The following is a 56394-nucleotide window of genomic DNA, read 5'->3' on the forward strand; positions in this document are numbered from 1 at the left end:
CCTCGGCAACGCGCTGGCCTGGAACTCCATCGTCAACTCGGTCGGCAGGGTGCTGGGCATGAGCCTGGCCGGGGTGCTGGTGACGGCGGCGGGGCAGCCCGTGCTGTTCCTCATCAACGCGGCCAGCTTCCTGGCCGTGATCGGCACCATCAACGTCATGCGCACCCGCGAGTTCCATCCCCTCGAGGTCAGCGCACCGGAGCAGGCGGGCGTGCGCGCCGGACTGGGTTACCTGCGCGGCAGGCGGCCGCTGCTGATCCTGTTCGCGCTGGGGTTCGTGCTCTCGGCGCTGGGCCGCAACTACCAGGTCACCATGGCGGCGATGGCCGAGGGCCCGCTCGGCGCGGGCGCGGCGGGCTACGGCGTGCTGTCGTCGGTGTTCGCCGTCGGCACGGTCCTCGGCGGCCTGGTGACCGCCCGGATCCGCGAGCTGACCATGCCGGTGCTGCTGGGTGCCGCGGCCGTCACGAGCGTGCTGCAGGCGCTCAGCGGCTACCTGCCGGGACTGCTCGGGTTCGCCGCGCTGATCCTGCCCATCGCGGCGGGCGCGGTGCTGATCGACACGGCCAAGAGCACCCGCCTGCAACTGGACGCGGCCGAGGGCATGCGCGGCCGCATGCTCGCGATCCAGGGCACGGTCGCCGCGGGCGCGGGCGCCGTGGGTGCACCGCTGCTGGGCTGGCTGTGTGAACGACTCGGCCCGTCACAAGCCCTGCTCGTCGCCGGCCTGGTCACGCTGGCGGCCACGGCGCTGGCCGCCGCGGCATCCCGGGCACCCCGGCCCATGCCCGAGCGTCCGCTGGCGCTGCCCGCCGCCGCCGCGGCGGGGGGCAGCTGAGCCACGGCGGCCGTGGCTCAGCTACGCGCCGGGCTCGGCAGCGCCTGCTCGGCGATCGTCAGCACGGCCCGCAGCGCCGCCGACGGATTGTCCGTGCGCCACGCGAGCGCCGCCTGCAGCCGCACGCCCGGCCCCGCGAGCGGCCGGTAGACGAGGCCGGTCTGCTGGATGTGCTGGCATGACGTGAGCGTCAGCGTCACGCCGACGCCCGCCGCCACCAGCGCGAGGATCGTGTACGAGTCGGGCGCCTCCTGCACCACCCTGGGCGTGAACCCGGCCTCGGCACACGCCCGCACGGTGGCATCGCGCACCGTCGACCCGGCGTTGGCGGGAAAGCTCACGAACGGCTCCTGCGCCAGGTCCCCGATCGTGATCTCGGCGCGCCGCGCGAGCGGGTGGTCGGAGGGCAGCGCGCAGACCATCGCCTCCTCGTCGATCACGCGGGCGGCGACGTTCGGCTGCGTCACCGGCAGCCGCACGAAACCCAGATCAAGCGATCCGTCGGCGACGTGCGCGAGCGCCACGTTGGCGTAGGTCTGGCCCCGCAGCACCAGCTCCACCCCCGGGTGTGCCGCGCGGACGGCCCTGGTCAGCAACGGCAGGCTCTCGTGGCTGGAGGCGCCCGCGAAGCCCACCGTCACCCTGCCGTACTCGCCGCGCCCCGCCGCCTTGGCCGCGCGGGCGGCGAGGTCCAGGTCGTCGAGCACGCGGCGGGCAGGGCCGAGAAACGCCTCGCCCGCGCTGGTCAGGCGCACCGACCGCGTGTTGCGCTCGAACAGCTGGACACCCAGCTCCTTCTCCAGCTGCCGGATCTGCTGGCTCAGCGGAGGTTGAGCCATCCGCAGCCGCCGCGCCGCGCGCCCGAAGTGCAGCTCCTCGGCGACCGCGAGAAATGCCCTCAGGTACCGCAGCTCCACCCGCACTCCCCTATTGTTCCGCCGCTCATCTCAATGCGAGCCTAATTCGGTATTGGACGCCACTCAATCGGCTGGGGCAGGCTGCCTGCTGCCCCCTGTGCTGCGCGAGGATGGCGCCGGGGCGGGGCACCAACGCGAGGAGGACACACAGGATGCGGATCAGGATCGTCGGCACCGGGGTGATGGGCCGTGGCATCGCGCAGTGGGCGGCCACGGCCGGGCACACCGTCGAACTGGCCGACGCGCGCCCCGCATCGGTGGACGAGGCGATCACGTTCATCCGGGGACTGCTCGACCGCTCGGTGCGCAAGGGCCGTACGACGGCCGCCGACGCCGAGGCCATCACCGGCAGGCTCGTGCCCGTCGACGGCCCCGCCGCGCGCGGCGACGACCTGGAGCTGGTGATCGAGGCGGTGCGCGAGGACCTCGGCACCAAGGCGGAGCTGTTCGGCGACCTGGAGCGCGTCCTGCCGACCACGACGATGTTCGCCACCAACACCTCGTCACTGCCGATCACCCAGCTCGCCGCCGAGTTGGCCGACCCGTCGCGGCTGTGCGGCCTGCACTTCTTCAACCCGGTGCCGCTGATGAGGCTCGTCGAGGTGATCCCGGGCGCCAAGACCCGCCCGGAGGTCGTCACCGCGCTGAGCACGTTCGTCGCCGACACCGGCCACCGCGCCGTCGTGGTGGCCGACACTCCGGGCTTCCTCGTCAACCACGCCGGGCGCGGCCTGGTCACCGAGGCGCTCGCCCTGCTGGAGGAACGCGTCGCCGAGCCCGCCGACCTGGACCGCATCGCCCGCGACGTGCTCGACCTGCGCATGGGCCCGTTCGAGCTGATGGACCTCACCGGGCTCGACGTCACCGCCGCCGTGATCGACTCGATCTGGCACGGCTTCCGCTACGCCGAACGGCTCCGCCCCTCGTTTCTCACCCCCAACCGCGTGGCCGCGGGCCTGCACGGCCGCAAGACCGGACGTGGCTGGTTCGACTACCACGACGGCGCCGAACCGCCCGCCGAGCCGCCCGTCGCCGGCGATGCCTCCCGCCCGGTCTGGACACCGGAGACGGTCCGCGACGCCCTGGCCGACACCGGCGCCGAGCTGGAGAGCGGCGAGACACCCACCGAGGCGGCCATCGTGCTCGTGCCCACCTGGGGCACGACGGTGGCCGCCTCGGTCGCCGAGCACGGCCACCCCGCCGCCCGCACCGTCGGGGTCGACCCCCTGTCGCTCGCCACGCCCCGGCGCGTGCTGGCCGTCACCCCGGCGACCGACCCGACCGTCGCCCGCGACGCCAGGGCAGTGCTGGCACTGGGCGGCCACCAGGTCACCGCCGTGCGCGACACCGCGGGTTCCCCCGCGCAGCGGCTGATCGCCTCCATCGTCGCCGTCGCCACCGCCATCGCCGAACGCGGCATCGCCGAGCCCGCCGACATCGACGCCGCCGTCACGGCCGGGCTCGGCTACCCGGTGGGGCCGCTGGCCTGGGGCGACCGGATCGGCGCCCGGGAACTGCTGACGCTGCAACGCAACCTGCACGCCACCACCGGCGACCCCCGCTACCGCCCGACCCGCTGGCTCACCGAACGCGCACAGCTCGGCCTGTCACTGACCGACGCGGGCACCGCGCCCTGACACCACCGGAGGACAGACATGCTGGCCAGGGACTTCGGCCTCACGCAGACGCAGCGGGACTTCCGCACGATGGCCGCCGAGTTCGTCGACGCCGAGATCGTGCCGCACGCCGCCGAGTGGGACCGCGCGGAGCGGGTCGACCAGGCGGTGGTGGGGCGCCTCGGTGAGCTGGGCTTTCTGGGCCTCATGATCGACGAGCGCTACGGCGGCGTGGCCGCCGACATGCTGTCCTACGTGCTCGTCACCGAGGAACTGGGCCGCGGCGACTCGGCCGTGCGCGGCATCGTGTCCGTGTCCCTCGGCCTGGTCGCCAAGACGATCGCCGCCCACGGCACCGACGAGCAGCGCGAGCGGTGGCTGCCACGGCTGGTCAGCGGCCAGGCACTCGGCTGCTTCGCCCTCACCGAACCCGGCACCGGCTCCGACGCGGGCTCGCTGCGCACCCGAGCCACACGTGACGGCGGCGACTGGCAGCTGCGGGGCAGCAAGATGTTCATCACCAACGGCACCTGGGCCGAGGTTGCCCTCGTCTTCGCCAGGACCAGCGAGCACGGCATCACCGCCTTCCTCGTGCCCACGGACTCCCCCGGCTTCACGGCCACCGAGATCACCGGCAAGCTCGGCCTGCGCGGGCAGGCCACCGCGGAACTCACCCTCGACGGCGTGCGCGTGCCCGACTCGGCCCGGCTCGGCGAGGTCGACCGCGGCCTGGGCATCGCGCTGGGCGCCCTCTCCCGCGGCCGGATCTCGGTCGCCGCGGGCGCCGTCGGCGTCGCGCAGGCCGCGCTCGACGCCGCCACCCGCTATGCCGGCGAACGCGACCAGTTCGGCAAACCGATCGCGGCCTTCCAGCTCGTTCAGGAACTGCTCGCCGACGCCGCCGTGGACGTGCAGGCCTCACGGCTGCTCACGCACCACGTGGCCAGGATGGCCGACGCCGGAGTCGCGCCCCGCGACTACGCCACCGACGCCTCGGCCGCCAAGTACCACGCCAGCGAGACCGCGGTGCGCGTGAGCAACAACTGCCTGCAGGTGTTCGGCGGCTACGGCTTCATCGACGAGTACCCCGCGGGCAAGTACGTGCGCGACGCCCGCGTACTGACGCTGTACGAGGGCACGAGCCAGATCCAGAAACTGATCATCGGCAGGGCGCTGACCGGCGTCAACGCGATGAGCTGACGCCTGCCTGGCTGGCCCGTCCAGCCGCGCGACCGGTCGGTGACACGCGGCTGCGCCGCTCAGGCGCGCTTGGCCGCCAGCCGCGCCCGTACCTCGGGACGGCGCAGCGGCGGCACGGTCGGTGGCGGCGTCCGCCGCGCGGGCAACTCATCCAGCAGGCGAGCCGTGATCTCCGCGATCTCGGCGGCGGCCCGCTCGATCGGCTCCCTCGTCGCCCCCGACACCGACTGCACGCCGCTGACCTTGCGGACATACTGCAGCGCGGCGGCGTGGATCTCCTCCGCGGTCGCGCCGGGCTCCAGCCCGCGCAGAATCGTGATGTTGCGGCACATGCCCACAATCTACGCCGGGCGGACTCACGTGGTCAGCGCCTCGACCGCGATCGTCGTGACTTCGGCGATCAGCGCGGGATCCGCATCGGCGTCCCGCTCGCCCCGGGTGGACAGCACGGCGATCACCAGCGGCGAGCCGGAGGGCGGCCACACGATGCCGACGTCGTTACCGGTGCCGTACCCGCCGCTGCCGGTCTTGTCGGCCACCCGCCAGCTCTCCGGCACCCCGGCGCGCATCTTGTCCGCGCTCGTCGTCGTAGCGAGCATCCAGGCGCGCAGGCGCTCCCGCCCCGGCGCGGCGAGCACGTCGCCGAGCACGAGCGCCCGGTAGGTCGCGGCGATGTTCGCCGGCGTGGTGGTGTCGCGCGGATCGCCGGGCACCGCGCTGTTGAGGTCCGGCTCCACCCGGTCCAGGCGGGTGACCGTGTCCCCCGCCGCGTGGGCCAGCGCGGTGACCCCGCGCGGCCCGCCCACCAGCTCCAGCAGCTTGTTGGCGGCCGTGTTGTCGCTGTGGGAGACGGCTGCCTCGCACAAGTCGGCGACGGTCAGCCCCGAGCCGGCATACCGCTCGCACACGGGCGAGTACGGCACGAGATCCGCCGCGCTGATGCCGATCCTGCGCCGCAGCAGCCTCCGCTCGTCCTCGCTGCGGCGCAGCACGGCGGCCGCCGCGAGCACCTTGAACGTCGAGCACATCGCGAACCGCTCCGCGGGCCGGTGGCGCAGGGTCCTCCCGGTCCCGGTGTGCTCGGCCACCACGCCGAGCCGCGCACCGAACCGCCGCTCGAGCTGCCGTAGCGCCCGCTCGTGCTCCCGCTCGGCCGCCCGGCCAGGTGTGGTCGCGGTGGCCGAAGCCCCAGCCGACCCGGCCGACGGCGTGGACGCGGGGCCACCACCGCAGGCCGCGAGCAGCGAGCCGGCCGCGGCCACGGACAGAACCGAGCGGCGAGACACGCTCCGGCCGCCCCCAGCTGGCATGATCATCACCGTTCAGCCTGCCACAGTCAGGAACCTTCGTGCGGCAGCGCGCGCAGCGCGCGGTCGAGCAGCCTCCGCTCGGGCTCGTTGCCGCACCGCTCGAGTGCCTTGCGGTAGGCCTGCGCCGCCTCGCTGTGGCGGCCCAGCCTGCGCAGCAGGTCGGCGCGGATGGCGTGGAACAGGTGGTAGCCGTCCAGCCGCAACTCGTCCACCAGCGCGAGCCCGGCCGCGGGCCCGTCGGCCTCGGCCACCGCGACGGCGCGGTTGAGCGCGACCACGGGGCTCGGCGCGAGCGCGACGAGATGGTCGTAGAGCCGCACGATCTGCCGCCAGTCGGTGCTCTCGGCGCTCGGCGCGTCGCTGTGCACGGCGTTGATCGCGGCCTGCAGCTGGTACGGGCCCGGCTGGTCGCGGCGCAGGCAGCGGCGGACGAGGTCGTGCCCCTCGGCGATGAGCGCCCGGTCCCAGCGGGTGCGGTCCTGTTCGGCCAGCCGCACGAACTCGCCGTCCGGCCCGGTGCGTGCCGGCCTGCGCGCCTCGGTGAGCAGCATCAGCGCCAGCAGGCCGAGCACCTCCGGCTCGTCGGGCATCAGCTCGGCGAGCACCCGGCCCAGCCGCACGGCCTCCGCGCACAGGTCCTCGCGCACCAGCGCGTCACCGGAGGTGGCCGTGTGTCCCTCGGTGAAGATCAGGTACACCACGGCCAGCACCGCCCGCAGCCGCTCGGGCAGATCCGCCTCGGCGGGCACCCGGTACGGGATCCGCGCGTCGCGGATCTTGCGTTTGGCCCGCACCAGCCGCTGCGCCATGGTCGGTTCCGGCAGCAGGAACGCCCGCGCGATCTCGGTGGTGGTGAGCCCGCCGAGCAGCCGCAGGGTCAGCGCCACCTGCGCCTGCGTGTTCAGCGCCGGATGGCAGCAGGTGAAGATCAGGCGGAGCCGGTCATCGCGCACGGCACCCTCCTCGGCGGGTTCGTCCCGGGCGTGCAGCAGGGCCGCCTCGGCGTGCCGCTCGTCGCGAGTGGATTCCTTCCGGAACCGGTCGATCGCCCGGTTGCGGGCGGTGGTGATGATCCAGCCTGCCGGGCTCGGCGGCACTCCCGCCGACGGCCAGCGGCGCGTCGCCTCCGCGAAGGCCTCCTGGACGGCCTCCTCGGCGAGGTCGATGTCGCCGAGGAGGCGGACCAGCACGGCGACCGCGCGGCCGTACTCCTCGCGGAAGACGCGCTCGACCGTCGCCGCCCGCGCGCCGTATTCGGGGCCCGTCACGTGCAGCTGACGCCGAATTCCATCGGCCGCACCTCGATGGGCAGCGTGATCGCCTCGGCGAGCTTGCGACCCCACTCCAGCGCGGCGTCGAGGTCGGCGGCCTGGATGACGGTGAATCCACCGATGTGCTCCTTGCCCTCGATGTAGGGGCCGTCGGTGGTGAGCAGCTCACCGTCCTTGGCGTGCAGCACCGTGGCGGTCCCCGGCGGGTTCAGCCCTGCGGAGAACACCCACGCCCCCGCCTCGCGCAGCTCGGTGTTGACCGTCTCCAGCCTGCGCATGATCGGGTCCAGGACCTCGGGCGGCGGCGGGTCGCCGTCGGGCTGGTAGATGCTGAGCAGGTACTGCTTCATGCGACGCTCCTTTTCGCGGTCGTGGTCGTCTCCTCACTCTCCACACGAACGACGTCGCGCCGGATCGACACGCCTGCGACACCATTTTCTCGCGTGTTGGCCGCCCACATCCGAGCTTGCGTCTCGTTATCTGTCATGCGTCTACACATGTAGACGACTGGCGGCTACACTGCCCGCGTGTCCGATCATCCGAGCGCCGGTCCGCTCCGCATCCGCGACGTCCGCATCACACCGGTCGCCTTCCACGACCCGCCCCTGCTGAACACCGTGGGCGTGCACGAGCCGTTCGCGCTGCGCGCCGTCGTCGAGGTGATCACCGACGAGGGCCTGCACGGACTCGGCGAGACCTACGGCGACGCCGCGCACGTGGCGCGCCTGCGCGCGGCCGCGGACCTGCTGACCGGCGTCGACGTGTGGCACACCTCCGAACTCGAACGCCGGGTCGGCGCCGCGCTGTCGGCCGACACCAGCACCGCGGGCCACGGCATGAGCGGCATGGTCACCGGCAGCAGCACCGTGCACCGGGTGGCCTCGCCGTTCGAGGTGGCCTGCCTGGACATCCGGGGCAAGGCGCTCGGCCGCCCGGTCAGCGACCTGCTCGGCGGCGCCGTGCGCGACCGTGTCGAGTACAGCGCCTACCTGTTCTACAAGTGGGCGGGCCACCCCGGCGCCGCGGCCGACGACTGGGGCCCGGCCCTCGAACCCGCCCAGCTCGTCGAGCAGGCCCACCGGATGATCGACGGCTACGGCTTCACCGCCATCAAGCTCAAGGCCGGTGTCCTGCCACCGGAGCAGGAGATCGCCGCCGTCCATGCCCTCCGCGAGGCGTTCCCCGCCCTGCCCCTGCGCATCGACCCCAACGGCGCCTGGAGCGTCGAGACCGCCGTGCGCGTCGGCAAGGAACTCGAGGGGATCATCGAGTACCTGGAGGACCCGGTCACGGGCATCGACGGCATGGCCGCGGTCGCAGGCGAGGTCGCCATGCCGCTGGCCACCAACATGTGCGTGGTCGCGTTCGACCACCTCAGGCCCGCGGTCGCCGCCGACGCCGTGCAGGTCGTGCTGTCGGATCACCACTTCTGGGGTGGCCTCGACCGCTCCCGCACCCTCGCCGCCATCTGCGACACGTTCGGCCTCGGCCTGTCCATGCACTCCAACTCGCATCTGGGCATCAGCCTCGCCGCCATGACCCACCTCGCGGCGGCCACCCCCAACCTCACCTACGCCTGCGACACGCACTGGCCGTGGAAACGCCCCGACGAGGACGTGGTCACGCCGGGCGCACTCACCTTCGCCGACGGCGCGGTGGCCGTCCCCACGGCACCCGGCCTCGGCGTCGAACTCGACCGCGAGGCACTGGACCGCCTGCACGAGCATTACCTCGCCTGCGGCATCACCGAGCGCGACGACACCGGCTACCGCCGCCGGTTCGAACCCGGGTTCGACCCCTCACCACCCCGCTGGTGACGAACCTCCCTCCCCTTCCACGCACGAAAGCGAGCCACGCATGAGCAGCACCCCCGTCGTGACCGCCTACCGCGTCGTCCCCGTGGCGGGCCGCGACAGCATGCTCCTGAACCTCAGCGGCGCCCACGCCCCGTTCTTCACCCGCAACCTGCTGATCCTCACCGACTCCGACGGTCGCACCGGTGTCGGCGAGGTACCGGGCGGGCCCGCCATCACCGCCACGCTGGAGGACGCCGCCGAGCTGGTGCTCGGCGCGCGCGTCGGCGACCACCACGCGGTGCTCGGGGCCGTGCGCGAGCGCTTCGCCGCCCGGGACGCGGGCGGCCGCGGCCGGCAGACCTTCGACCTGCGGGTCACCGTCCACGCGTGCACCGCCATCGAGTCGGCCCTGCTGGACCTGCTCGGCCGCCTACTCGACCTTCCCGTGGCCGCGCTGCTGGGCGACGGCAGGCAGCGCGACCGGGTTCCCGCGCTCGGCTACCTGTTCTTCGTCGGCGACCGCACGCGCACCGACCTGGACTACCGCTGCGGGCAGGACGGTCACGACTGGCTGCGGCTGCGCGACGAGCCCGCACTCGACGCCGACGCCGTGATCGCGCTGGCCGAGGCCGCCCGTGCCCGCTACGGGTTCACCGACTTCAAGCTCAAGGGCGGCGTGCTGCCCGGCGACGAGGAGGTCGAGGTGATCACGGCGCTGGCCGAACACTTCCCCGACGCCAACGTGACGCTCGATCCGAACGGGGGCTGGCTGCTCACCGACGCGATCCGCCGGGGACGGCGGCTGCGCGACGTGCTCGCCTACGCCGAGGACCCGTGCGGCGCCGAGGACGGCTACTCCGGGCGGGAGGTGCTGGCCGAGTTCCGCCGCGCCACCGGACTGCGCACCGCCACCAACATGGTCGCCACCGACTGGCGCCAGCTCGGCCACGCGGTCCGCGAGCACGCCGTGGACATCCCGCTGGCCGACCCGCACTTCTGGACGATGCACGGCTCGGTCCGGGTGGCACAGCTGTGCCAGGCGTGGGGACTGACGTGGGGATCGCACTCCAACAACCACTTCGACGTGTCGCTGGCGATGTTCACCCACGTCGCCGCCGCCGCGCCCGGTGAGATCACCGCCATCGACACCCACTGGATCTGGCAGGACGGGCAGCGCCTCACCCGCGAGCCGATCCCGCTCGCCGACGGCCACCTCACCGTGCCGGACGAACCGGGCCTCGGCGTCGAGCTGGACCCGGACCGCGTGGAGGCCGCACACGAGCTGTACCGCGAGCACGGGCTCGGCGCCCGCGACGACGCACTCGCCATGCGCTACCTCGTTCCCGGCTGGACATTCGACCCCAAACGGCCGGCGCTCGACCGAGGCTGAAGGCCCCGGCGGTCGATGCATGGTGTTGTGTGGTGTGGATACCTCGAGGAGTGGTTGACGGGCGGCAAAGCCGCCCTGTGCCCTGCTGTATAGGTCATTATACACCAATCCATCTTGACGGGCGGAGCCCGCTTCCGCTCTAATGGCTCCCCGTGTCGCGTGTTGCTGAGCATTCACCCGCCAGCCATGGAGGCACCTTGACACTGTCCGGGGGGTCCATCGTGGGTACACGACTCCGCCGCTGCTGACACCGCCGAGCGAGGCGTGGCGCTGTCGCACCACTGCCCCGCGGCGTTGCTGTCCACGCTCTGTCGTCCTTGCCGCAGGCGCACGGAAAACCCGTGCTCGCCCGCCGCTGTCCTCATGCCACCTGTCTGTCCACAGGAGACCTCGTCATGCCCGAAACCCAGTACAACCCGCACCACCGTCCCGAGCCACACCTCAGTGAATTCAACCGGCCCGTCGTCGAGGAGTTCCGCGCCAACGCGGGCCGCGTCGGAGGCCCGTTCGCGGGCGGTGACCTGCTTCTGCTCACCACGGTGGGAGCGAAGTCCGGCCGGGAGCACACCACTCCCCTCGCCTACGTCCGGATCGAAGGGCGCCTGCTCGTCGTCGCATCGGCAGGCGGATCGCCCCGCAATCCGGACTGGTACCACAACATCCTCGCCCATCCGATGGCCCGCGTGGAGCTGGGCGACGAGGCCTTCGGCGCCGTCGCCGTTCCCGTCGAGGGCGCTGAACGCGACCGGCTCTTCGACCTCGTCGTGCGCGCGGTGCCCGGCTTCGGCGACTACCAGGCCACAGTGCAGCGACGGCTTCCCGTCGTCGCACTGGAACGGCAGTTCGCCGACACGCCACCCTGGAAGCTGTCCTCGCTGGGCGACAAGCTCGTCGAGGTGCACACCTGGCTGCGCGAACAACTCCGGCACGTCCGGGCCGAAGTGGACGCCCACTTCGCGGCCCGCGACGCGGCGGACCCGGCGCCGGCCGGCCTCGGCCTGCAGATCCGCCAGCACTGCCTGGCCTTCTGCGAGTCACTGGAGTTCCACCACACCAGTGAGGACAATGCGGTGCTGCCCGACCTGGAACGGCGGTATCCGGAGCTGTCCGGCGTCATCGGACGCCTGCGGGCGGAGCACCGCACCGTGGCCCGCATCCGCGGCGAGCTGGAGACGCATCTGGCGAACCTGCCAGGCGCCGATCCCGCCTCGTTCCGCGCCGAGCTGGACCGGATGGCCACCGAACTGGAGGTGCACCTGGACTACGAGGAGCAGCAGCTCATTCCCGTGTTCGCGCGGATTCCGCTGCCGGGGTCGTGAGCAGCGCCCGGAGGTCGCTGTGCACCGGCTCCGCGCCGAGCACCTCGCGCGCCACCCGCTCGACGTCGTCACCACTCGGCCGGTCGTCGTCGAGCGGGGGCACGACCTCCCGGATCTCCGTCAGCAGCCGCTGCGGGCCGTGACCCAGCCGTGCCGGTGCGGCGAGGTGCACAGCCTGCGCGGCGGCAAGCGCCTCCACGGCGAGCAGGTAACGCAGGCGGGTAAGCATCGCCGCCAGCCTGCGCGCGCCGAACGCGGCGTTGGTCGAGTCGTCCTCCACGCCGTCGGCGCTCTGCCGTGGATCGGTGCACACGGGCGTCGCGGCGTGGCGGATCTCCGTCACCAGCGCCTGCGCCGTCTTCACCAGGGGCGCCAGCCCCGACCGTTCCGGACCGTACGGGGAGAGGTTGGCGGGCAGGCCGCTCACCGACGCGTCCAGCAGGCGCTGGGTACGTCCTGCCGACAGGGCCGCCGTCTGGCACAGCGCCAGCGCCAGCGTGTCGCAGGCCAGGGCCAGCCCTGGTGTGTGGAAGTTCCCGGTGGACAGCACCTCGCCGTCGTCGGCGAGCACGATCGGGTTGTCGCCGCTGCCGTTCAGCTCGGTGGCCAGCACGTTGTCCAGGAAGGACAGTGCGGCACGCAGCGAGCCGTGTGTCTGCGCGACGCAGCGCAGGCTCAGCGGGTCCTGGATGCGCCGTGCCGCACGCGGATCGGTCAGCTCGCCGCCCTCCAGCAGCGCCAGCAACCCGGCGGCCGCCTCCTGCTGCCCGGGAGCCGGGCGGGCCCGTTGCGCCCGGGGATCGAGCGGGCTGGTGTTGGCGCGGAAGCCCTCGTAGGTCAGGGCGGCCACCGCCTGGGCAAGCATCCAGGTGGTGTCGGTGTCGGCAGCCGCCAGCGCGGCGGTTCCCGCGGCCAGCGGGCTGGCGCCGCACAGCACCAGGCCGTCCTTGGGTCCCAGCGGCACCGGCTCCAGCCCGGCGCGGCGCAACGCCACCGCGGAGTCGAGTACGTCTCCCGCCAGCTCGGCCCGCCCCTCCCCCACGACGGCGAGCGCGATGTGGGCCATCTGGTTCAGATCGGACGCCCCGATCGAGCCGGTCTCCGGCACCACAGGGTGCACCCCGGCGTTGAGCATGTCCACGAGCAGGTTCGCCACCGCGGGCGTGATCCCGCTGCCGCCCGCGGCGATGCCGCCGAGCCTGGCCAGCATCGCCGCGCGCACGACCTCGGCGGGCAGCGCAGCGCCGACGGCGTTGGCCCTGCCGCGCACGGTCCGCAGGCTGAACGCGGCGAGCTCCGCACGCGGCAGCGCGTGCCCCGCGCGGGAGCCCAGTCCCGTGGTGACGCCGTAGGCGGGCACCTGCCGGTCGACCACATCGTCGACGACCGCGCGCTCGCGTTGCAGCCACCCGGGCACGGCGTCCGCGAACGCGACGCGAGCGCCGTGCCGGGCGGCCTCGAGCACATCGCCGGGGGTGAGCGGCCGCTGCCCCACCACGATCGTCACGCCGGACCTCTACAGCATGCCCTGCTGGGACAGGAAGTCCTTCGCGACAGCCTCGGCGTTCTCGTGGTCGACGTCGATCCGCCGGACCATCTCGGTGACGTTCTCCGTCGTGAGCGCGGCCGAGATCTTGTTGAGCACGGACTTCACCGTGTCGTTGGCCTTCGACTCGCGCACCAGCGGCACGATGTTCTGTGCGATGTGGATGTGCTTCGGGTCCTCCAGCACCACGAAGTCGTTCTCGGTGATCGCGCTCTGCGTCGTGAACAGCTGCGACACGTCCACCTCACCCGACTTCAGGGCCTCCACGGTGATCGGGCCCGCCGTGTCCAGGGTCTTGTACTCCTTGAACTTCAGCCCGTACACCTCTTCGAGCCCCTGCAGGCCCGCCTTGCGCTCACGGAACTCCGGCGAGCCGCCGACGACGAGCTGGGACGCGACCGGCTTGAGGTCGGCGATCGTGGTGAGGTCGTACTTCTGCGCCGTCTCCTTGCGGACGACGATCGCGTCCTCGTCCACGGCCTCGGACTTCTCCAGCGCGATCAGGTCGTCGGGCAACGCCTTGCGCAGCGCGGCGTCGACCTGCTCCGACTCGGTCTGCGTCGCATCCTTGTCGAAGTACAGCAGCAGGTTCCCGGTGTACTCGGGCACGAGGTCGATCGAGCCGTCCTGCACGGCGGGGATGTAGACCTCACGGCTGCCGATGTTGAGCTTCTTCTCGACCTTGAGGCCCTCGGCCTGCAGTGCCTGCGCGTACATCTCGCCGAGCAGTACGGCCTCCGAAAAGTTCGCGGAGCCGACCGCGATGGTGTCCTGCGCGGGTTGCTCGCCGCTGTCCCCGGACAGCGGGTCGCCGCCACCGCCGCACGCCGCGAGCGTGACGGCGGCCGTGCCCGCGACGGCGAGCACGGCGAGTCGTTTCCTGAGCACTCGGTCCTCCTGGTGGGTTGGGCGAATCAGTGGGCGAGTTCGGCGGCCGGTTCGGCCGTGGGCTCCTGCGTGGCGGCGGCCCGCTGGGCGCGTCCGGTGAGCCCCGCGGAGACGAGCAGGCGCTGCAGCAACACGAGCACGCCGTCCAGTGCGATCGCGAGCAGCGCCACGAGCACGGCGCCCGCGACCATCTCGGCGTAGTCGCGCACGGCGAAGCCGTCGATGACGAACCGGCCGAGCCCACCGAGCGACAGGTAGGCGGCGATGGTCGCCGTGGACACGATCTGCAACGTGGCGCTGCGCATCCCGGAGAGCACCAGCGGCAGCGCGATCGGCAGCTCCACTCTGGACACGATTCTGGTCTCGGTCATGCCCATGCCCCTTGCCGCGTCGATCACCGCCGGTTCGACGCCACGGACCCCGGCGTACGTCGAGGCGAGGATCGGCGGGACGCCGAGTGCGACCAGTGCGATCAGCGCGGGCACAAGGCCGAGACCCAGCCCGAGGACCAGCAGCATGAGCAGGCCGAGACTCGGAAAGGAGCGGGCCGCGTTGCCGAGGTTGATGGCGAAGAACGCTCCCCTGCCGGTGTGCCCGATCAGCAGGCCCACGGGCAGCGCGATCGCGGTGGCGATGGCCAGCGAGAGAGCCGTGTACCACAGATGTTCGAGCATCCGGACCGGGATGCCGCGACTGCCGGACCAGTTGTCGGCGTCGCCGAAGAACTCCAGCAGCTGGGAGAACAGGCTCATGAGGCGCCCCCGGCCCTGGCCCACGGCGTCGTCACTCGTTGCAGCAGCACGATCAGGGCGTCGGCGGCGAGCGCCAGCACGATCGACAGCACAGTGCCGACGACGATCGGGGTGGCGAAGTTGCGGTTGAACCCGTCGGTGAACAGCTCGCCGAGGCCGCCGATGCCGAGCAGGGCGCCGACGCTGACCATGCTGATGTTGGCGACCGTGACGAACCGCAGACCGGCGAAGATGAACGGCGCCGCGAGTGGCAGCTCGATCCTCAGCAGTTGCCGCCACCGCTCGTATCCCATGGCCGACGCGGCCTGGGTGACGTGACCGGGCACCGACCGCAGCCCGTCGGAGACCGAGCGGACGAGCAGTGCGCCCGCGTAGATCGTCAGCGCGATGATGATGTTGACCGGGTCGAGGATCTGCGTGCCGATGATGCCCGGCAGGATCACGAACAGGGCGAGCGATGGGATCGAGAACAGGATCGCGCTGCTCGCGAGCATCGGGCCGTAGAGCTTGCCCCAGCGGGCGACGAGGAAGCCGACCGGCAGCGCGACGAGCAGGCCGAGCGCCACGGGCACGAGTGCGAGGTAGAGGTGGAAGGCCAGCAGCTCGCCGATCCGGTCCAGGTTGCTGGACACCCAGTCCCAGCTCACGAGGTCTCCCCGGCCAGCGCGCCCTGGCTCGACACGTGCCGGGCGATCTCGGTGGCCCCGGCCACGCCCACGTACGCGCCCTCGGCGTCCACGCACACGGCCTGGCCGCACGGCGAGCTGAGCGCTCCGTCGAGCGCGAACCGCACGGGGCCCTCGGCGGTGAACGTCGTGCCGACCGACACCAGATGGGACCTGTCCACCGACGGGATCGCCGGATCGGTCACGTCGAGCCAGCCGGCGGGCCTGCGCTCGGGCCCGAGCACCAGCACCCACTGGTCGCCGCCCGCGACGGCTCGCGCGTCGGCGAGCGAGCCGCCGAGACCCACGGTGGGCGCCTCGTGCACCGGCAGCTCCGCGGCCCGCACGAACTGCAGGGCCCGGTAGCCGCGGTCGCGGCCGACGAAGTCCTCCACGAACTCGTCGGCGGGTTGTGCCAGCAGCTCCGCGGGCGGCGCCAGCTGCGCCAGCCTGCCGCCGACCCGCAGCACGGCCACGTAGTCGCCGAGCTTGATGGCCTCGTCGATGTCGTGGGTGACGAACACGATGGTCTTGCCCAGCTCCTCCTGCAGCCGGAGGAACTCGTCCTGCAGGCCCGCCCGCACGATCGGGTCGATGGCGCTGAAGGGCTCGTCCATCAGCATGATCGGCGGGTCGGCGGCGAGCGCCCGCGCCACGCCGACCCGCTGTTGCTGCCCACCGGAGAGCTGCGCAGGGTAGCGCCGGGCGAACGAGGAGGGCAGGCCCACCCGCTGCAGCAGCTCGTGGGCCCGCTCGCGCGACTTCTTCTTGCTCCAGCCGAGCAGATGCGGCACCGTCATGATGTTGTCGAGCACCGTCTGGTGCGGGAACAGCCCGCCCTGCTGGATGACGTAGCCGATGCCGCGGCGCAGCTCGACCGCACGGACGCTCTGCACGTCCCTGCCGTCCACGAGGATGCGGCCGGAGGTGGCTTCGATGCTGCGGTTGACCATCCGCAGCGACGTCGTCTTGCCGCAGCCGGACGGTCCGACCAGGACAGTGATCTTGCCCTGGGGAGCCTCGATGCTCAGGTCGTCCACCGCCACCGTGCCGTCGGCGTAGCGCTTGGTCACGTTGTCGAATTCGATCACAGCGGGCTCCACCAGTCTGAATAGATTCATTCATCCTGATGAGACATGAAATGCATGTCAAGCATCGTGGACGACGATCCCCGGGCTGACGTCACCGTAGTCCACTATTCGGGAAGGAACACCCCGGACGCGCGGGTCAGGCGTTCGTACTCCTCCAGCCTGCGCTGGGCCCGCTCCGGCTCGGCGTCCACCAGTGCCTTGAGCAACAGCATCGACAGCACGAGCGGCGCCGCGTGGGAGTCGAAGACGAACCGGTCGTTGATGCCGCAGGTCAGCAGCTCGTCGGCGGACCGGGCGAAGGGTGCCAGCGCCCGGTCGGTGACGACGGCACACCGCAGGCCGAGCCGCCGCGCGCAGGTCAGCGCGTCCGCGGCGGCGACCGGGTACCGGGGCAGGACGAACGCCAGCAGCCAGCTCGCGCCCGACTGCCTGGCCCGCAGCAGCTCGTCGGGGACCACGTCGCCGTCGGTGAGAATCCGCACGTCCGGGTGCACCCGCTGGGCGCGGTAGCCGAAGGACTGGGCCACCGCAGCGGACACGCGCAGACCGAGCACGGGCAGCGGCACCGACCCGGCGAGCGCGCGCCCGACCCGGTTGAGCACCGCCGGGTCGCCGGCCTGCTCCCGCAGTGCCTCCAGTCCGTGCAGGTCGGCGTCCACGGCGGCCTGGAAGTCGTTGCGTTCCGGCCCGTGCCGCACCGGCTCGTCGCCGGTCACCAGCGGGCGCAGGGCCCTGCGCAGGTCGGGGTAGCCGCTGAACCCGAGCGCCGTGGCGAAGCGCGTCACCGACGGCTGACTGACACCGGCCCGCTCGGCGAGCTCCACACTGGAGAGGAAGACCACCTCGCGCAGGTGATCCAGCAGGTACTGGGCGATCCGCCGTTGCGCGGGCGAGAGATGCCTGCCCCGGAACATCGCGAGCAGGTCCTCGTCCAGCTCCGGCGCCCGGGTCTGTCCGCCTGCCGCCATCACAGCCCGCCTCTCGCCGTCACCGCGCCGCCCGCGCCGGTGAATAGCATTATGCGGCGGGGCGGCAGCTGGCAAGTGCGCATGCGCACGGCGGCGGGTCACCTACCGCCCGCCCTGGCCTGCCGGCACGTCGTCGAGGGGGCGCAGCTCGTCGGCGTAGGACACCGACACCCGGCGCAGCACCCCGCTCGGCGACACCGCGTACTGGCCCATCCGCCACAGCGGCGGCGAGTACGCATGCACGGACACGCTGCCGTGCACGGCTCCGGTGAGCCGGTGGATGTGCTCGGGGCCGAAGCAGAACACCCGCCCCGCCTCGACCCGGGTCCGCACGCTGTCCCCCGCCACGGCGAGGTTGTGCTCGACCAGCGCCCCGCGCGCGACCGCGACGGCCCCGGAGGAGATGTCGTGGTCGTGCCAGCCCGTGTCGTTGCGCGGCGTCCAGCACACCAGCCACACGTCGACGTGGGCGTCCCGGTGCAGGGACACGTAGTGCCGGTGCTCGTCGCTGAAGGCGAGATCCCCTTCCCACCAGGCCGGGTCCGCGGCGAGGGAGGCGGCCAGCGCGCGCAGTTCCTCCCGGTCCAGGTCCCGGCCGGGCAGCGCGCCGAGGCCGGGACCACCGGAGACGGCGGCGACGGGGACGGCCTCCCGCGCGGGAACGGCCAGGTCAACGGTCATCGAACACTCCCTTCAGCAGCCGGCGCGGGTTCGCGCGGCGGATGGCGTGGGTGGCGGCGTCACCGAGCCCGGGGTCGGTGGGCTCGGCGTAGGGCCGGTCGGTGCCGAACACGACCGGGTCGATGCCCAGCACCCGGATCAGCGCGTCGAGGGCCCGGGGCCCGTAGGAGGACGTCTCGACGAACACGTCCGGATCGACGTGGGAGAACTGCCCGCCGCGGGCGACGAGGCGTTCGTGGTGCACCGGGGCCAGCCCTGCGGCCGCGGCGAAGCAGATCCGCAGCCGCGGCAGCAGCGAGCGGCCCACCGCGTGCCAGGCCCACCAGGCGGCGTGCAGCTGGGCGACGTAGTCGACCACCGGCGCCCACCAGCCGGGCAGCGCCGGGCCCGCGTGCCCGGGGACGCGGCCGGGGTGCACCAGCACCGGCCGGTCCTGTCGTTCGCACTCGGCCAGCAGGGGCGTGAGGCGTTCGATGGCGGCGGGCGTCGTCAGCGCGTCGGCGGGCAGCTGCAGGCCCACGCAGCCGCGTTCCAGTGCGACGCGCAGGGACCCGGGATCCGGCTCGGCGACGCTCGCCGCCGCCCACGCGCGAAACGGTGCGGGCAGCGCGAGTGCGCCCTCGTGCCAGGCGTCGAGCAGCGGCGCGGCCTCCTCACCGGCGAGCCACTCGATGCCCAGCGGGCTGGAGAGCGAGACCAGGGCGTGTGCGGCGCCGGTCCTGGCCTCCCGGCCTGCTCTCGCCGCCACGTCGTGGTGGGCGGGGTCCACGGCGTACGGCGGCTCCCCGGCGAGGTGCAGCGTCCACCCGTCGAGCCTCGGCGGCACGGTCCTGCGGCGCAGTGCCTCGACGAACTCCTCCGGCCACAGGTGCTGGTGGACGTCCACCTGGGCGGGTTCGGCCATCCACTCCTCCAGACCCGACACGAGTTAAGCGCTTCACTGAACCGCTTCATTGAAGCGCTTAACCACGGCCGGGTCAAGCACCGCGTCCCGCCGCGCGGGCGCCGACGACGCGAGAATGTCACGCCCGGCCGGTAGGCTGAGCGCGTGCCGCCGCCGCAACGCAAGCGCCCGACACTCAAGGACATCGCCGCCGAGACAGGGCTCTCGTCGGCCACCGTGTCCTACGCGCTGCGCGGCATCCACGTGCCCGAGGAGACGCAGGAGCGTGTGCGGGAGGCCGCCGAGCGCATCGGCTACCAGGTCGACCCGATCGCCAGGGCGCTCGCCAGCGGCCGCACCGGCACGGTCGGCGTGCTGTGCAGCTCCCTGCGGGACCTGTGGCAGCAGTCGATCAGCACGGCGCTCGGCAGGGCGCTGCTGGAGACCGGCCGGTACGCGCTCATCGTCGACGCGGCCGGCGACAGTGCGCGGGAGGCCGTGCTGGCCAGGCGGCTCGTCGACGACAGGGTGGATGCCGTCATCACGATCCCGGTCGATCCCCGGTCGGCGCACTGGCGGGAGGTCGCCGAGCAGGTCGCGCTCATCTCGATCGGCGACGCGCTGCCGAGAGCGAAGGCCGCCGCGGAGGTCACCTTCGACAATGTCGTGGGTGTCACCGAGGCCCTGCGCACCCTGTCCTCGACGGGACACGAGGACGTCCTGGTGCTCACACCGGGCCTGCCCTCCACGCCGGACCGGCCCGCCGCCGAGATCGCCCAGCGGGTCGCCGACGACCTGGGGCTGCGGGCACGGCTGGCGGCCTGCCCTCCGGACCTGGACGGGGCCGCGGCGATCGCTCGCGCGGCGCTGGAGGCCGACGACCGGCCCACCGCGATCTTCTGCTTCGCCGACTCCATGGCCTACGGCGTGTACGCCGCCGCCCGGGAGCTGGACCTGACGATCCCCGACGAGCTGTCCGTGCTGGGCTACGACGACCACCCGATGTCCCGTCTGCTCACCCCGCCGTTGTCGACGTTCCAGTGGGACGTGCCCGCACTGGTCGGCGCGGTCGTGGAGCGGGCCGCCGACGCCATCGACAACGGCAGGCGCCGACGGCGCAAGGTGCTCACCCCCGAGCCGCGGCCGCGTGGCTCGGTGGCCGCGGCACCGCATCCGGCGCGGCTGTCTCGGTGACCAGACACTTCCCGGCCGCGCGCCGAGCCTGCCCGCTGCCGCGCCGGGTACAAAGCGGGCAGCCACTCGTGTGCCCGCACCAGTTCCGGGAGGTCCGCCGTGCCCCTCACCGCGTCCTCGTCATCCGCCGTCGTCCTGGACGGTCGCTCGCTGACCGGTGAGCAGGTGGTCCGGGTCGCGCGCTGGCGCGCGCCCGTGGCTGTCGCCGAGTCCGGCAGGCAGGCCGCCGAACGGTCCTGGCACGCCGCCAGGAGCCTGGTGACCCGCCGGCCCGTGTACGGCAGGACGACGGGCGTCGGCGCGAACCGGCTGGAGACCGTGGACTCCGAGGACGCGGCCGAGCACGGCGTGCGGCTGCTGCGCAGCCACGCAGGCGGACTCGGCGATCTGCTCAGCGAGGAGGAGGTCCGCGCGATGCTCGTCGTGCGCCTCAACCAGCTGCTCGCCGGCGGCTCCGGGGTCCGCCCGGAGGTCGTCGACGCCCTCGCCGGGGCACTCAACTCCGGCTGCTATCCCGCCGTCCACGAGTTCGGCGCCATCGGCACCGGCGACCTCACCGCGCTGTCGGAGACCGGGCTGACGCTGCTCGGGGAGCTCGACTGGCTGGGCGCCGCGCCCGGCCCCGAGGCGCTCACCCTGGACTCGGGTGACGCGCTGGCCTTCATCAGCAGCAACGCGCTCACGATCGGCATCGCCGAGCTGGCCTGGTCGCTGTCGCAGCATCTGCTGCAGGTCACGCATCTGGTCGCCGCGCTGTCGTTCATCGCGGTCGACGGCTCCCAGGAGGCCTACGCCGAGACCGTCCACAACGGACGGCCACATCCCGGCCAGATCCGGGCCGCCGAGCGGATGCGCACACTGCTCGGCCCCGCCCTGCGCCCGCCCGCCCGCATCCAGGACCCGTTCGGCTTCCGCTGCTTCCCGCAGATCCACGGCCCCGCGCTGGACGCGGCCGACCGGCTGCACGACGTGCTCGCCGTGGAGGCCAACGCGGCGGCGGAGAACCCGCTGATCTCGTCGGCCGACGACGCGGCCTACCACCACGGCGGCTTCCACTGTGCCTACCTCACCCACGCGCTGGACGGGATCCGGCTGTCGCTTCTGGACACCGCGCACCTGTCGACGGCGCGGCTGGCCGCGCTCATCGAGCCGAAGTTCACCGGGCTGCGGCCGTTCCTGGCGGCCGGGCCGAGCGGCAGCTCCGGGGTGATGATCCTGGAGTACAGCGCCAACTCGGCGCTCGCCGACGTGCGCACCCTGGCCGCGCCCGCCGGGCTCGGCAACGCCGTGGTGTCGCGCGGACTCGAGGAGCACTCCAGCTTCGCGTTCCAGTCGGCCCGCCAGTCGCTGCGCTCACTGACGGCGTTCCGGCTCGTGCTGGCCTGCGAGCTGGTCACCGCGGTGCGGGCTTTGCGGCAACGAGGCCTCGAACCGCGGGCCGACACCCCGCTGCGCGCCGCCTACGCACTGGCGGCCGACAAGCTCGACCCGGACATGACCGACCGCAGCCTCAGCCTCGACGTCGAGCTCGGCGCCATCCTGCTGGACGAGTTCGCCCGCCTGTAGCCCGCCGCCGCCCGGGCAGCGAGCCGAAGGGCACCTTGGGTGCACGGTGTGTACCCAAGGTGCCCTTCGGCTCGGCGGGGGGTTCAGGAGTCAAGGTTGTCGCGCTCGGCCCACTCCAGCAACGTGTCCAGCGAGTAGGCGTCGTCGTCGATGCCTGCGTGCAGGTCGCCCAGCTCGGCGAACCGCTTCGGCACGGTGGCGATGGTGAACTCGTGCGGGTCGACGTCGTCGATCTCGTCCCACCGGATCGGCGTGGACACGGTCGCCTCCGGCACGCCCCGCACCGAGTACGCGCTCGCGATCGTGTGGTCCCTGGCGTTCTGGTTGAAGTCGACGAAGAGCATCCGGGGGTCGCGGTCCTTGCGCCACCACGTGGTCGTCGCGTCAGCCGGTGCGCGCCGCTCCACCTCCCTGGCGAACGCCAGCGCCGCGCGCCGCACGTCGGAGAACCCCCAGCGCGGCTCGATCCGCACGTAGATGTGCAGGCCGTTGCCGCCCGAGGTCTTCGGCCAGCCGACGGCACCCAGCTCGTCGAGCACCTCCTGGGCGACGCGGGCCACGCGGCGAACCCGGTCGAACGGGCAGTCCGGCATGGGATCGAGGTCGATGCGCCACTCGTCGGGTCGCTCGGTGTCGGCACGCCGGGAGTTCCAGGGGTGGAACTCCACGGTGGACATCTGCACCGCCCAGATGACGCTGGCGAGCTCGGTGACGCACAGCTCGTCGGCGTAGCGGTTGTAGCGCGGGAAGTGCACGCGCACGGTCTCCAGCCACGGCGGCGCGCCGTGCGGCACACGCTTCTGGTGCACCTTCTCGCCGCTCACCCCGGAGGGAAACCGGTGCATCATGCACGGGCGCTCGCGCAGGGCACGCACGATCCCGTCGCCCACCGACAGGTAGTACCTGGCGAGATCGAGCTTGGTCTCACCACGCGCCGGGAAGTACACGCGGTCGGGGTTGCTGATCCGCACCGCCCGGTCGCCGACGTCCAGCTCCACCGCCGGGGAGTCTTTCGCCATGTCGAGTCAGCCTAGCCTTTCGCAGCCGGTCCGCGGCCCGCCGACACGGCCGCGTAGATCTCCTCGAAGCGCTCCAGCGTGCGGTCCTGGTCGTGGCGGGACGCCATCGCCAGGCTCACCGCTCCCATCCGGTCGCGTAGCTCCGGCGAGGTCAGGATGCGGGTCAGCACCGCCGCGAGCCCGGCCACGTCGCCAGAGGTGAACAGGAAGCCGTTCTCCCCCGGCGAGACGAGGTGCGGCAGCGCCACGGCGTCGGCGGCGACCACGGGCAGGCCCGACGCCATGGCCTCCAGCGTGGCGATGCTCTGGAGCTCGGCCACCCCGGGCATGGCGAACACGTCGGCGGCCGCGTACACGGCGGGCAGCTGCTCGTCCGGGACGAAACCGAGGAAGTGCACGTGCTCGCGCACGCCCTCGGCGCAGGCGAGCCGTTCCAGCTCCGCCCTCCGGGTGCCCCGGCCTGCCAGCACCAGTTGTGCCCGCACCCGCGCGGTGATCCTGGCCAGCGCCCGGATCAGTTCGTCGAGCCGCTTCTCCGCGTCCAGCCTGCCGACGAACGCGATGGTCGGCAGGTCCGGCAGTTCCAGTTCCTTGCGCGCCCACATGCGGGGGTCCGTCGCCGATGCGGCGGGTGTCCGGAACCGGGACAGGTCCACACCGCACGACACCGGTTCGACCTCCCGCTCGAAACCGGTCCGTGCGACCAGGTCGGCGGCCACCCTGGTGGGCGTGGTGAGGTGGTCGGCGTGGCGGTAGATCCGGTGGAAGTCCCGCCATGCGAGCCAGGACACGGCGGCGTGCAGCCACCGCGGCAGATACGGCAGCAGGTTGTCCGGCATGAAGTGGTTGGTGGCCACCACGGGAATGCCCGAGCGCACCGCGGCCGCCACCGCGGCCCTGCCGATCGTGAAGTGGTCCTGCGTGTGCAGGACGTCGGGCCGCACCCGCGCGACAAGGCGCCGCAGCACCCCGTGGACACCCGGCGGCGGCACGAATCGCACGGTGGGGTGTATCAGCAGCGGCACCGAGCGCAGCCGGTGCAGGGCCACCCCGTCACGCACCACGTCCGTGCGGGGGCCGGTGTCCGAGGCACAGACCACGTGGACGTCGAGGCCCCTGGCGGCGAGCCCGCGCGCGAGCCGGTCGGCGAAGAAGGAACTGCCGCTCAGATCCGGCGGGTAGGTGTCGGTCGCGATCAGGACACGCATGTTCGGCTCTTTTCGCTGGTGGAAGGCTCACTGGTGTAGGAGCGGGCAAGAACGAGCACGCCGGTGACGATCACGGCGGCCGACACGCCCATCCAGGCGACCTTGACCGCCGTGGAGGGCAGCGGCTCGCCGAGCACGAGCATGCCGACGGCGGAGGCCGCGACCGGGTCGGTGATGAGCAGCAGGGCGAAGGCCACGGAGAACCGGCGCATCCGGTAGGACTGCTGCTGGGCGATCCCCCCTGTCGCGAGCAGGGCGATCACCAGCAGGGTCGGCCAGTCGAACAGCGCCGAGAAGTCGCGCAGCGTGCGGTGCCCGATCACCCTGACCAGCGCGGAGCCGACGCCGAACCCGACACCGGCGGTGGTGGCGAGCAGGGTGACGCGCAGCCCGTCGGGGACCCGGCGCAGCGCCGCGACGCCCAGTGCCACGCCGAGTCCCGCGAGCGTGCCCAGGCTCAGCGCGAGCGCGGTGTCCAGGGGCAGGCGCGGCACCGAGGCGTCGTGCGGGAGCACGAGCAGCAACCCGGCCAGGCCCGCGATGACGGCGGCGGACCCGACCAGTTCGGTGGGCCGCACCCTGCGGTGGTCGAGGATCGCCTTCGACACGATCGCGAACAGCAGCCCGAGCGTGCCGACCGGCTGGATCAGGCTCACCGGGCCGTTGCTCAGTGCGACGACATGCAGGGCCACGCCGCCTCCCGCGCACACGGCGCCGAGTATCCAGCGCGGGCGGGTGGCCAGGCGCAGCAGAAACCGGATCTGTCCCGCTGCGGCGGGCGTGCTGACGACGACGCGTTCCTGCAGCGCGGCGCCGAAAGCGATGAACATCGCGCCGACCGCAGCCAGGGCGACCGCGACGGCGACCACGCTCAGGCTTCCCCGTGCCCGGGCGCGCACGCGGCCGTGTGCGCGCGAACGACGGCGGTGCCGGGCACTGATGTGTACGGTGCCTGCCCGGCCCGGGACGACCGATGGCGCAGCGAAAGCCCCACGGGCTCATCATAGGGGCGCCGCGGCGCGCACGCCGGGCTTTGCCGCCGCGCCGCGCCGGTGCGCTCAGTGGTCGAGCATCGTCCTCAGCTTCGTCACCGCGCGGTGCTGGGCCACGCGCACGGCACCCGGTGTCATGTTCACCGCCCGTGCCGTCTCGGCCCCGGACAGGCCCACGACGAGGCGCAGGATGAGCACGTCCCGCTCGCGGTCGCTGACCCGCCGCAGCAGCAGCCGCATCTGCTCGGTCAGCTCCTTGTCGAGGCACCGCTGCTCGGGGTCGAAGGCGACACCGCCTCCTGGCGCGGCCGACTCCGGCGGCTCGGCGAAGCAGGCCTCCCTGTTGCTGCCCGCCTTACGGTAATGGTCGACCACCTTGTTCGCCGCCACGCGGTAGGCGAAGGCCAGAAAGGACCGGCCCTGCGGGCGGTATCCGCGCAACGCCAGGAAGATGCCGAGGCAGGCATCCTGCGCGACGTCGTCGGCGGAGGCGAAGGTGCCCCCGGTGCGGCCGATCCGCGCCCGGCAGTACCGCACCATCGCGGGCCGGATGCGGCGCAGCAGTTCCTCGGCGGCCGGATCGTCGCCGCCCGATGCGGCGATCGCGAGCTCGTCGAGTGGATCGGTGGCCGATCCCTCGGGCCCGCCCGCCGCGCCCGGCGAACCGGTCGATCCCCCCGTGCTGTCGTCGGCGACGCCGAAGTCGACCGCCGCTGCCGTCACCGCCACAGATCCCCTCATCCGCGTGCCGGGCACGTTGAGCCCGCCCGCTGGCCGATACGTCTCCCCCCGCCTTCACCGCCCTGTCGACCCTAGGCGCGGCCGCGACGGCGACGGTCGCGTTCGGATAACAAGGGTGAAACCATCACGACGAGGTGAAGAACTGCCCAACCCGCTCGCACGTGGGCACTTGGTCCACGGCGTAATTACCCACACACTGTCCACTCCGGACACGCCTGCGCACGCGTACGGCACCGGACCTACGGCGCGCGGCCGCGGATGCGCTCAGGCGCGTACCCCGGGAATCGTCGGCTGGGCCGACGACGCGACCCTGCCTTCGGCGAGAGGCTCGGACGACACCGACACCAGTCCCACCGAAACCGAAGGCGGCCATCATGACCATCCAGCGCTCTCTGCCCCGGCCCTCCGTCCTCACCAGCGTCACCAGCGTCCTCACCGGCTGGCTCGCCCGCAACAGCATCGGCGTCCTCCGGGTCAGCCTCGGCGTGGTGTTCCTCGCCTTCGGCGTGCCGAAGTTCTTCCCCGGCGTCAGCCCGGCGCAGGAGCTCGCCGTGCGCACGCTGGAGACGCTGTCGTTCGGCGTCCTCTCCGGTGGCACCGCGTTGCTCGTCACCGCGCTCGCGGAGTGCTTCATCGGACTCACGCTCATCAGCGGCAGGCTGCTCAAGGCAGGCCTGCTGGTCCTGGCCGTCTCGCTGGCCGGGATCATGTCGCCGCTCGTGCTGTTCTTCACCGAGCTGTTCCCCGGCGCTCCCACGCTGGAGGCGCAGTACGTCGTGAAGGACATCGTGCTGGCCGCCGCAGGCCTCGTGGTCGCGGCCAAGGCCCTCGGCGCCCGGCTCGTGCCGGGCCCGGCAGCCGACGCCCGCGCCGACCGGGCCTAGAAGAATCCGTCGCGGGGCGTGTGCACGGCCGAGGTCGCCTTACCCACGGCGGCCGGGTGCCCGTAGTCGGCGCTGATCTGCTCGGCCGTGCGCACCACCAGCGGGGCGACCTGCGAGCGCAGCTGCTCGACGGTCGCCCTTCCGCTGGATGTGGACGACGCCAGCGCGGCCACCACCGTGCCCGCCCGGTCGCGCACCGGGGCCGCGACCGACAGCAGACCGTCCTCCAGCTCCTCGGCGACGATCGAGTACCCGCTCTGCCGGATCTGGGCCAGCCCGCGCCGCAGCTCGCCCGGGTCCGTGATCGTGTGCCGGGTGTAGGCGGGCAGCCGGTCCTTCCCGACGACGTCGGCGACGACCGAGTCGGGCGCCCAGGCCAGCAGCACGCGCCCCATGGAGGTGGCGTGCGCGGGCACCCGGGTCCCGATCGAGACGTTGATGCTCATGATCCGCCGCACCGGCACCCGCGCGATGTAGACGACGTCGGTGCCGTCGAGCGCGGCCAGCGACGCCGACTCGGAGGTCCGCTCCGCGAGCCGCACCAGGTGCGGCTGGGCGATCTCGATCAGGGCGTGCGAGGCCGAGTAGTGCTGGCCGATGCTGAGCACCCGCGGGGTCAGCGACCAGCGTCCCCCCTCCCCGTGGACGTACCCCAGGCGCTGCAGCGTGAGCAGGATCCGCCGCACCGCGGGACGCGAGAGACCGGTGGCCGAGGCCAGCTCGGCCAGCGTCGGGTTGGGCCGCTCGGCGTCGAACGCGAGCAGGACCGCGAACCCTCGCTCCAGGCTCTGGATGTGATCTCGCGAGTTCTCGTCCTTGGTCATCGGCCGCCATCTTTCCGTAGCCCCGGGGTTGACGCGACGCGCGGTCCGGGTGCACGCTTCCTCCTAGTGAACGCATAGCGGTCATCGAGTACGCATAGCGTACTCGCGAGGAGGATCAGCAATGACGCTCGATCAACGGGACCTGCGGGACGCGTTCGGCCGGTTCGCCACCGGCGTGACGGTGGTGACCTGCCGCACCGACGACGGCGAGCCGCACGGCGCGACCGTCAACGCCTTCACCGCCGTCTCGCTCGAGCCCGCGCTCTGCCAGGTGACGCTCACCAGGGCGTCCAAGGCGTGCCGCTACCTCGAGCGGGCACCGTTCGCCGTGAACGTGCTCGCCGCGGGCCAGCAGGACCTCGCGTGGCACTTCGCGGGCCGGCCGCGGACACCGGGCCCGCGCTGGCTGCCGGGGCCGACCGCGCCGGTGCTCGCAGGCAACGCCGCGACCCTCTCGTGCCGACCGTGGCGCACCTACGACGGCGGCGACCACGTCCTCGTGCTCGGTGAGGTCACGCATCTCGACCTCACCGACGATGACCCACTGCTGTTCTTCGCGGGCCGCTTCCGCACCCTCGGCGCTCCCGGCGCCACCGACCACTGGGCCGCCTCCCTCGACTGCCCGGAGGCCGGCTGGTTCGCCGGGGTCCCCGCGTGAGCCGCCCGCCGACGACCCGTTCAACGGAGAAGGGAAGTACCGATGACAATCGAGCAGCGTGAACCGGCGGCCCGCGCCGTCGGCAACGGGGCGCCCGCCACGCGCCCGATGACCGGCGAGGAGTACGTCGAGAGCCTGCGCGACGGCCGCGAGGTGTTCCTCTACGGCGACAAGGTCACCGACGTGACCACGCATCCGGCGTTCCGCAACTCGGTGCGCATGACCGCCCGCCTGTACGACGCGCTGCACGACCCGGAGAAGCAGGCGGTGCTCACCGCGCCGACCGACACCGGCAGCAGCGGCTTCACGCACCCGTTCTTCCGCACCCCGCGCAGCCGCGAGGACCTCGTCGCCGACCGCGACGCCATCGTGGAGTGGGCCAGGATGACGTGGGGGTGGATGGGCCGCAGCCCCGACTACAAGGCCGCGTTCCTCGGCACGCTCGGCGCCAATGCCGACTTCTACGAGCCCTTCGCCGACAACGCCCGCCGCTGGTACACCGAGTCGCAGGAGAAGGTCCTGTACTGGAACCACGCGATCATCAACCCGCCGGTGGACCGCGACCGCAATCCCGACGACGTTCGCGACATCTTCATCCACGTCGAGGAGGAGCGCGACGACGGCCTGATCGTGTCCGGGGCGAAGGTGGTCGCCACCGGCTCGGCGATCACCAACTACAACTTCATCGCCCACTACGGCCTGCCGATCAAGAAGCGCGAGTTCGCGCTCGTGTGCACGGTGCCGATGGGCGCGCCCGGCATGAAGCTGATCTGCCGCAACTCCTACTCCAGCGTCGCCGACGCCACCTCCAGCCCGTTCGACTACCCGCTGTCGTCGCGGTTCGACGAGAACGACACGATCTTCATCCTGGACCGGGTGAAGATCCCGTGGGAGAACGTCTTCATCTACGGCGACGCCGAGAAGGCCAGCACGTTCTTTCCCGGCTCCGGGTTCCTACACCGCTTCACCTTCCACGGCGTCGCCCGCCTCGCCGTCAAGCTCGACTTCCTCGCCGGACTGCTGATGAAGGGCGTCGAGGCCACCGGCACGAAGGACTTCCGCGGCATCCAGACCCGCGTCGGCGAGGTCATCGGCTGGCGCAACATGTTCTGGGCCATCTCCGACGCCATGGCGGCCAGCCCCGACGAGTGGATCGGCGGCGCGGTGCTGCCGCACCTGGACTACGGCCTGGCGTACCGGTGGTTCATGACCGTCGGCTACCCGCGCGTGCGCGAGATCATCATGCAGGACCTCGGCAGCGGGCTGATCTACCTGCCCTCGCACGCCGACGACTTCAGGTCACCGGAGATCCGCCCCTACCTCGACCGCTACCTGCGTGGCTCGGGCGGGATGGACGCCGTCGAGCGCGTCAAGCTGATGAAGCTCATCTGGGACTCCATCGGCAGCGAGTTCGGCGGCCGCCACGAGCTCTACGAGCGCAACTACTCCGGAAACCACGAGAACGTCCGCGCGGAGATGCTCTTCGCCGCGCAGGCCTCCGGCGGAGCCGACGCCATGAAGGGCTTCGCCGAGCAGTGCATGGCCGAATACGACCTCGACGGCTGGACCGTCCCCGACCTGCAGTCCACCCCTCGCTGACAGGAGCGCAGATGACCGTCACCGACCAGTCCCCCAGCGCCAAGGGCTCCGGCGCCTCGGCCACCGAGGCGTTCCGGGCCAGCAGGAGCCGGCACGCCGACACGGGCGTGTCCTCCGAGCGCGTCAGCACCGTCGTGCAGGCGGTGCTCGACGGCGTGCACGCCGCGATCCGCGACCACAAGGTCAGCTACGACGAGTTCCAGGCCGCCAAGCAGTGGCTGATCGAGGTCGGCGAAGGCGGCGAGTGGCCGCTGTTCCTCGACGTGTTCGTGGAGCACACCGTCGAGGAGGTCGCCGCCGAGAGCCAGCACGGCACGAAGGGCAGCATCCTGGGCCCCTACTACCTGCCGGACCAGCCGAAGCTGCCGTCGGTGGCGCGCCTGCCCATGCGCCCCGACGAGCCGGGCACACCGCTGGTGTTCACCGGGCAGGTCCGCGACCTCGACGGCAACCCCGTCGCGGGTGCCGAGCTGGACATCTGGCACGCCGACAACGACGGCTACTACTCCGGCTTCGCGCCGCACCTGCCCGACGGCAACCTGCGGGGCGTCGTCGTCACCGACGGCGAGGGCCGCTTCGAGATCAGCACGGTGCAGCCCGCGCCGTACCAGATCCCGACCGACGGCCCCACCGGCAAGCTCATCACCGCCGCGGGCTGGCACCCGTGGCGCCCCGCGCACCTGCACCTCATCGTGCGCGCGAGCGGCCACCGGCCCATCACCACCCAGCTCTACTTCCAGGGCGGCGAGTGGCTGGACAGCGACGTCGCCAAGGCCACCAAGCCGGAGCTCGTGCTCGACCCGCGCGAGCAGCCCGACGGCAGCCTGCGCTCCGAGTACGACTTCGTGCTCGAACGCGCCTGACAACGACCCGGCCGGTGCGGTGCGGCCCGCACCGCACCGGCCGCTCACCGGAAGGGGACCCCGCAGGATGCGCGACACCCGCATCGACCGTGTCGAGACCGTGCTGCTCGACGTTCCGCTCCACCGGCCACACCGCTTCGCCAGGGCCACGATGACCGCGCAGCCGATGCTGCTGGTGTTCGTCCGCACCGCGGGCGGTGTCACCGGCGTCGGCGAGGGCGTGGTTCCCGGCGGGCCGTGGTGGGGTGGTGAGTCGGTCGAGACGATGCGGCTCGTCGTCGAGCGCTACCTCGCCCCGCTGCTCACCGGGCGGCACGTGGACGACCTGCCCGCCATCCTGCGCGACCTCCACGACGCCGTGGCCGCCAATCTCTTCGCCAAGGCCGCCGTCGAGGTGGCACTGCACGACGCGTGGGCCCGCTGCCTGGACGTGCCGGTGCACACGCTGCTCGGCGGGCTCGTCCGCCGTTCGGTGCCGGTCACGTGGGCACTGGGCACCGAGGCCGCGCCGGTGGTCGCCGAGGAGGCGCTGGGCAAGCTGGAGGCAGGCCTGCACCACAGCTTCAAGCTGAAGATGGGCGCGCAGGACCCCGCCGAGGACGTCGCGCGGATCTGCGCGGTGGCCGGCAAGCTGGCGGGCGCGGCCGGGCTGCGCGTGGACCTCAACGCGCGCTGGGACCTGCTGACGTCGCTGACCCACCTGCCCCGCCTGGTGGAGGCCGGGATCGAGCTGATCGAGCAGCCGGTGCCGGGTGCGGAGTTCGAGGCACTGGCGGAGCTCAACCGCGTGCTGCCCGTGCCGGTGATGGCCGACGAGAGCCTGCGCACGCCCACCGACGCGCTGCGGCTGACCCGCCTGCGGGCCGCCGACGTGTTCTCGCTGAAGACCACCAAGTCCGGCGGGCTGCGGGCCACGAGGGCCATCGCCGAGATCGCCGCCGCCGCGGGCGTCCCCTGCCACGGTGGCACGTCGATCGAGGGTCCGATCGGCACCGTGGCATCACTGCACCTCGCGTGCTCGGCGCCCGCGGTGAAGTGGGGCAGCGAGCTGTTCGGGCCGCTGCTCATGCGCGAGGAGCTGCTGACCACCCCGCTGCGCTACGCCGACGGCGAGCTGCACCTGCCGCAGGGCCCGGGACTGGGCGTGGAGCTCGACCCGGCCGCGGTGAAGGCGCTGCGCCGCGACTGACCCGGCCCCGGGGCGCCGGGACCGGGTCAGTGGTCCCGCAGCCGCGCCGCGACGTCGTGCAGGCTGTCCAGGGCCGCGTTCTCGTCGAGCCGTCCCGCCGCGAACAGCACGCAGACGCTCGCCGCCCGTCCCCCGCGCAGCCGCACCGGCACCGCGAGGGAACTGATCCCCGGCACCACCTCCCCCGTGGTGCGCACGTGCCCCAGGTCGCGAGCCAGCGCGACCTCGGGGCGCTCACCCGGCCGGGGTGCGAGCGCGGCGAGGATCGCCAGGCCGGGCGCTCCCCTGGTCAGCGGATGCCGCACGCCGGGCCGGTAGGCGACCGGTGAGCTGCCGGCGGGTGGCTCGGCGGTGACGAGCGTCAGCGCCTCCTCGCCGTGCGGCACCGCGAGAAACGCCGTCGCGCCGGTGGTCTCGGCGACGGCGGACAGCTCCGCCTGGGCGCGCTCGCGCAGGTCCGAGCGGACCGCGGAGGCGACCGTGAGCACCGCGAGGCCCATCTCGTAGCGGCCTGCCGCGTCCCGGGCCAGGTAGCCGTGCGCCTCGAGCGTGCACAGCACGCGGTAGGCGATGGAGCGGTGCAGGCTCGTCGCCTCGGCCACCTCGGCGGTGGTGCACGGCGCGTGCGCCGCCACCGCCTCCAGCACCGCGAGGCCGCGCTCGAGAGTCTGCAGGCCGGCGCCACCGACCACCTTGCTGTTCGTCACCGGTGTTCCCCCACCCGCACACGCTGCTATCGTCTCTCTGAAATCGAGTTGCTTGCTCGATAGTAGAGCAGAGAGGCGGTGCGGGGCGCAGTGACAGCACCGACGGTCGGGATCGTGGGAGCCGGGGTCGCCGGGCTCCACCTCGGCCTGGCCCTGCGCGCGGCCGACGTGCCGGTCACCCTCTACACCGAACAGGCCTTCGCCGATCTCGCGGCGGGGCCGCTGCTCAACACGGTCGCCCACCACCACCCGATGCTGGACCGCGAGCGACAGTGGGACGTGCACTTCTGGCCCGCCGAACGGCATGGCTACGGCGCGCACCATCACCACGTCGGCGGCACCGCGCCCGTGCGGTTCACCGGCCACTTCACCCATCCGTCCTGCGCGGTCGACCACCGCCTCTACCTGCCGAGGCTGGCCGGGGCCTTCGCCGAGCGCGGCGGGCGCATCGAGGTCCGCGCCGTGGGCCCCCGCGACCTCGCGCGCCTGGCGGGCAGCCACGCGCTGCTCGTCGTCGCCTCCGGGCGCGGCCCGCTCAGCGGCCTGTTCCCGCTGCGGCCCGAGCATTCCCCGCACCACACACCGCAGCGGCTGCTCTGCGCCGGGCTCTACACGGGCGTGCGCGGCGCCGACCCCGCGGGCGTCACCATCAGCATCGCCCCGGGCGCCGGGGAACTGCTCGAGATCCCGCTGCACAGCGCGCACGGGCCCGTGACCGCGCTGCTGTTCGAGAACCTGCCGGGCGGCGACCTGGCCGCGCTGGCCTCGCTGGATCACCGCGACGACCCCGCGTTGTTCGCCAAGGCCGTGCTGGAGGCACTGCGGCGGCACCATCCGGCGACGGCCGAGCGCGTCGAGGAGCGCGACTTCGGGCTGACCCATCCGCTCGACGTGCTGCAGGGCGGCGTGCTGCCTGCCGTGCGGCAGGACTGGATCGACCTCGGCGGCGAGCGGTTCGCGCTCGCCCTCGGCGACGCCCACGTCGTCGTCGACCCGCTCATGGGCCAGGGCGCCAACCTCGCCTCGTACAGCGCGGCCGTCGTCGCGGCCGAGATCGCCACCGACACCGCCTACGACGCGCTCTTCTGCGAGCGCGTGGCACGCGCGCGCGAGTGAGGTGCTGCTCGCCGGGTCCCGCTGGACGAACCTCATGCTCGCGCAGCCGCCACGCGTGGCGGAGCTGTTCCGCGCGCTGGCCGCCGACCAGCCGCGTGCCGACGAGTTCACCACCAACTTCGATCATCCGCAGCGGCAGTGGCGCCTGCTCGCGACGCAGGCCCGGCAGCGGGCCTTCCTCGGGCGGGACTGAACAGGTCAGAACGGAGGGACACCGTGGTCCGCACGACGCCCGGCAGCCGGGTCCTGAGCACGCGCGAGGTGAAGCGCGGTGAGAGCGTCGACTACTGGCGGCACGTCGTGTCGGACGCCTTCGTGCCGCTGCAGCCGGTGGCCGACAGCAGTGAGTTCGAGGGCGAGGTCCGCATCGACCAGCTCGGCACCATGGTCGTGTCCCGGGTGGACGCGCAGCGGCACGAGGTGCACCGCACCCGTGCGCTCATCGCGCGGGAGGAACGCGGGTACTACAAGCTCGGCCTGCAGCTGCGTGGCCACGCGCTGCTCGAGCAGGACGGCAGGGAAACCGATCTGGGGCCAGGGGATCTCGCGCTGTACGACACGGACCGCCCTTACCGGCTGGCGTTTCGCGAGCCGACGGCCATGGCGGTTTTCATGTTTCCCCGGCCGCGGCTGCGGTTGAGCCCGGCAGGTGCCCGGCTCGTGCTCGCCCGGCGGCTCGCGGGCGACGCCGAGCCCGCGTCGCTGCTCGCCCCGCTGTTCCTGCGGCTCGTGCGCGGCATCGACGCCGGACCGCCGTCGGCCGCGATGCCGCTCGCCGACGCGGTGCTCGACCTGCTGTCGGCGCTGCTCGGCGAGCAGGCCTGCGACGACACCGAGCCCGAGCCGTCGCAGGACGCGCTGCTGTTGCGCGCCAAGGCCTTCATCGACGACAACCTCGGCGACCCGCAGCTGTGCCCGGACGCGGTCGCCGCCGCGCTGCACGTCTCCACGCGGTACCTGCAGAAGCTCTTCGCCGCCGACGGCACCGGCATCGCAAGCTGGATCCGCGGCCGCAGGCTCGAACAGTGCCGCCGCGACCTCGTCCGGCCCGGCACGCTCGGCAGGCCGGTGAGTGCCGTCGGCGCCGCCTGGGGCCTTCCCGACGCCGCGCACTTCAGCCGCGTGTTCAAGGCCGCCTACGGGTTCAGCCCCCGCGAGTTCCGCGCCCGCGCGCTCGCCGCGCCCGCGCCGTACGCGAATCGTCAAGAACAGTTCGCCTGAGGCAAAGACCGCTGCGGCGCCGCCCGCCATGCTGGACTCCCCGGACCTCACCGGCGAGAGTCCACTGCGAGGAGCGAACGACATGCCGAACATCGGGATTGTCGGCGCCGGCATCGCAGGCCTGCACCTGGGCCTGCTGCTGCGCCGGCATGACGTGCCCGTCACGATCTACACCGACAAGAGCCCGGCGCAGCTCGCGAACGGGCGGCTGCTCAACAGCGTCGCCCACCACGCGCCCACGATCGAGCGCGAGCGCGAGCTCGGCGTGCACTTCTGGCCCGTCGAGGAGTACGGCTACGCGTGCCACCACCACTACGTCGGCGGCGAGCAGCCGCTGTCGTTCCGTGGCGACTTCGCCCGCGCCTCCAGCGCGATCGACTACCGGCTGTACCTGCCCAGGCTCGCCGAGGCCTACGAGGAGCGTGGCGGCAAGCTGGACGTGCGGCTGCTCCAGGCCGAGGACCTGGAACCGCTCGCCGAGGCCCACGACCTGCTGGTGGTGGCAGCCGGGCGCGGCGCGTTCTCCGCGCTGTTCCCCAGGCGGGAGGACGCCAGCCCCTACGACAGGCCGCAGCGCAGGCTGTGCGTCGGGCTCTACCGGGGCATCGCCGAGTCCCAGCCGAAGGGCGTCACCATCAGCGTGTCCCCCGGCCACGGCGAGCTGCTGGAGATCCCCCTCTACAGCGCCGAGGGCTTCGTCACCGCGCTGCTGTTCGAGAACATTCCCGGCGGCGACCTCGAGGTGCTGGCCGACCTGTCCTACGCCGACGACCCGAAGGCCTTCGAGCGGACCGTGCTGGACAAGCTCGCCACGCACCACCCGCAGACCTTCGAACGGGTCGACCCCGCCCGCTTCGAGCTCACCGGGCCCCTGGACCTGCTGCAGGGTGCGCTGACGCCGACGGTGCGGCAGGACTACGCGAAGCTGCCCAACGGCAAGTACGCGCTGGCGATCGGTGACGTGCACACCGTCGTGGACCCGGTGATCGGCCAGGGCGCCAACTCGGCATCACACTCGGCGTGGGTCACCGGGCAGGAGATCCTGTCCGACTACGGCTTCGACGAACTGTTCTGCCGCCGGGTCGCCGCCGCCAGGGCGGACGTCGTGCTCGGCGCGGCGAACTGGACGAACCTGATGCTGGCCCCGCCGCCCGAGCACCTGCTGGAGCTGTTCGGCGCGATGGCCCGGCACCAGCACATCGCCGACGAGTTCACCGACAACTTCGACTACCCCGACCGCCAGTGGCAGATCTTGGCCACCGCCGAGCGGACCCGCGAGTACCTGGCCCGCAGGACCGGGTCCGCGGCCTGAAAGGAGCCTCCACTGTGTACCGACTGACCGTGCTGTACCCGCCGCCCGCCGACCCGGAGCACTTCCGCGCGTACTACGTCGGCACACACCTGCCGCTGGCGGCCAAGCTGCCCGGCCTGCGTGCCATGCGGTACAGCCTCGACGTGGCCGCCACCGAGGGCGAGAGCCCCTACTTCGCCATCTGGGAGGGCGAGTTCGACTCGGCCGAGGCGATGGCGGCGGCCATGGCCTCCGACGAGGGCAGGGCCGTGGCGGCCGACGTGCCGAACTACGCCACCGGCGGGGCGCACGTCGTCCACTTCGCCCCCGTCGAGGGCCGGTGACGGCGACCGCCGTGGCCGCCGCCGTCGACCCCCGCCGGTTCCGGGCCGCGCTCGGCCGGTTCGCCACCGGGGTCACCGTGATCACCGCGCGGGCACCGGACGGCGGGGTGCACGGCATGACGGCCAACGGCTTCCTGTCGGTGTCGCTGGACCCGCCGCTGGTGCTGGTGTCGCTGGGCGGGTGCACGATGGCCGAGTACCTGCGGCAGGGTGACCGGTACGCGGTCACCGTGCTGTCGGAGGACCAGGAGACGCTGTCCCGGCACTTCGGCGGGCGGGCCCAGCCGGGACTGTCGGTGCGCTTCCAGTGGCGTGGCGAGCACCCGTTCGTTCCCGGTGGTCTCGCCGAGATCGGCTGCCGCATCGTCGACCGGCATCCCGCGGGCGACCACGTGCTGTTCATCGGCGAGGTCGAGCATCTGGAGTTCCGCGACGGTGCGCCGCTGCTGTTCTACACCGGCGCCTACCGGGCGCTGCACGTCGGCCTCACCGAGGACGTGTTCTTCTACTGACCCGCGCCCCTCGTCGCCGGGCGGTGCCTACGCCCGCTCGGCGACGAGGTCCAGCACGACATCCAGGTACCGGCCCGTCATGCCCTTCATGGCGGTGATGCCGAAGTCGTAGCGGTCGATGCGGCTGGAAGCCAGCAGGCGCAGCCGCTCGCCCTCGGCAGCGGCCCGCCGCAGGTGCACCTCGACGGGACGGCTGCTCCCGCGCACGGTCAGCGAGCCCCGCAGCACCCACACGCCGTCCTGGTCGGTGAGGCCGGTGGAGACGAACACGATGTCGGGATGGTTCTCCGCGTCGAGGTACTGGCCCGAGCGCACCGTGGTGTCGCGCGTGGCGTTGCCGGTGTCGAACGCCGTCGCCGCGACGACGGCCCGCGCCGAGGATCCCTCCACCGGGTCGGCGACGTCCACGTGACCCTCGCGCAGCGCGAACGTGCCGCGGACCTTGCCGAGCCCGAACATGTGCCGGGTGGTGAACGAGACGGTGGAGCGGGCCGGGTCCAGCCGGTAGCGGCCCTCGGCGGGGATCCGCACGGCCGCGGGCGGGGTGGCGGGGGTGCTGCTGGTCATGGAGTCGTGTCCTCTCCCTCGGTGATCGCCGGGGTCCAGCCTGCCAGCCGCGCCGGTACGCGCACATCGTCCGGCGGGCCACTCGAACCGCACCCCTCGTCGGGGGCGATGTCGACTTTGGTCGCTGTCCGGCACCCGGTGCAGCGCCGTACGCTCGGCGCGTGCGTGGGTTGTTCTGCCAGCGATGGACGGTGCCGGTGGGCCTGCTGCTCGCGGCCCTCATCGCGGCGACCGTCTGGGGTGAGTACGCCTCGGGAGCACGGGGGTTGCTGCTCGGTCTCGACATCGCGGTGGGCGTACTGGGCGCCTCGGCGTTCCCCGCTCTGCTGCGCCTGCCCACCACGGCCGGGCTCGTCGTGATCGCGCTGGCCGCCGTCTCGCCTGCCGCGACGCCACCCGCCACGGTCGCGGTGGTCACCGTTGCCCGCGGCAGGCACATCGCGGTCGCGGTCGGGGTGGCGCTGGCCGGAGTCGCGGCCCACGCCGTCCGCGGGCTGTGGCGGCCGATGCCCGGCCTGTCCTACGGCTGGTGGCTGCTGCTGGTCGTCGTCGCCCACGGGGCGCTGCTCGGCTGGGGAGCACTGGCCAAGGCCCGCCGCGCGCTCATCGAGTCCCTGGAGGACCGGGCCCGGCGGGCGGAGGCCGAGCAGGGGCGGCGCATCGCCGAGGCCAGGGCAGCCGAGCGGGCGCGGATCGCCCGCGAGATGCACGACGTGCTCGCCCATCGGCTGTCGCTGCTGGCGACGTACGCGGGCGCGCTGGAGTACCGCCCCGATCTGCCGGGCGAGCGCGTCGCCGACGCCGCGGGCGTCATCCGCTCGACGGCGCACCAGGCGCTCGACGAACTGCGGGACGTCATCCTGCTGCTGCGGGACGACGCCGGCGGGGACGCGGAGCCGGAACGGCCCGTTCCCGGGCTCGCGGACCTGCCTGGGCTGGTGGACGAGTCACGGTCCACGGGCACGGCCGTGCTGTGGGACGGCGAGCCACCGGCGGCCGACACCGTGCCGCAGGCGACCGGGCGCACCGCATACCGCATCGTCCAGGAAGCTCTCACCAACGCCCGCAAGCACGCGCCGGGACAGCCGGTGCGGCTCGTGCTCGGTGGCGAACCCGGTACCGTGCTGTCCATCGACGTCTCCAACCCGCTGCCCGCCGGGCCACCGCCCGCCCGGCCGCCCGGGGCCGGCACCGGCCTGGTCGGCCTCACCGAGCGAGTCCGGCTGGCCGGAGGGCGCCTCGACCACGACGCCACGGCCGGGCGGTTCCGCCTGCGGGCCTCGCTACCGTGGCCGCCATGAGCGGTACCGTCCGGGTCCTCGTCGTCGACGACGACGCGCTCGTGCGCGCCGGGCTCAGCCTCATGCTCGACGGCGCCGACGGCATCGTCGTGGTCGGTGAGGCCGACGACGGCGATGCCGTGCCCGCCGCACTCGACGCGCACCCGGCCGACGTCGTGCTCATGGACATCCGCATGCCACGCGTCAACGGCATCACCGCCACCCGGCGCGTGCGGGCCAGGCCTTCTGCACCGGAGGTGATCGTGCTGACCACCTTCGACTCCGACGAGAACGTCCTGCACGCGCTGCGCGCGGGCGCGAGCGGCTTTCTGCTGAAGGATTCCCTGCCCGCCCGGATCGCCGAGGCGGTGCGCGCCGTCGCGGCGGGCGAGCCGATCCTGTCGCCGGGGATCACACGCAGGCTCATGGAGCGCGCAGCGACCGAGGCGGGAGCCCACGAGCGCGCCAGGGCCGCGCTGGCCGAGCTCAGCGCCCGCGAGCACGAGGTCGCCGTCGCGATCGGGCAGGGCAGGACCAACGCCGAGATCGCCGCGCACCTGCACCTGAGCATCGCCACGGTGAAGGCGCACATCACCCGCGTGCTCACCAAACTCGGCGTGGGAAACCGCACCCAGGTAGCCCTGCTCGTCCACGACGCCGGGCTATGCTGACGCCGCCGCGCCGCTGTCCTGCTTGACGACCGGATTGGACAGCGACCCGACGCTCTCGATCTCGATGTCCACCCGGTCGCCCTCCACGAGGGTGAAGCTCAGCTCGGGCACGATGCCCGTCCCCGTGGCGAGCACGGCGCCGTCCGGGAAGTCGAGCGACTGGTACAGCGTCGCCACCATCTCCCGCAGCGGGCGATGCAGCCGCGCCGTGGACGTCTCGCCCTCCCAGGCGATGGCCCCGTCCCGCAGGACGGCCATCCGGATCGCCAGATTCTCGGGATCGGCGACCTCCCACACCGGCCGGATGCCGGTGGCGAGCGCGCAGCTGCTGTTGTAGATCTTGGCCTGCGGCAGGTACAGCGGGTTCTCCCCCTCGATCGAGCGGGAGCTCATGTCGTTGCACACGGTGAGTCCCGCGATCTCCCCCTCGCTGTTCACCACGAGCGCCAGCTCCGGCTCCGGAACGTCCAGTGTGGACCCCTCCCGGAGTGCCACCGGATCTCCGTCGGTCACCACGCGCCAGGCCGGTGCCTTGAAGAAGACCTCCGGCCGCGGGGCGTCGTAGACGCGTTCGTACACCGTCGCCTCGGTGCTCTCCTCGACCCTGGCTCCCCGGGAACGCTCATAGGTCACCCCCGCGGCCCAGACCTCGGTGCGCTCGTCCACGGGTGGCAGCAGCCGCACGCCACTGGCCGGCACCGCGCGGGCGGGGTCGGGGCGCAGGTCCTCCCGCAGCGCCGCCACCGGCCTGCGCCACAGCTGCGCGAGGCTGTCGACCCCGTCCACCGGGGTCACCGTGTCGTCCTGGCGCAACCCGATCCGCGTGCGGCCGGTGCCGTCGGCGTAGCGGACGATCTCCATGCGTGGCTCCTCTTCTTCTGCTCGGCTCATTCGGTGGTGATGCGGCGTAGCGTGCTGCCGGTGCGCTCGGCGCGGCGAGCGCGGTACAGGCAGAGCAGGGCGAGCAGCCCGGCGAGCAGCGCGCCCGTCGGCTGCAGCATCAGCAGCAGGCCGCCGCCCACGCCGCTCACGGCTGCCAGCACCCGCCACTGCCGCGCGGCGTCCCGGTATCCGTGCAGCGACAGCCGGATTCGCTCGGCGGTCACCGCCGGCGCGGGCCGCGCACCGGCGGCGCGGGCCTCGTGCACCGCGAGAAAGCCGTTGATGACGGCGGCGAGCGCGAACACCGCCGCCCACACGGGAGCGTCCTGGGCGGCGCGGACCCCCGCCAGCACCCCGAACCCGAGTGCGAGCACCACGTACCGCGCGCGCAGAGCGGGAAGGCTCACGACAGCACCCCCAGGTACTCCAGCAGGGCCAGCGTCCCCGCGACGGTCAGGAACACCGACCCGGCGGCGACGAGTGTGCGCAGCGTCCTGCTCATGCGGTAGGGCTTCGGCATGTTCCTGGCGTCCGCGTAGAGCAGACCGGCCCCGTAGATGCCGCACGCCAGCACGCCACCGACGATGGAGGCGGGTGTCACCAGGTCCACGAAGTCCAGTCCGGACAGGATGGCCACCAGGGCGATCAGGCCCGTCCAGCCGTAGATGAACGGCCGGATCCCGCGCTGTCCCCGGCGGCGGATGCGCTCGGACACCGCGGCGAGGCTTTCGTAGGCGGTCCAGCTGTAGACCTCCCACACGGCGTAGACGGTGCCGAACAGCACCATCACGATCGCTCCGATGTAGAAGTACTCGAAGACCGGCGCGATGGTCGAGAAGAACTGGCTCTGGTGCGTCAGCACGTCGTCCTCGGCGGGGACCTGCCCTCGCTCGGCGAGGATCGTCGTACCGTTGATCATGAACGCTGCCGCGATGACGGCCATCGCCACGAACGCCGCGAGCATGTCGAACAGCGGCGCCCGCGTCCATGCCCTGCCCTGCGCGACCTGCGCGGGCTCGGTCGACAACGGGATCTCGTCGCGGCGGCCCATGGCGGCCAGCCGCTCGCGGATGACGTCGACCTCGCGATGGCCGAGCATGCCCCACTTCTTCTCGCGCAGCATGCCCGTGTAGCCGATGTAGTCGTACATCCCGCCGCCGAGGCCGCCCATGAACACGGTGAGCTCGACCCAGGCGGACGTGCCCGCGACGTCGGGATAGCGCTCGTGCACGAACGACAGGTAGTCCAGGTTGCCCGGCACCAGACCGCCGAGCACGCCGAGCCAGTCGGGTTGCGCGACGAACACGGCGATGAGCACCAGGACCACCATCAGGCTGGCGATCGCCACCTGTGCGCGTTCGAGGAGGTGGTACCCGCCGAGGTAGGACACCACGGCGGCGCCCACCAGCACGGCGACGGCGTACACCGTGCCGTCGCCCGCGCCGAGCGACTCGAGGTAGTCGCCGAGCGCCACTGACACGCCACTGGTCCAGCCCGGGAACGAGGCCAGGCAGATCACCGCGAGCAGCAGCGGGAACCAGCCGCGTGGCCCGGGCAGGACCTTCGCGAAGCGGGTCATCGGATGCTCACCGGTCAACGTGATGTGCCGGTTGGACGCGTAGACGAGGGCGGCTTTGGCGACCGTGCCGACGACAACCGCCCACAGCGCGGCGTAGCCGAACACCGCGCCCTCCCGCGAGGCGAGCACCGACTCGCCGCTGCCGATCGTGAGCGACGCGATGATCGCGCCGGGGCCGAAGAACTTCAGAAACGTGGCCGGCCTGACGCGCCGCCGGCGCAGCCCTTCGGGTGCCTCCGGGAGCCGGAGCACCGGTTCGGCGCTGCGCTCGATACCGTGCGAGGTCATCTCCATCCCTGGTGTCTCGACGACTCTGTCGGTTCCCCTGCTCCCGCGCCGGCGTGGCCACAGAATCCTATAGGATGTACGCGGTAGGCTACATACTCATGGCAGCCAGTAGTTCACGTCAAGGGCCCTCCGGCGCCCACCGGCCGCGAGGTCTCGCGGCGGCCAGACCCCTGCCCCGCAGACAGGGGCTGGCCGACGACGTCCACGAGGCCATCAAGGCGCTTCTCATGGACCACGAGATCGAGCCGGGTGCCCGGATCTCCATCGACGGTCTCGCCCGCCAGCTCCAGGTCTCCCCCACCCCGGTGCGGGAGGCGCTGGCCCGGCTGGAGTCGGCCCAGCTGGTGACGAAGGAGCCGTTGCGGGGCTACCGGGCCACCGCCCTGCTCACCCGCGACGAGCTCACCGACCTCTACCAGTTCCGCCTGCTCATCGAACCCTGGGCGGCACGGTGCGCCGCGGAGCGGGCGACCGCCCGCGACCGCCGGCAGTTGCGGCACGAGATGTCCACCACCCAGCTGCCCCGCTCGCGCAGCTACGAGGCGTACAAGGCGCTCGCCGCGCACGACACCCGCCTGCACGTGCTCATCGCCGAGCTGTCCGGCAGCGAGCGGGTCCGGCAGGCATTCGAGCGCACCCACTGCCACATGCACATCTTCCGGCTCGGCTACCACCGGCAGATCGGTGCCGAGACCCTGGCCGAACACGAACGCATCGTCGACGCCATCGTGCGCGGGGACCCGGCGGGCGCGGAGCGTGCGATGCGTGAGCACCTGGAGACGTCCTGCCACCAGCGCCTGGTCCCCCTGTACGACGCGGCCGGGCAGGGCACGGGCTGACGCCCGCCTGCTCACCCGGGAAAGCGATTACCCCGGCGTCGGCGCACGCCCCGTGATAGGTTTCTGGCCTGACAGGGAACGGGAGAGCCCTGTCGGTGCAGGGGAAACATCGGCCGAGGGGTGCCCGCACGGGCCGGCCGATGACTGAGGGGAGGAGATGTGGACGCACGCCATCCCGAACTCGCCGTCGGTGATCGCGTCACGTACACAGCAGGACGCCGCTCGGACTGGACCCGTGCGTGCCGCCGCGGCTGTGTCGCCGCCACACCGGTGTTCGACCGCTACACCACCACGTGGTGGGTGCCGGTGCAGCCGGACGGCGCGGCCGAGGACACGGAACCGAAGTGGGTGCGCCGCGACCGCATCGTCGATGTGGCGACCCCGACATGAGCATGAACAGTGGTGGTGCCGACACCGCGGACCCGGTCGAGACGACGCCGATCTTCGAGGAGATCCTCAACAGCACGGGGATCAGCTGGCCCGCCGATTCGTCCACAAAGGACGCCCCCGCCCCCGGTGGAGGTTCGGGCTGACCGCTGCACGGGCCCCGCGACGCGGTGCCGCACGGTGCTGTGCCGCGACGACACCGCGCCTATCCTGGGACTGACCGGGAAGCGAGGTGGCCCATGCTCAGGCGACCCGCCGGGGTGCCGTGGGCAGCGCCACCGGACGACGGGCAGTTCAGCCCCTACGGCGTGTCGCACTGGCTCGTGCTCGCGGTCTTCGCCGTGGGCGCGGCCCTGCTCGTGGCGTGGGGCCGCAGGCACCGGCATGACCCGGCCGAACGGTACGTCAGCCGCGGATTCGCCGTGCTCACCGGCCTGCTCGCCCTGGTGCTGCAGGTTTACTCGATGGTCGCCTCCGGGCTCGGCGTCGACCGTTCCATTCCGCTGCACCTGTCGGACCTCGCGCCACCGGTGGCCGCCTACGCCCTGTGGACGCACCGTCGCTGGGCCTTCACGCTCACCTACTACTGGTGCCTGTCGCTGAGCGCGCAGGCACTGTTCTCCCCCGTGCTGCGCAGCCCCGATTTCCCGGACCCCGAGTTCCTGGCGTTCTGGGCCATGCACCTGCTGGTGATCTGGGCCGCGGTCTACCTGACGTGGGGCCTCGGTCTGCGGCCGCGCTGGGGCTGCTACCGCATCGCGGTCGCCGTCACCCTCGGCTGGGTCGCGGTCGCGATGACGTTCAACAGCCTGGCGGGCACCAACTACGGCTACCTCAACCGCAAGCCGGAGACCGGCTCGATCCTGGACCTGCTGGGACCGTGGCCCGCCTACCTCGCCGTCGAGGCGGCGCTCGTGCTGCTCGCGTGGGCGCTCATGACGTTGCCGTGGGTGTGGCTGGCGAAGCAGCCACGAGGTCCCGGGGCGGGCAGGCGCGCCGGGTCGAGCCGCTGACCTCAGGCGAGCAGGGCGACGATGCCGAACATCAGCGGCATGCTGAGCAGTGTCGTGGTCAGCACGGCGTCGCGTGCCAGGACCACTCCCTGATCGAAGCGCACGGCGTAGCCGAAGACGTTCTGGGCGGAGGGAAGCGCGGCGCACACGACCACGGCGAGCAGCCGCTGACCTTCCAGGCCCAGCAGGGAGCCGAGCAGCAGCGCCAGCACGGGATGCACGATGTTCTTCAGCACCACCACGGTCGCCAGCAGCGGCACGGTTTCGGGTTCCGAACCCGGCCGGGAGGCCGTCTGCAGCGAGATGCCGAACGCCAGCAGCATCGCGGGCACGGCGAGGTCGGCCAGCAGCTCGATCGGCGCCATGACGGGCTTCGGGGGCACCAGGTCCGTGGCCGAAACGAGCAGCCCGCAGCCGGTGGCGACGGCGATCGGGTTGCGCAGCGGGGCGCTGAGCGTCCGCAGCGCGGACGGCCGGGCACCACCGGCGCGTTCCGGTAGCACGTCGAGCAGGGTGGTGAACAGCGGCGTCAGCACGGCGAGCTGGAACAGCAGCACCGGCGCGACCACGGTGGCGTCACCGAACACGTACGTGACGATCGGCAGGCCCAGGTTGCCCGCGTTGACGTAACCGCTGGCCATCGCACCGACCGTGGTCTCACCCCCAGGCCGCTTGCGCAGCAACGCGACCGGCACGTACAGCAGGCAGGCCAGTGAGCTGGTCACCGCTGTGACCACGAGATCCTCGGAGAACACGGCACCGACGTCGGCCCTGGCCAGCGTCGTGAACAGCAGTGCGGGGCTCGCGACGAAGAACGCGGTCCTGGACAGCACCTGCGTGGCCGACGGCCCGAGCACGCCGAGCCGCCCGACGAGGTAGCCCACCGCGATGACCACGCCGATGACGACGAACCCGTCGACGACCCCGTTCACGGCGCGGGATCAGCGAGGACGGGGACGGTCACGTCTGCCCACCGTAGAGCTGTGACGAGGATCAAGGTGGGCCGGGGTCCGCCCGGCCCACCTCGGCGGCTCAGGGCACCGGCGTGCGCTCGCGGTGCCTGCCGCGCCGGCGCACGGCCAGCCAGGCGCCCGTGCCCGCCGCCGCGAGTGCGGCAGCGGCGATCCAGACCACGGGTTGGTCCGCCACGAACGACCACACGTTCGCCGGTACCTGCTGCCCCAGCACGAATCCGCCCATGACCACGACGAACCAGCCGAACCCCTTGCGCAGGACGGTCTCCGGGATCCGCCCGGCCAGCCGCCCGCCGACGACGCTGCCCGCCACGGCCGCCGCCGTGACGCCGAGCGCGAGCGGCCAGTCGATCTGCACGCTCGCCAGGTAGCCCGCCAGGCCCGCGAACGACTTCATCGAGATCACCACGAGGGAGGTACCGACGGCGACCGTCATCGGCAGCCCGCCGAGCAGGGCCAGCGCGGGCACCACCAGGAAACCGCCTCCCGCACCGACGAGGCCGGTGACCGCGCCGACGGCCACGCCCTCGGCGACGACGCGGCCGACCGGCAGTTCGCCGTGGACGGTGCCGGCACCGCCCCCGCGGCGGCCGCGGATCATCGCGGCCGCGGTGACGACCATCATCACCCCGAAACCCACGAGCAGCCACGTGCCCGGGAGGAAGGCCGCCAGCCGTCCACCGCCGTAGGCCCCTGCCATGCCGGCCGCGCCGAAGACCAGTCCGGTGCGCCAGCGCACCCGGCCCGCACGGGCGTGCGAGATCGCGCCGAGCGCGCTGGTGATGGCGACGACGAACAGCGACATCGCGATGGCCTGCTTGGCGTCGATCCCCGCGATGTACACCAGGATCGGCACCGTCAGGATCGACCCGCCGCCGCCGAGCACGCCGAGCGCGAGCCCGACGACGAGGGCGGCGGCGAGGGTGAGCAGGAGCATGCCGGTCACCGGTCGTCCTTCAGCGCTGCGACGATGTCCTCGACGTTCACCCTGCGGCCGCGGTTGTACGGCAGCTTGGCCAGCAGCATGCCCATGAGGCAGGTGTTGCTCAGCGCGGCGACGGTGAGGCCGCCTCCGATGAACGCCGCCGCCCACTTGGCGGGCGGGAACACCAGGCTCACGAGCACCGACACCAGCACGATGCTTCCGGCGACCAGCCGCACCTGCCGTTCCAGGTCCCAGCGGGGACGACCGCCGCGCACGGGCGCCCCTTCGGCCTGCCAGGCCGCGATGCCGCCGTCGAGCACCCGCAGGTTGGGCAGCCCCGCGGCGGCGAGCGCCTGTTCGGCCTGCGCCGCCCGCTGTCCCGACCGGCAGATGAGCACCACCTGCTCGTCCAGATGGCCGCGCAGCTCGGCGCGGTGCTCGCGGAGCAGGTCGAGCGGCACGTTGTACGAGCCGGGGATGTGCGCGGAGTCGAACTCGCCCGGCGTCCGCACGTCGATGAGCCGCGGCGCATTCGCCGCGCCCAGCAGGTCGCGCAGGCTCGGGACGTCGAGCCGAAGCGGTCTGGTCGGCATCGTCACCGGCCGGCCTCCTGCCCGACGACGCGGAGCCCGGTCCCCGCCGCCGTGTCGTAGTCGTCGTCGACGTGCACCACGCGCCTGCCCGCGCGGGCCAGCAGGCTCGCGGCGACGGCGGCCCGGTAGCCGGACTGGCAGTGCACCCACACCACGCCGTCGGGCACGTCGCCGACCCTGGCGGGCAGCTCCGGCAGCGGGACGTGCACGGCGCCGTCAAGGTGGCCCGCCCGCCACTCGCCGGCCAGCCGCACGTCGAGCACGACGTCTGCGTCGGGCAGACCGTGCGGCCGCCGCCCCGCGCGAACGGCCGCGAGGTCGGCGAAGGTCGCCGTGGCGAGCACGGCCAGCCTGCTCTCGTCCGTGGCCCACTGCTCGGGCGAGCCGGTCGCGGCGGCCGCGGGACGGTCGATGCCGATCCGCGCCAGCTCCCGCTGCGCCTGCTCCACCTGAGCGGCCGACTCCCCGAGCAGGGTGATCGGCGCGCCCCACGGCGCGAGCCAGCCCAGCCACGTCGACATCGGGCCCTCCAGACCGAAGCTGAGCGTGCCTGCCAGGTGGCGGTGCGCGAACGCCTTGCGCGAGCGCAGGTCCACCACCCACTCTCCGGCGTCGAGGCGCTCCGCCAGCTCGGCGGACTCCGCACGGCGCACGGGCGTCAGGTCCACCAGCTCGGCGCCCTCGCCGTTGCGCATCCCCATGTGTGCGTAGTAGGCGGGATAGGCGTCGAGCCCGGCCAGTGTCTCGGTGACGAAGTCCTCGGCCTCGAGCCGCAGTGCCGGGTTGGCGTCTCGCTCGCGCCCGATCGTCGAGTCGGAGGCGTCGGACTGCGTGGCCGAGCAGAAGCTGCCGAAGCCGTGGGTCGGCCACACCCGCGCGCCGTCCGGGAGCAGGTCGGCCAGTCTGCGCACGGACGCGTGCTGGTGCCGGGCCAGGGTGTGCGCGTGCTGCCGGCCGAGCAGGTCCGTCCGGCCGGTGGTGCCGAACAGCAGGGAACCGCCGGTGAATACCCCGAGCGGTCCGTCCGCTGTGGACACCAGGTAGGACACGTGGTGGAACGTGTGGCCGGGCGTGGCCAGCACGGCGAGGCGGAATCCCTCGGCCACCGCGACCTCGTCGCCGTCGGCAACGGGCACCCGGTCGAACGCGACGTCCTCGGCCGCGGCGACGAGGTAGGCCGCCCCGGTGACCTTGGCGAGTGCCAGACCGCCGGAGACGTAGTCGTTGTGCAGGTGAGTCTCGGCCACATGCGTGATCCGCACGCCGAGCCTGCCGGCCAGAGCCAGCACCCGGTCGATGTCGCGCTGCGGGTCCACCACCAGGGCCACCTGGCCATCGTGTGCCAGGTAGCTGCGGTCTCCCAGCGAGGAGGTCTCCACGACCTCGACGTCAATCGGCATCTGTAGCAACCTCCGCGATCGGCTCATCCATACCCAGGGGGGTATCAGACGCCTCCACCATAACCCCCGGGGCGCGCCGTCGTCACATACCCCTGTCCGTATCCGGGTACACCTGATTCATACGTCCACCGTTGCCGTCGCCGGCGAACCGGGCACCGGGCCGAAGGCCTGCGCAAATAGGGTCTTTCGGCCGTAGAGCGGAACCGGCGTTCCGCCGACACTGGACAGGCGCGTGGACGCTCGGGGTGTTGCGCGCGAGCGAACGGCGTCGGGGGATGCCGCTCGGGCGGGGCGAGGTGTAGGCGGCGGTTCGGGGCCGGCCAGTGCACGGAGCTCCCACGGGCGGGGGCGGCCCGCCAAGCGCGTGCCGCCCCCGCCTCCGTGTTCCCTCTCAGAGCGTCATGGCCGTCCCGTCGAACCGCGTGAACGTCAGCGAGGCATCCTCGTGGGACAGGCGGAGCTGATCGCGCAGGACTCCGATGGCGACGGCCTCGCCCAGCCGCACGGACGCGGTGTAGTCGGTGCGCCAGTGCACACCGGCGAGGTTGCGGCCGATCGCGATGTTCGCGGCCACCTTGTCCAGCTCGCCACCCACGGTGAGCGCGCGGGCGTCCTCCCCGTCGTAGGGCACCGGTTCGGTGCCGTCGGCGTTCGGGACGACGGGATCGGCAAGCACCCACGACTCGTCGAACCACGCCTTGAGCACGGTGACGCACGCGCCCGCCACGGTCGCGTGGCCTGCGCCGTAGGCCGGATGCAGTGGCGAGCCCTCGGGGAACGCCTGCGGCAGCAGGTACGAGCCGCACTCCCGGTGCACCCGCTTGACCGCGTCGGAGTTCAGCACCTCCCGGTCGATCATGTTGTAGTCGCGCCTGCCCGACAGGTGCTGGTGAACGCGGCCGCCGAACGCCTCGGGACGCAACCGGCGATGCACGAACCACTTCTGGAACCAGACCGCCTTCAGCGCCCTGGTCGCCACTTCCGTCACCAGGCTCAGAATGCCGGGGCCGCCGTAGGTGCCGAAGCCGTCCTGGTTCGCCGAATGCCGGTACGGGTTGCCCGGATCCTCCGGCGCACCGAGGTCGAGCAGGATGAGGCACGCGTTGAGATACGCCTCGTACAGCGCGTCGAAGTGCACGTAGTTGGCCAGGTCCCTCGGCGTCCGGAGATAGCGGCGGTCGCCGTGGTCGCGCACGATCGGCTCGACGGCGCGCCCGCGCTGCACCGCGAGCCACGCGTCGACCTCGGTCAGGAAGTCCTCGCCCGGACACACGGTGTCGTGCCGCTGGGGCACCCGCAGCGTGCCGTACTGGATGTCGCGCAGCAGGAACTGCGACAGGTACGGCCCTCGCAGGTCACCCCGGGTGCTGCCGCGGAACAGCGTGCCGGGCGTGACCCGGCCACCCTTCTTCGGTCCCCGGAAGTCCGTCAACCCGGTCAGCTCGGCGGCGGCGTGCTCGGCGAGCGGGCTGTCGGCGAACTCCGTGAACGGCACGTCCCGGCACAGGGCCATCCAGTACAGCTCGACCGCCTCGGCGGAGTTCTCCGCGCTGTCCAGCCGCGGTGCGGGCGGGATGGCCAGCGCGTGCGCGTCCGGCCCCTCCACGTCGAACGCCAGCCCCGCCTGCGGATTGACCAGCCGCCGTCCCCGCCGAACCCCGAGCGGCACGGCCTCGAAGTGCTCCGGGCGGCCGGTGCACAGCGCGCGGCGCAGCGCGTGGTAGGCGGCGGGATCGACCTCTCCGAAGTCGTCGTGTGGCAGACCCTTGCTGTAGTTCGCGACGAAGGAGCCGTACTCGTTCTCCTCGCCGTTGCTGACGTGGTCGGGCCACGGCAGGCGCAGCAGATCATCGGCGGACAGTTGGCGGCGGGTGCGCGCGTCGGCGGCACGATCGCTCATTGGGTCCTCCCCCAGATTCCCCTCAGCCGGCCCTCCCCCGGGCCGCGACTTCAGGGTGTTCTACCCCGGGTGATCATTGCATCAGCCATCCGGGTGAACCCCGCGAGCGTGCAGCTCCGCCACGATCGCAGGCACCACTTCGTGTACGTCTCCCACCACGGCATAGGTCGCCCGCTGCACCAGCGGCGCGTCGGGATCGGTGTTGATCGCGAGGATCGCCCGGGAGTCCATGCAGCCGACCCAGTGCTGCGTGGCACCGCTGATGCCGCAGGCGACGTAGAGCCGCGGGCTGATCTTCGTGCCGGTCAGTCCCACCTGGTCGCTGTGCGGACGCCAGCCGTTGTTGGTCGCGACGCGGGAGCAGCCGACCACGCCGCCGAGCAGGCCCGCCAGCTCCTCCAGTACGGCGTAGCCCTCGGCGCTGCCCACACCCCGGCCTCCGGAGACCACCACCGGCGCGGTCGCCAGCGTCAGCCCGCCGCCGCGCGGCGTGCGCTCGACGATGGCGGAGCGCGCCAGCTCCTGCGGCAGGTCGGGCAGGAACTCCTCGACCGTGCACTCCTGCCGTACCGCCGTCTCGGACGGCGCCTCGGCGCCCTGTGCCGCCGTCACCAGCTTCACCGGCGCGTCCAGTTCCGCGTCCTCCAGCAGCATCCCGCCGCCACGCACCCGGGTGAGCTGCCAGCGCGGCCCACCGGTGACCGAGAGGCAGTTGGTCGCCAACGGCAACCCCGTCCGCGCGGCCGTGTGTGCCAGGATCTCCGTGCCGTGGTCGGTGCCCGCTGCCAGCACGCCCTCCGGCCGCAGCCTGCCCACCAGCTGGGCGAGGGCCTCGCCGTACGCCTCCGGCCCGTAGTCGCCGAGCAACGGGTGCCGCAGCGTGTGCAGCACGCCAACGCCCTGCTTGGCCAGCCCGGCGGCGATCTCCGCCGCCGCGTCGTCGTCCCGGCCGAAGGCCACCGCGTGGACCGGCCCGCCAAGTGCCTGCGCGAGCCCGAGCACGCCAGGTGCGGGCTCGGTGCCGTCGAGCACGATGAGCAGCATGGTCCTACACCACCCCGAGTTCGTCGAGCACGTCCACGACGGCGGGCGCCGCCGCGGCGCCACGGCCCAGCCACACCGGACCCGTCGCCTCGTCCGCAGGCTGGCGCAGGCGCACCGTACGCAGCCCGCCGGGCTCGGGGCGCGCCACGATCGTGTGCACGGCCGCCTTCTTCGCCCGTAGCCTGCCCGGCAGGTTCGGGTACCGCGGCAGGTTGAGCCCCTCCCGCACACCGGCCGCCGCGGGCAGCGGCAGCACGTACCGCTCGTCACCGTCGGCGACCTCCCGGCGCAGCCGCACCACGCCGTCGCCCACCTCGACGCCCTTGATGCCGCCGACGATGGGCAGACCGAGCCCGCACGCGACCCGCACGCCGACCTGGAAGTGCCCGGCATCGGCCGACGAGTCGCCGAACAGCACCAGGTCCGGCGGCTTCTCGGCGGCGAGCTCGGCCACCGCCTGCCCAATGGCCGCCGCCGTGGCCTGCGGGTCGAGCTCGTCGCTGCCGGTGTCGACCAGCACCGCCCGGTCGGCGCCCATCGCCAGCGCGTACCGCAACTGCTCGGCGACCTCCGGCGGACCCGCCGCGAGCACCGTGGCGCGGCCGCCGTGTTCGCCGACGAGGCGCACCGCCTCCTCCACGGCGCACTCCTCGTGCGGTCCGATCGTGAATCCGAGATGCCGGGTGTCCACATGCAACCCGTCGGGGGTGAGCGGCACCCTGGCCCCGGACGCGGGCACCCGCTTGACGCAGACCAGGACCTCCAGCCCGTCCGGCATCGCGCTCACCTCTCACGCCTTCATCCGGGTGTCGTCGGGGTCGAACAGCGGCGTGCGCCCTGCCCGCGCCACCGTCACCGGGTAGCGCTCCGCCATGTACTCCACGAGCAGCCGCGTGCCCTCGACGGCATGCTCGGGCGGCAGGTACGCCATGAGCAGGTAGCTGCCGAGCGACGGCGCCGCGCCCGCGCTCGTGACGAAGGACCCACGGCCCTTGCGGTCGGTGATCCGCTCACCGGCGGGCGTCAGGATCGGCTCGCCGCCCTGCGGGTACCGCGGGATCCCGGCGGAGCTGGTGTGGTCGTCGACGGTCAGGGTGCACAACGTCGCCGCGGGGCCCGCCTCCCTGGCGGCCAGATAGGCCTGCTTGCCCACGAAGTCCGCCGCCTTCACCCTGGGCAGCGCCAGCCCGGCCTCCACCGGGTCGTACTCGGCGTCGAGCTCCGCGCCCATGAGGCGGTAGCCCTTCTCCAGCCGTCCGGTGGTGCCGTAGACGCCGATACCCGCGGGGACCACACCGAACCGCGCACCGGCCTCGGCGATGGCGTCCCACAACGCCCTGCCCTGTTCGAACGGCGCGTGCAGCTCCCAGCCGAGATCGCCCACATAGGACACCCGCAGCGCCAGCACCGGCACCTCACCGACGACGATCTCCCTCGCGATGCCGAACGCGAACGCCTCGCCGGAGACGTCGTCCTCGGTGACGGCCGACAGCACGTCCCTGGCACGCGGGCCCCACAGGCCGAGCGTGCACACCCCGGAGGTGACGTCGGTGAACGTCACCGACCCGTCGGCGGGCAGGTGCGAGCGGAACCAGTACGCGTCACGGGCGCCGTCGGCACCGCCGGTGATCACCCGGAACCGGTCCTCGCCGAGCCGCACGACGGTCAGGTCGCTGCGGAAGCCCCCGTCCGGGGTGAGCACCGGCGTGTAGCACAGCCTGCCCACAGGCCGGTCGAGCTGGGCCATCGCCAGCTCCTGCAGGTAGCCGAGCGCACCCGGACCGGCGACGTCGAACTGGGCGAACGCCGACAGGTCGATCATGGCCGCCCGCTCGCGCATCGCCAGGTGCTCGGCGTTGCTGACCGGTGACCACCAGCGCGCGTCCCATTCGTGCGGCCGCTCGGGGATGCGGTCGCCGAACTCGGCGAGCAGATCCCGGTTGGACTCGTACCACTGCGGCCGTTCCCAGCCACCCACCTCGAAGAACTCGGCACCCAGCTCGCGTTCCCGCTCGAAGAACGGCGAGAGCCGCTGCCGCCTGCCACTGGCCCACTGCTCGCGCGGGTGCACGATGCCGTAGGTCTTGTTGAACCCCTCGTTCGCGCGGGCCCGCACGAACGGGCGCGTGCGCTGGTGCGGGTAGAACCGCGCCACGTCGGCACCGTGCAGGTCGGTCTCGGTACAGCCGTGGGTCATCCACTCGGCCATCATCCGGCCGACTCCGGGCCCCTCCTTGATCCACACGGCGGCCGCCGACCACAGCCCGTCCACCTCGGGCAGGGGACCCAGTAGCGGCGCGCCGTCCGGGGTCAGCGACAACAGCCCGTTGATGGCATGCCGGATTCCGGCGCCCGGCGTGTCGAGCAGCTGCCCGAACAGCTCCAGTGCGTCCTCCAGTTGCGGGTCGAAGTCGTCGTGGGTGAACGGCAGCTGGGTCGGTGACAGCGCCGCCGCCTCGATGGACGGGATGTCCTCCGGCTCGTGGAGGATGGGCCGGTGCGCGTAGGAGCCGATCTCCAGATCGGCGCCGCTCTGCCGCTCGTACATCATCGCATCCATGTCGCGGATGATCGGGTAGGCGATCTCCGTGCCGGTGGCGGCCAGCTCCGGAATCGGGCCGACGTCGATCATCTGGTGGACCGCAGGGGTCAGCGGCAGGCGCGCGCCGGCCAGCTCCGCGATTCGCGGGCTCCAGACGCCGCAGCAGATCACCACGGTCTCCGTGGCGATGTCTCCCCTGCTGGTCGCCACGCCACGCACCCGGCCGTGCTCGGTGTGGATCGCCGTGATCTCGGTGCCGGCCGACACGGTCAGCGCACCCTGCGCGCTCGCCTGCTCGCGCATCAGCGCGCCGGCCTGCAGCGGGTCCACCACCGCCACCGAGGGCGTCCAGAACCCGGCCAGCACGACGTCGGTGTTGACGAACGGCATCAGCTGTCCCACCCGCTCGGCGCTGACCAGTTCGGAGGGCACACCCCACGCGGTGGCCGAGGCCAGCCTGCGGCGCAGCTCCTCGACGCGCTCCGGCGTGCGGGCGATCTCGACGCCGCCACACGTGGTGAGCGTGCCCAGCTTCTCGTACTGGCGCATCGAGTCCAGGGTGAGCGCGGTGATCTCGCGGGAGTGGTCGACAGGGAAGATGAAGTTCGAGGCGTGCCCGGTGGAGCCGCCGGGATCGGGCAGCGGCCCCTTGTCCAGTAGCACGATGTCCCGCCAGCCCGCTTCGGCGAGGTGGTAGGCCACCGAGTTGCCGACGATGCCCGCGCCGATGACGACGACCTCGGCGCGGCTCGGAAGTGCACTCATGACAAGCCTCCTGGTTGCCGCTAGGACAGGCCGACGACCTGGCCGGCCTCGTCGATGTCGATGTGCTCGGCCGCGGGGTGCGACGACAGGCCGGGCATGGTGCGCATGTCGCCGCAGATGGGGTAGATGAAGCCCGCGCCCACCGAGGCCCGCACCTCGCGCACGGGCAGCAGCCAGCCGGTCGGTGCGCCCTTACGGGACGGGTCGGCCGACAGCGACAGATGGGTCTTGGCGATGCAGACGGGGAGCCTGCCGAAGCCGCACCGCTCGTAGTCGGCCAGCTGGCGGCGCGCCTGCGGGCTCAGCTCGATGCCGTCCGCGCCGTACATCCGCCGCGCCACGGTCTCGATCTTCTCCGCCAGCGGCAGCTCGTCCGGGTAGAGAAAGCGGAACTCGCTGGGCTCGGCGCAGGCCTCGGCGACCGCCTCCGCCAGCTCGGCGGCTCCCTTGCCGCCCTTGGCGACGTGGGTGCTCACCGCCGCCCGCGCGCCCTCCTCGGCCGCGATGTCCACAATGGCCTGTTTCTCGCTGTCGAAGTCGGAGGGAAAGGCATTGACGGCCACCACCGGCGTGATGCCGTGGGCGCGGATGTTGGCCAGCTGCCTGCGCAGGTTGGCCGCACCCGCGTACACGTCGTCGGGGTTCTCGGCCAGCATCTCCTCCGGCAGCGGCCTGCCCGCGACCACCCGGTGCCGCCCCGAGTGCGCCTTGAGTGCACGCACGGTCGCCACCACGACGGCGGCGTCGGGCACCAGGCCGGAGACGCGGCACTTGATGTTGCAGAAGCGCTCGGCTCCCATGTCCGCGCCGAACCCCGCCTCGGTGATGAGGTAGTCGCCTCCGCGGATGCCGATGAGGTCGGCGACCACCGAGGAGTTGCCGTGTGCGATGTTGCCGAAGGGTCCGCAGTGGACCAGCACGGGCGTCTGCTCGGTCGTCTGCATCAGGTTCGGCTTCAGAGCCTCCCGCAGCTGCACGCACATCGCCCCCGCGGCCCGCAGCTGCTCGGCCGTCACCGGTGCGCCACCGCGGTCATAGGCCACGACGATGCGGCCCAGCCTGGCCCGCAGGTCGGGCAGCGACCGCGCGAGCGCCAGCACCGCCATCACCTCGCTGGCCGCGGTGATGTCGAAGCCGGTCTGCCGTGGCAGGCCATCGGACCGGCCGCCGAGGCCGGTGACGATCTGGCGCAGGTCCCGGTCGTTGACGTCGAGCACCCGCCGCCAGGTGATGGCGAACGGGTCGATGTCGAGGGCGTTGCCCTTGTGCAGGTGGTTGTCGAGCATCGCGGCGAGCAGGTTGTGCGCCGACGTCACGGCGTGCAGATCGCCGGTCAGGTGCAGGTTCACCGACTCCATCGGCACCACCTGCGAGTAGCCGCCGCCCGCGGCTCCGCCCTTGATCCCGAACGTCGGCCCCATCGACGACTGCCGGATGGCGATCACCGCGCGCTGCCCGAGGTGCGCGAATCCCTGGCCGAGCCCGACCGTGGTGGTGGTCTTGCCCTCGCCCAGCGGTGTCGGCGTCAGCGACGAGACCACGACGTAGCGGGCGCGCGGGCGATCCGCGAGCTCGTCGATGGCGTCGAGCGAGATCTTGGCGGCGTAGCGGCCGTAGGGCTCGACGAGGTGGTCGCCGATGCCCATGTCCGCGGCCAGGCTGGTGAGCGGCCGCAGTGCCGCGTTA

Annotated in this window: 57 protein-coding genes (2 of these 57 running past the window's edge); 25 read left to right on the forward strand and 32 right to left on the reverse strand. The window is 72.6% G+C overall.

The window, feature by feature from the left end; all coding sequences use genetic code 11:
• Positions 1–838 carry the 3' portion of an MFS transporter gene (locus BAY60_RS23410; protein WP_245992768.1) on the forward strand. 419 nt of this gene lie to the left of the window's left edge, so 838 of the gene's 1257 nt are visible here — the last part of the coding sequence; its start codon lies off the left edge, out of view; its stop codon occupies positions 836–838.
• A 17-nt stretch (positions 839–855) separates the two neighbouring features.
• Here BAY60_RS23410 and BAY60_RS23415 read toward each other — a convergent pair whose 3' ends face one another.
• Complete coding sequence (locus tag BAY60_RS23415; RefSeq protein WP_112283567.1) at positions 856–1755, reverse strand: LysR family transcriptional regulator; 900 nt, start codon at positions 1753–1755, stop codon at positions 856–858.
• A 152-nt stretch (positions 1756–1907) separates the two neighbouring features.
• Here BAY60_RS23415 and BAY60_RS23420 point away from each other — a divergent pair, with 152 nt between their 5' ends.
• Positions 1908–3392, forward strand: a complete 1485-nt coding sequence (locus tag BAY60_RS23420; RefSeq protein WP_112283180.1) for a 3-hydroxyacyl-CoA dehydrogenase — start codon at positions 1908–1910, stop codon at positions 3390–3392.
• 18 nt (positions 3393–3410) lie between these two features.
• Positions 3411–4571: an acyl-CoA dehydrogenase family protein gene (locus BAY60_RS23425; protein ID WP_112283181.1), complete on the forward strand. Its 1161-nt coding sequence runs from the start codon at positions 3411–3413 to the stop codon at positions 4569–4571.
• A gap of 59 nt (positions 4572–4630) precedes the next feature.
• Here the strand turns inward: BAY60_RS23425 and BAY60_RS23430 are convergent, their stop codons facing one another.
• Genes BAY60_RS23430 through BAY60_RS23445 form a run of 4 tightly spaced genes read right to left on the reverse strand, consistent with a single transcriptional unit; the run spans position 4631 to position 7502 of the window.
• Positions 4631–4903: a DUF2277 domain-containing protein gene (locus tag BAY60_RS23430; RefSeq protein WP_112283568.1), complete on the reverse strand. Its 273-nt coding sequence runs from the start codon at positions 4901–4903 to the stop codon at positions 4631–4633.
• Positions 4904–4927: 24 nt separating this feature from the next.
• Positions 4928–5881: a class A beta-lactamase gene (gene bla / locus BAY60_RS23435; RefSeq protein ID WP_112283569.1), complete on the reverse strand. Its 954-nt coding sequence runs from the start codon at positions 5879–5881 to the stop codon at positions 4928–4930.
• Positions 5882–5907: 26 nt separating this feature from the next.
• The gene (locus BAY60_RS23440) at positions 5908–7149 is read right to left on the reverse strand and encodes an RNA polymerase sigma factor (protein ID WP_112283182.1); all 1242 of its coding nucleotides are present in this window, start codon (positions 7147–7149) and stop codon (positions 5908–5910) included.
• Entirely contained in the window at positions 7146–7502 is a 357-nt protein-coding gene (locus BAY60_RS23445; RefSeq protein ID WP_112283183.1) for a YciI family protein, read from the reverse strand. The genes BAY60_RS23440 and BAY60_RS23445 overlap by 4 nt, the downstream gene beginning before the upstream one ends.
• A gap of 177 nt (positions 7503–7679) precedes the next feature.
• On the opposite strand from BAY60_RS23445, the gene BAY60_RS23450 reads away from it, so the two are divergent.
• The 3 genes from BAY60_RS23450 to BAY60_RS23460 all read left to right on the forward strand — a co-directional run bounded on the left by BAY60_RS23450 (position 7680) and on the right by BAY60_RS23460 (position 11657).
• A complete protein-coding gene (locus BAY60_RS23450) occupies positions 7680–8969 on the forward strand; it encodes a glucarate dehydratase family protein (protein ID WP_112283184.1) in 1290 nt (429 codons plus the stop codon).
• 40 nt (positions 8970–9009) lie between these two features.
• Entirely contained in the window at positions 9010–10338 is a 1329-nt protein-coding gene (locus BAY60_RS23455) for an enolase C-terminal domain-like protein (RefSeq protein WP_112283185.1), read from the forward strand.
• Positions 10339–10733: 395 nt separating this feature from the next.
• Complete coding sequence (locus BAY60_RS23460) at positions 10734–11657, forward strand: nitroreductase/quinone reductase family protein (protein WP_112283186.1); 924 nt, start codon at positions 10734–10736, stop codon at positions 11655–11657.
• Here the strand turns inward: BAY60_RS23460 and BAY60_RS23465 are convergent.
• The 8 genes from BAY60_RS23465 to BAY60_RS23500 form a co-directional block, all read right to left on the reverse strand.
• Entirely contained in the window at positions 11617–13164 is a 1548-nt protein-coding gene (locus BAY60_RS23465; protein ID WP_112283187.1) for an aromatic amino acid lyase, read from the reverse strand. The genes BAY60_RS23460 and BAY60_RS23465 overlap by 41 nt on opposite strands.
• Before the next feature lie 9 nt (positions 13165–13173).
• Positions 13174–14091, reverse strand: coding sequence for an ABC transporter substrate-binding protein (locus tag BAY60_RS23470; protein WP_112283188.1), 918 nt, complete (start codon positions 14089–14091; stop codon positions 13174–13176).
• Between the two features lie 26 nt (positions 14092–14117).
• Entirely contained in the window at positions 14118–14843 is a 726-nt protein-coding gene (locus tag BAY60_RS23475) for an ABC transporter permease (protein WP_112283570.1), read from the reverse strand.
• Positions 14840–15490 carry an ABC transporter permease gene (locus BAY60_RS23480; RefSeq protein ID WP_245992769.1) on the reverse strand — a complete coding sequence of 217 codons (651 nt, stop codon included), beginning with the start codon at positions 15488–15490 and terminating at the stop codon, positions 14840–14842. Before BAY60_RS23480 ends, BAY60_RS23475 begins: the two co-directional genes overlap by 4 nt.
• Positions 15487–16599: an ABC transporter ATP-binding protein gene (locus tag BAY60_RS23485; protein ID WP_112283189.1), complete on the reverse strand. Its 1113-nt coding sequence runs from the start codon at positions 16597–16599 to the stop codon at positions 15487–15489. The genes BAY60_RS23480 and BAY60_RS23485 overlap by 4 nt, the downstream gene beginning before the upstream one ends.
• 104 nt (positions 16600–16703) lie before the next feature.
• On the reverse strand, positions 16704–17567 hold the full coding sequence (locus tag BAY60_RS23490) for a MurR/RpiR family transcriptional regulator (RefSeq protein WP_112283190.1): 864 nt from the start codon (positions 17565–17567) through the stop codon (positions 16704–16706).
• A 102-nt stretch (positions 17568–17669) separates the two neighbouring features.
• Complete coding sequence (locus tag BAY60_RS23495) at positions 17670–18248, reverse strand: cysteine dioxygenase (RefSeq protein WP_112283191.1); 579 nt, start codon at positions 18246–18248, stop codon at positions 17670–17672.
• Positions 18238–19152, reverse strand: coding sequence for an amidohydrolase family protein (locus BAY60_RS23500; RefSeq protein ID WP_112283192.1), 915 nt, complete (start codon positions 19150–19152; stop codon positions 18238–18240). Before BAY60_RS23500 ends, BAY60_RS23495 begins: the two co-directional genes overlap by 11 nt.
• A 144-nt stretch (positions 19153–19296) precedes the next feature.
• Between BAY60_RS23500 and BAY60_RS23505 the strand changes: the two genes are divergently transcribed.
• Positions 19297–20325 (forward strand): LacI family DNA-binding transcriptional regulator, encoded by a 1029-nt coding sequence (locus tag BAY60_RS23505; RefSeq protein ID WP_112283193.1) that lies wholly within the window; start codon positions 19297–19299, stop codon positions 20323–20325.
• A gap of 99 nt (positions 20326–20424) precedes the next feature.
• Positions 20425–21891 carry an aromatic amino acid ammonia-lyase gene (locus tag BAY60_RS23510; RefSeq protein ID WP_112283194.1) on the forward strand — a complete coding sequence of 489 codons (1467 nt, stop codon included), beginning with the start codon at positions 20425–20427 and terminating at the stop codon, positions 21889–21891.
• A gap of 83 nt (positions 21892–21974) precedes the next feature.
• On the opposite strand, the gene ligD is transcribed toward BAY60_RS23510, so the two are convergent.
• From ligD to BAY60_RS23530, 4 genes are all read right to left on the reverse strand, one after another.
• Positions 21975–22910 carry a non-homologous end-joining DNA ligase gene (gene ligD, locus BAY60_RS23515; RefSeq protein ID WP_112283195.1) on the reverse strand — a complete coding sequence of 312 codons (936 nt, stop codon included), beginning with the start codon at positions 22908–22910 and terminating at the stop codon, positions 21975–21977.
• An 11-nt stretch (positions 22911–22921) separates the two neighbouring features.
• A complete protein-coding gene (locus BAY60_RS23520) occupies positions 22922–24118 on the reverse strand; it encodes a glycosyltransferase (protein WP_112283196.1) in 1197 nt (398 codons plus the stop codon).
• Entirely contained in the window at positions 24106–24987 is an 882-nt protein-coding gene (locus BAY60_RS23525; protein ID WP_170160519.1) for a DMT family transporter, read from the reverse strand. Before BAY60_RS23525 ends, BAY60_RS23520 begins: the two co-directional genes overlap by 13 nt.
• 189 nt (positions 24988–25176) lie before the next feature.
• Complete coding sequence (locus tag BAY60_RS23530; protein ID WP_245992800.1) at positions 25177–25713, reverse strand: sigma-70 family RNA polymerase sigma factor; 537 nt, start codon at positions 25711–25713, stop codon at positions 25177–25179.
• Positions 25714–26225: 512 nt separating this feature from the next.
• Here BAY60_RS23530 and BAY60_RS23535 point away from each other — a divergent pair.
• Positions 26226–26735, forward strand: coding sequence for a DoxX family membrane protein (locus BAY60_RS23535; RefSeq protein ID WP_112283198.1), 510 nt, complete (start codon positions 26226–26228; stop codon positions 26733–26735).
• On the opposite strand, the gene BAY60_RS23540 is transcribed toward BAY60_RS23535, so the two are convergent.
• Complete coding sequence (locus BAY60_RS23540; RefSeq protein ID WP_112283199.1) at positions 26732–27559, reverse strand: IclR family transcriptional regulator domain-containing protein; 828 nt, start codon at positions 27557–27559, stop codon at positions 26732–26734. The two genes, BAY60_RS23535 and BAY60_RS23540, sit on opposite strands and share 4 nt — an antisense overlap.
• A gap of 121 nt (positions 27560–27680) precedes the next feature.
• On the opposite strand from BAY60_RS23540, the gene BAY60_RS23545 reads away from it, so the two are divergent.
• The 4 genes from BAY60_RS23545 (at position 27681) to BAY60_RS23560 (ending at position 31868) form a co-directional block, all read left to right on the forward strand.
• Complete coding sequence (locus BAY60_RS23545; protein ID WP_112283200.1) at positions 27681–28217, forward strand: flavin reductase family protein; 537 nt, start codon at positions 27681–27683, stop codon at positions 28215–28217.
• Positions 28218–28259: 42 nt separating this feature from the next.
• Positions 28260–29816, forward strand: a complete 1557-nt coding sequence (locus tag BAY60_RS23550) for a 4-hydroxyphenylacetate 3-hydroxylase family protein (protein WP_112283201.1) — start codon at positions 28260–28262, stop codon at positions 29814–29816.
• An 11-nt stretch (positions 29817–29827) separates the two neighbouring features.
• Positions 29828–30679, forward strand: coding sequence for a catechol 1,2-dioxygenase (catA, locus tag BAY60_RS23555; RefSeq protein ID WP_112283202.1), 852 nt, complete (start codon positions 29828–29830; stop codon positions 30677–30679).
• Positions 30680–30746: 67 nt separating this feature from the next.
• Positions 30747–31868 (forward strand): muconate/chloromuconate family cycloisomerase, encoded by a 1122-nt coding sequence (locus BAY60_RS23560; RefSeq protein WP_112283203.1) that lies wholly within the window; start codon positions 30747–30749, stop codon positions 31866–31868.
• A 26-nt stretch (positions 31869–31894) separates the two neighbouring features.
• Here the strand turns inward: BAY60_RS23560 and BAY60_RS23565 are convergent, their stop codons facing one another.
• Positions 31895–32575 carry an IclR family transcriptional regulator gene (locus BAY60_RS23565; protein WP_112283204.1) on the reverse strand — a complete coding sequence of 227 codons (681 nt, stop codon included), beginning with the start codon at positions 32573–32575 and terminating at the stop codon, positions 31895–31897.
• 90 nt (positions 32576–32665) lie between these two features.
• On the opposite strand from BAY60_RS23565, the gene BAY60_RS23570 reads away from it, so the two are divergent.
• The 6 genes from BAY60_RS23570 (at position 32666) to BAY60_RS23590 (ending at position 37059) form a co-directional block, all read left to right on the forward strand.
• Positions 32666–33691 (forward strand): styrene monooxygenase/indole monooxygenase family protein, encoded by a 1026-nt coding sequence (locus tag BAY60_RS23570; protein WP_245992770.1) that lies wholly within the window; start codon positions 32666–32668, stop codon positions 33689–33691.
• 1 nt (position 33692) lies between these two features.
• Positions 33693–33884: a hypothetical protein gene (locus tag BAY60_RS38035; protein ID WP_245992771.1), complete on the forward strand. Its 192-nt coding sequence runs from the start codon at positions 33693–33695 to the stop codon at positions 33882–33884.
• Positions 33885–33907: 23 nt separating this feature from the next.
• The gene (locus BAY60_RS23575) at positions 33908–34912 is read left to right on the forward strand and encodes an AraC-like ligand-binding domain-containing protein (protein WP_112283205.1); all 1005 of its coding nucleotides are present in this window, start codon (positions 33908–33910) and stop codon (positions 34910–34912) included.
• An 82-nt stretch (positions 34913–34994) separates the two neighbouring features.
• A complete protein-coding gene (styA, locus tag BAY60_RS23580) occupies positions 34995–36224 on the forward strand; it encodes a styrene monooxygenase subunit StyA (protein ID WP_112283573.1) in 1230 nt (409 codons plus the stop codon).
• A gap of 14 nt (positions 36225–36238) precedes the next feature.
• A complete protein-coding gene (locus BAY60_RS23585; RefSeq protein ID WP_112283206.1) occupies positions 36239–36547 on the forward strand; it encodes an EthD family reductase in 309 nt (102 codons plus the stop codon).
• Positions 36544–37059, forward strand: a complete 516-nt coding sequence (locus BAY60_RS23590) for a flavin reductase family protein (RefSeq protein WP_112283207.1) — start codon at positions 36544–36546, stop codon at positions 37057–37059. The genes BAY60_RS23585 and BAY60_RS23590 overlap by 4 nt, the downstream gene beginning before the upstream one ends.
• Before the next feature lie 27 nt (positions 37060–37086).
• On the opposite strand, the gene BAY60_RS23595 is transcribed toward BAY60_RS23590, so the two are convergent.
• Positions 37087–37626 (reverse strand): YceI family protein, encoded by a 540-nt coding sequence (locus BAY60_RS23595; RefSeq protein ID WP_112283208.1) that lies wholly within the window; start codon positions 37624–37626, stop codon positions 37087–37089.
• Positions 37627–37787: 161 nt separating this feature from the next.
• Between BAY60_RS23595 and BAY60_RS23600 the strand changes: the two genes are divergently transcribed.
• Together BAY60_RS23600 and BAY60_RS23605 are read left to right on the forward strand one after the other, a co-directional pair.
• The gene (locus BAY60_RS23600; RefSeq protein ID WP_245992772.1) at positions 37788–38927 is read left to right on the forward strand and encodes a sensor histidine kinase; all 1140 of its coding nucleotides are present in this window, start codon (positions 37788–37790) and stop codon (positions 38925–38927) included.
• Positions 38924–39577: a response regulator transcription factor gene (locus BAY60_RS23605; RefSeq protein ID WP_170160520.1), complete on the forward strand. Its 654-nt coding sequence runs from the start codon at positions 38924–38926 to the stop codon at positions 39575–39577. The genes BAY60_RS23600 and BAY60_RS23605 overlap by 4 nt, the downstream gene beginning before the upstream one ends.
• Here BAY60_RS23605 and BAY60_RS23610 read toward each other — a convergent pair.
• The 3 genes from BAY60_RS23610 to BAY60_RS23620 are packed head-to-tail and all read right to left on the reverse strand — an operon-like array spanning position 39569 to position 42326.
• Entirely contained in the window at positions 39569–40438 is an 870-nt protein-coding gene (locus tag BAY60_RS23610) for a fumarylacetoacetate hydrolase family protein (protein WP_112283210.1), read from the reverse strand. The two genes, BAY60_RS23605 and BAY60_RS23610, sit on opposite strands and share 9 nt — an antisense overlap.
• Positions 40439–40464: 26 nt before the next feature.
• Positions 40465–40866 (reverse strand): hypothetical protein, encoded by a 402-nt coding sequence (locus BAY60_RS23615; protein ID WP_112283211.1) that lies wholly within the window; start codon positions 40864–40866, stop codon positions 40465–40467.
• The gene (locus BAY60_RS23620) at positions 40863–42326 is read right to left on the reverse strand and encodes an Nramp family divalent metal transporter (protein ID WP_170160521.1); all 1464 of its coding nucleotides are present in this window, start codon (positions 42324–42326) and stop codon (positions 40863–40865) included. The genes BAY60_RS23615 and BAY60_RS23620 overlap by 4 nt, the downstream gene beginning before the upstream one ends.
• 98 nt (positions 42327–42424) lie before the next feature.
• Between BAY60_RS23620 and BAY60_RS38395 the strand changes: the two genes are divergently transcribed.
• The 4 genes from BAY60_RS38395 (at position 42425) to BAY60_RS23635 (ending at position 44565) form a co-directional block, all read left to right on the forward strand.
• Positions 42425–43165, forward strand: coding sequence for a GntR family transcriptional regulator (locus BAY60_RS38395; RefSeq protein WP_112283213.1), 741 nt, complete (start codon positions 42425–42427; stop codon positions 43163–43165).
• Between the two features lie 159 nt (positions 43166–43324).
• A complete protein-coding gene (locus BAY60_RS23630) occupies positions 43325–43555 on the forward strand; it encodes a hypothetical protein (RefSeq protein WP_112283214.1) in 231 nt (76 codons plus the stop codon).
• Positions 43552–43698, forward strand: a complete 147-nt coding sequence (locus BAY60_RS37280) for a hypothetical protein (RefSeq protein ID WP_170160522.1) — start codon at positions 43552–43554, stop codon at positions 43696–43698. Before BAY60_RS23630 ends, BAY60_RS37280 begins: the two co-directional genes overlap by 4 nt.
• Before the next feature lie 93 nt (positions 43699–43791).
• Positions 43792–44565 carry a YwaF family protein gene (locus tag BAY60_RS23635; protein WP_112283215.1) on the forward strand — a complete coding sequence of 258 codons (774 nt, stop codon included), beginning with the start codon at positions 43792–43794 and terminating at the stop codon, positions 44563–44565.
• A gap of 2 nt (positions 44566–44567) precedes the next feature.
• Here the strand turns inward: BAY60_RS23635 and BAY60_RS23640 are convergent, their stop codons facing one another.
• The 9 genes from BAY60_RS23640 to BAY60_RS23680 form a co-directional block, all read right to left on the reverse strand.
• Positions 44568–45497 (reverse strand): AEC family transporter, encoded by a 930-nt coding sequence (locus tag BAY60_RS23640; RefSeq protein WP_112283216.1) that lies wholly within the window; start codon positions 45495–45497, stop codon positions 44568–44570.
• A 100-nt stretch (positions 45498–45597) separates the two neighbouring features.
• On the reverse strand, positions 45598–46476 hold the full coding sequence (locus BAY60_RS23645; RefSeq protein ID WP_211330453.1) for a sulfite exporter TauE/SafE family protein: 879 nt from the start codon (positions 46474–46476) through the stop codon (positions 45598–45600).
• 5 nt (positions 46477–46481) lie between these two features.
• The gene (locus BAY60_RS23650) at positions 46482–47057 is read right to left on the reverse strand and encodes a rhodanese-like domain-containing protein (protein WP_112283575.1); all 576 of its coding nucleotides are present in this window, start codon (positions 47055–47057) and stop codon (positions 46482–46484) included.
• Between the two features lie 2 nt (positions 47058–47059).
• A complete protein-coding gene (locus tag BAY60_RS23655) occupies positions 47060–48457 on the reverse strand; it encodes an MBL fold metallo-hydrolase (RefSeq protein WP_112283218.1) in 1398 nt (465 codons plus the stop codon).
• Between the two features lie 391 nt (positions 48458–48848).
• Positions 48849–50357 (reverse strand): vanadium-dependent haloperoxidase, encoded by a 1509-nt coding sequence (locus BAY60_RS23660; protein ID WP_245992773.1) that lies wholly within the window; start codon positions 50355–50357, stop codon positions 48849–48851.
• Positions 50358–50438: 81 nt separating this feature from the next.
• Positions 50439–51401, reverse strand: a complete 963-nt coding sequence (locus tag BAY60_RS23665; RefSeq protein WP_112283219.1) for an electron transfer flavoprotein subunit alpha/FixB family protein — start codon at positions 51399–51401, stop codon at positions 50439–50441.
• A 4-nt stretch (positions 51402–51405) separates the two neighbouring features.
• The gene (locus BAY60_RS23670; RefSeq protein ID WP_245992802.1) at positions 51406–52179 is read right to left on the reverse strand and encodes an electron transfer flavoprotein subunit beta/FixA family protein; all 774 of its coding nucleotides are present in this window, start codon (positions 52177–52179) and stop codon (positions 51406–51408) included.
• Positions 52180–52191: 12 nt separating this feature from the next.
• A complete protein-coding gene (locus tag BAY60_RS23675; RefSeq protein WP_112283220.1) occupies positions 52192–54708 on the reverse strand; it encodes a GcvT family protein in 2517 nt (838 codons plus the stop codon).
• Between the two features lie 20 nt (positions 54709–54728).
• Positions 54729–56394 carry the 3' portion of a formate--tetrahydrofolate ligase gene (locus BAY60_RS23680; RefSeq protein ID WP_112283221.1) on the reverse strand. It continues 26 nt past the right edge of the window, so 1666 of the gene's 1692 nt are visible here — the last part of the coding sequence; its start codon lies beyond the right edge, outside the window; the stop codon is at positions 54729–54731.

The sequence above is a fragment of the Prauserella muralis genome (genome assembly GCF_003202285.1).
Lineage (GTDB): Bacteria > Actinomycetota > Actinomycetes > Mycobacteriales > Pseudonocardiaceae > Prauserella_B > Prauserella_B muralis.

Coding starts and splice junctions, on each gene's coding strand:
- BAY60_RS23420 (WP_112283180.1), top strand. CDS start 1,908: ATGCGGATCAGGATCGTCGGCACCGGGGTGATGGGCCGTGGCATCGCG.
- BAY60_RS23425 (WP_112283181.1), top strand. CDS start 3,411: ATGCTGGCCAGGGACTTCGGCCTCACGCAGACGCAGCGGGACTTCCGC.
- BAY60_RS23430 (WP_112283568.1), bottom strand. CDS start 4,903: ATGTGCCGCAACATCACGATTCTGCGCGGGCTGGAGCCCGGCGCGACC.
- bla (WP_112283569.1), bottom strand. CDS start 5,881: ATGCCAGCTGGGGGCGGCCGGAGCGTGTCTCGCCGCTCGGTTCTGTCC.
- BAY60_RS23445 (WP_112283183.1), bottom strand. CDS start 7,502: ATGAAGCAGTACCTGCTCAGCATCTACCAGCCCGACGGCGACCCGCCG.
- BAY60_RS23455 (WP_112283185.1), top strand. CDS start 9,010: ATGAGCAGCACCCCCGTCGTGACCGCCTACCGCGTCGTCCCCGTGGCG.
- BAY60_RS23460 (WP_112283186.1), top strand. CDS start 10,734: ATGCCCGAAACCCAGTACAACCCGCACCACCGTCCCGAGCCACACCTC.
- BAY60_RS23475 (WP_112283570.1), bottom strand. CDS start 14,843: ATGAGCCTGTTCTCCCAGCTGCTGGAGTTCTTCGGCGACGCCGACAAC.
- BAY60_RS23490 (WP_112283190.1), bottom strand. CDS start 17,567: ATGGCGGCAGGCGGACAGACCCGGGCGCCGGAGCTGGACGAGGACCTG.
- BAY60_RS23495 (WP_112283191.1), bottom strand. CDS start 18,248: ATGACCGTTGACCTGGCCGTTCCCGCGCGGGAGGCCGTCCCCGTCGCC.
- BAY60_RS23500 (WP_112283192.1), bottom strand. CDS start 19,152: ATGGCCGAACCCGCCCAGGTGGACGTCCACCAGCACCTGTGGCCGGAG.
- ligD (WP_112283195.1), bottom strand. CDS start 22,910: ATGGCGAAAGACTCCCCGGCGGTGGAGCTGGACGTCGGCGACCGGGCG.
- BAY60_RS23520 (WP_112283196.1), bottom strand. CDS start 24,118: ATGCGTGTCCTGATCGCGACCGACACCTACCCGCCGGATCTGAGCGGC.
- BAY60_RS23535 (WP_112283198.1), top strand. CDS start 26,226: ATGACCATCCAGCGCTCTCTGCCCCGGCCCTCCGTCCTCACCAGCGTC.
- BAY60_RS23540 (WP_112283199.1), bottom strand. CDS start 27,559: ATGACCAAGGACGAGAACTCGCGAGATCACATCCAGAGCCTGGAGCGA.
- BAY60_RS23545 (WP_112283200.1), top strand. CDS start 27,681: ATGACGCTCGATCAACGGGACCTGCGGGACGCGTTCGGCCGGTTCGCC.
- BAY60_RS23550 (WP_112283201.1), top strand. CDS start 28,260: ATGACAATCGAGCAGCGTGAACCGGCGGCCCGCGCCGTCGGCAACGGG.
- catA (WP_112283202.1), top strand. CDS start 29,828: ATGACCGTCACCGACCAGTCCCCCAGCGCCAAGGGCTCCGGCGCCTCG.
- BAY60_RS23560 (WP_112283203.1), top strand. CDS start 30,747: ATGCGCGACACCCGCATCGACCGTGTCGAGACCGTGCTGCTCGACGTT.
- styA (WP_112283573.1), top strand. CDS start 34,995: ATGCCGAACATCGGGATTGTCGGCGCCGGCATCGCAGGCCTGCACCTG.
- BAY60_RS23595 (WP_112283208.1), bottom strand. CDS start 37,626: ATGACCAGCAGCACCCCCGCCACCCCGCCCGCGGCCGTGCGGATCCCC.
- BAY60_RS23605 (WP_170160520.1), top strand. CDS start 38,924: ATGAGCGGTACCGTCCGGGTCCTCGTCGTCGACGACGACGCGCTCGTG.
- BAY60_RS23610 (WP_112283210.1), bottom strand. CDS start 40,438: ATGGAGATCGTCCGCTACGCCGACGGCACCGGCCGCACGCGGATCGGG.
- BAY60_RS23620 (WP_170160521.1), bottom strand. CDS start 42,326: ATGACCTCGCACGGTATCGAGCGCAGCGCCGAACCGGTGCTCCGGCTC.
- BAY60_RS38395 (WP_112283213.1), top strand. CDS start 42,425: ATGGCAGCCAGTAGTTCACGTCAAGGGCCCTCCGGCGCCCACCGGCCG.
- BAY60_RS37280 (WP_170160522.1), top strand. CDS start 43,552: ATGAGCATGAACAGTGGTGGTGCCGACACCGCGGACCCGGTCGAGACG.
- BAY60_RS23635 (WP_112283215.1), top strand. CDS start 43,792: ATGCTCAGGCGACCCGCCGGGGTGCCGTGGGCAGCGCCACCGGACGAC.
- BAY60_RS23645 (WP_211330453.1), bottom strand. CDS start 46,476: ATGCTCCTGCTCACCCTCGCCGCCGCCCTCGTCGTCGGGCTCGCGCTC.
- BAY60_RS23650 (WP_112283575.1), bottom strand. CDS start 47,057: ATGCCGACCAGACCGCTTCGGCTCGACGTCCCGAGCCTGCGCGACCTG.
- BAY60_RS23655 (WP_112283218.1), bottom strand. CDS start 48,457: ATGCCGATTGACGTCGAGGTCGTGGAGACCTCCTCGCTGGGAGACCGC.
- BAY60_RS23660 (WP_245992773.1), bottom strand. CDS start 50,357: ATGAGCGATCGTGCCGCCGACGCGCGCACCCGCCGCCAACTGTCCGCC.
- BAY60_RS23665 (WP_112283219.1), bottom strand. CDS start 51,401: ATGCTGCTCATCGTGCTCGACGGCACCGAGCCCGCACCTGGCGTGCTC.
- BAY60_RS23670 (WP_245992802.1), bottom strand. CDS start 52,179: ATGCCGGACGGGCTGGAGGTCCTGGTCTGCGTCAAGCGGGTGCCCGCG.
- BAY60_RS23675 (WP_112283220.1), bottom strand. CDS start 54,708: ATGAGTGCACTTCCGAGCCGCGCCGAGGTCGTCGTCATCGGCGCGGGC.